This window comes from Nonomuraea helvata (assembly GCF_039535785.1).
GTDB classification, from domain to species: Bacteria; Actinomycetota; Actinomycetes; order Streptosporangiales; family Streptosporangiaceae; genus Nonomuraea; species Nonomuraea helvata.
This window is the reverse complement of the sequence record NZ_BAAAXV010000009.1, coordinates 1,628,464-1,682,180: the sequence shown is the minus strand read 5'-3', so window position 1 is coordinate 1,682,180 and position 53,717 is coordinate 1,628,464. Positions and strand designations below refer to the sequence as shown.

Genomic DNA, 53,717 nt, shown 5'->3' with positions numbered 1-53,717 from the left:
CGGCACCAAGGCGGTGGAGAACCTCCCGCTCGTCGAGACCACGGACGAAGGTGATCGCGTAGACCGGGCCGAGCGGTCCGTCATCAGGCCAGTCATATACATCCGGGCCAACCCTCGAGTCTTGCGCGAAGACACGGACGACCTCGATCACCTCGGGATTCGCGGCCAAGTAGGCCTCGCGAACGTGAGAGGGAATCATGCCAGTCCCGCCGATCTTGTGGCCGTTGGAGTCGGCCCATTCGCGGATACCGGGAGGACGGACGAGGCGCGCCATGCGCATCGAGCGAAACGAGGAGTCCGACATGTTGGGCAATCTACTCGTGATCGCTTATCTGCACCTGGTCGATCTTGGCAACCTGACTGATCATGGCTCGGGGCTCTTGACCCCTGAGGGGCGGTCATATAGTGGGCTGTCTTCACAACCGCGTCGGGGCCCTCTGGCGGATGCGCGGGCTGGCGCGATACAGTCGGGCGCCGCTCCACTCACGGTGTTCACGAGTGGGTCCGGTCCTGTAAGCCACTTGCACAAAGGGACGGCCGTTGCACCGAATTTCCAAGGCGGCTCGCGTGCTGTTGGCCTCCGGTTGGGTGATCCTCATCGTGGTCGGTTGGGCAGCCTACTTCGGGGGCACATTGGATGCCCCCGCCACGGTCGCACTTGTGGGAATAGGGCTGGGATGCCTTCTGACTGCGGTCATTGTGGCCATCAACGATCGCTGACTCTGCGCATGTAGCCACCTGGCAAGAGCACACGGTTATATGACCTGCCTTCTAGTACTCCAGTGACACTTGGCGATCTTGAGGACTTGGGGTCACATGGCGACGGCCACCGCGTGATCAGGTCGCGTCCGAGATGCGGTGTAAAAGTGAACGAGCGTAGGTTGCCGTGCTGAACCGACCAAAGTTCGCACAACGCAAGGACCTACGCTCGTGGCACGCACACTACCGCCCGTTCAGGCCATTCGCGCCGAGATCGACGCCTTGTTCGCCGACGGCCGTGATCTGGTCGAGGTCATCGAAGACGTCGCCCGTCTCGGTGCCCGCCTGATCATCCAGACCGCCGTTGAAGCCGAGGTGGACGCGTTCCTCGGCCGCGCCCGTTACCAGCGCACTGCCACCGTCACCGCAACCGGCGGCGACGAGGAGGCCCCGGTGCGGCCGGGCTACCGCAACGGCCACTGCCCGACCACCGTCAAGACCACCAGCGGCCCGATCACCATCGCCCGGCCCAAGCTGCGCGGCACCACCGACAAGTTCGTCTCCCGCCTGTTCGGCACCGGCGTCACCCGCACCCACGCCCTGGAAACGCTCGTCATCGCCTCGTTCGTGCGCGGCCTGTCCGTCCGTGACGTCGAAGGAGCACTGGCCGACGCACTCGGCCCCGAGGCCGCCCTGTCCAAGTCGACGGTCTCGACCATCTGTCAGGCCATCGTGGCCGAGTACGACGCCTGGTGCCGCCGCCACCTGACGCACGTCGAGCTGGACTACCTGTTCCTGGACGCCTCGCACTTCAAGATGCACGACGGCAGCCGGGCCGAGCCGATCCTGGCCGCCTGGGGCATCACCACCGCCGGCAAGCCCGTCTTCGTCGGCCTGGCCGCCGCCGCGGCCGAGTCCACCGACTCCTGGCACGACTTCCTGTCCGACCTCGTCGCCCGCGGTCTGCGCCCGCCGCTGCTCATCATCTCCGACGGCGCGCCCGGCCTGATCAGCGCCGCCGAGCAGGTCTTCCCCACATCACTGCGCCAGAGGTGTCTCGTTCACCGCGCCAGAAACGTGCTCGCGAAGGTCAGCGCCGGCGACCAGGCCGAGGTGAAGGCCGCCTACTGGCAGATCTTCGACCTCAGCGAGCTGGGCGATGACATCACGGTCGGCCAGGGGTTGGTTGACCTCGTCCAGCGGCGCATCGACACCTTCGCCGATACCTGGGCCGGCCGCTACCCGGCGGCGGTCAAGTGCCTGCTCACCGACCGCCAAAGCCTGACCGCCTACCTGCGCTTCCCGATCGAGCACCACAAGCGCATCCGGCATTCCAACTTCATCGAGCGCACCTTCGGCGAGACCCGCCGCCGCGTCAAGGTCATCGGCCGCTTCCCCGGCGAAACCTCCTGCGTGTCGCTGGTCTGGGCGGTGCTGGATCGCGCCGCCCGCGGCTGGCGCGGCTTCACCCTGACCAGCAAGGGCCTGCGCATCCTGCACGACCTCCGCCGGGCGCTGCTCCACCCGCCGACTCAGCTCCGCCCTACCGACGAACCGGCCTTGGCACCTGCCACCGAGGCCGCCTAAGATCCACTCACGGCACCTACCTCGTCGAGCTATTTACACCGCTCCGAGGACGCGACCCGTGATCATTCGGAGTTTGTGAGAACAACCAAAGATCGTGCGGTGGCCGCGAGCCACAGCGTAGACCCTGACTGCTGGATGGTCATCTTCAACGAGCTGATGGCTCAGATCGCCGGCCGGTTCGGCCGCGTCGAACCGCGGCGTGCGGCAACCGCCTATGTACGCGGGCTGCTGGCTGACATCGACCGCAAGAACTGCTGGAACCTGGCCGAACACGCCGGGCTGACCGGGCCGCAGGCGCTGCAGCGGCTGCGGCGCACCGCTCGCTGGGACGCCGACGCGGTGCGCGATGACGTCCGCGATTTCACCGTCGACCAACTCGGACCCGACGGCGTGCTGATCGTGGACGAGACCGGATTCGTCAAGAAGGGCGTCGGTTCGGCCGGGGTGCAGCGGCAACACAGCGGCACCGTGGGCCGGATCGAAAACTGCCAGATCGGCGTGTTCCTCGCCTACGCCACCCCGGCGGGACGCGCGCTGCTGGACCGGCGGCTCTACGTGCCCGAGCACACCTGGCTGGCCGACCCCGGCCGCTGCCTGGCGGCAGGTGTCCCGGACGAGATCGCCTTCGCTACCAAGCCCGGCCTGGCCACGGCTATGGTGCTGGCCGCCCTGGAGGCCGGCGTGCCTGCCCATTGGGTGACCGGCGATGAGGTCTACGGGCAAGACCCGCGCCTGCGCGTCGCCCTGGAGGAGCGCCGGATGGGGTACGTGCTGGCGATCGCGGGTAACCGGCGGGTTGAACTCGAGGGCGTCCAGGTGAGCGCGGCCGAGGTCGCCATGCGAGTGTCCGATCGGCACTGGCATCGCTACCGCGCCGGTCAAGGTGCCAAGGGGCCCCGCTGGTACGCCTGGGCCTGGGCACGGATCGACGAAAGCGAGGCCCACGGATATCGGTGGCTGCTGATCAGGCGCAACCTGACCACCGGCGAGCTGGCGTTCTACCGCTGCTACGCGCCCACTCGGCAGCCCCTGATGGCCCTGGTCAAGATCGCTGGAATTCGATGGGCGGTTGAGGAGTCCTTCCAAGCCGCCAAGGGCCAGGTCGGGCTGGACCACTACCAGGTACGCGGCTGGACGGCCTGGCACCGGCACATCACCCTGGCCATGCTCGCGCTGGCCCTGCTGGTGGCCGTCGCCACCGCCCAGCCACCCAGTGACCAGGACCGCATCCCGCTACACTGCCCGAGATCCGCCGGCTGCTCGCCGTACTCGTGCTGACCTGGCACCGCTCGATCACCCATGTCCTGCGCTGGTCAGACTGGCGCCGCCGACACCAAGCCACCGCCCGACGCTGCCACTACCAGCGCAGATCCGAGTCATGATCGCGAAATGTCACTGGAGTACTAGGCTCCACACATACAAAAGCCCAGGTCAGGGTTGTGTTCACTGACCTGGACTTTGATCTTTATTTTCGGCCCCGTCGCCGTGCGTGCTTGATCAGTATGTCGAGTTGCCGTCGTCGGTCAGGGCAGAGTCTGGTGCGTGATGCCTCATCGTGGGCGGGTGACGGGGACCACTGCGAGCAGGTGGTCGAGACCCTTGAAGTCCTTGGGGCTGCAGGTATAGAGAGGCAGCCGGTTTGCGATGGCCACGCAAGCGATCATCAAGTCTGCTGTTCGGGGGCGGGGTTTGCGACCCGAGGCGATGACAGCGGTCCAGAGCTGGCCGTACTCGCGTGCGGCGGTGTCATCGAAGGCCAGGGGATCAAACTCGGCCTCAACGGTCTGCAGGACCTTCATTCGCTGGGCTAGTTCCTGTGGGCCGGTCGCTACCAGCACACCGACAGACAGTTCGGCGGTGGTGATGGCGCTGATCATCATCTCGTCGGGCAGTTCGTCGGGGTCGATTCCCGCCCGCAGGATGAGGACGTTGGTGTCGAGCAGTCCTTGAGGATAGGTCATTCCTCGTCCTGCGCGAACTCGCCTCTGCCGTAGGCGCGGTCATACGGGTCGTAGAGATCGTCGTTGACATGATGATCCATGTCTTCGCGATACTTCCGGTCGTCCAGCAGAGGCATCCCTCGGGAAACAGCGGCGAACTCCGCCCGAGAGACAGCCCGGCGCCGACGACGGATGGGAACCAGGTCGCCGATGTGGTGGCCGTTACGCGTCACGGCGTATCGCTCTCCTCTTTCCAAGCCGTCCATGATCTCGGCTGACCGGTTGCGAAGATCGCGCTGTGAGATCTGGTGCGAGGGGTCCGGTTCGGGAGTGCTCACTTCTCAAGAGTACAACCGAGTGCCATCAAGTGCTACCACGTAGCACAATTGTGGCTCGGTGGAAGGAGCGGCTTGAGGTTGCTATGGCGGTACCGTCATGGAGTTCGGCGCCGCCTGGTGCACGGAGGCCGCCGCCTGCATCTCCGCATCCCCACGCGATGGCCCTGGGCCGGCCAGATCCTTACTGCCCTGGCACGCCTGCACGCCCTGCCGGCACCAACCTGACCAGCACCAACACGCCCCACGACCAGGAAAGGAACCCCCCGGGCCCGTGGAGCCCCGCCCACCCGGCGCGACAGCCGGGCACCCACGCTGACCACAGCAAGAAAATCGACCCCAGCTGAACCTCTCAGCCGACCAACTCAAGGTCGAGAAAGATCGAGGCTAGCGCGACACCGTTCAGCGAAGAGAATTCACTAATGGGATAAATGGGGCCGACGGTAATGAACTACGGCAGAATTAATGCATGGGACTCCCTCGGCAACCCGCCCCCCGGGACTACCCCGGTCTGGTCACCACCATGGTCGCGATCCTGGTGGTGCTGCTGCCGAGCGGCTTCGCGTTCAGCTTGTACAAGCACCTGAACGCTCCCGACGCGGACACCGCCGTGACCCTGCCGACCACGGACCCCACGCCCCAACCTGCCCAGCCGAGCCCCAGCGAGAACGAACGCCCGGGCTTACCGATCGACGACGACGAGTTGAGCAACTGGACCTTCCGCCTAGGCAGCGTCACGCTCAAGGCTGAGAAGGTGGGTGGCTGGACGTACGACTCCTGTGCCCCGATCGACAGGCAGGGTGTGCTGGCCAAGAACAAGTGCGAGCGCGCCGTCCAACTCGCCTACTCGGCCTACAGGGGGCACCTCACAGCGGTCCAGGTCATCATGTCCTTCCCCACCGTGAAGGCCGCCAAGGCCACGGCCGCGCACCTGGCGAAGTCCTCCCGTGCGGTGAAGTGGCGCCGGGACAAGATGCTCAGCAAATATGTCTACGGCAAGATCCGCTCGGGCGCGACCAAGACGTACATCCTCCTGACGGTTGTCACTGCCGACAAGACAGCCCAGGCGAAGGCCACGCAGTTCCACCACTACCTGCACAGGGACCACTTGAACTACTTCGTCTTCCGCAACTCGACCGTCACGGGCTGAGTCCCTGAATTTCTGAACAGCTGGTCATAATTGAGCTACATGGTGGCGCTCGGCCTGCTCTGGAGAACTGTAAGAACAACGGCTCTGTCGCAGATCTAGAGAGTCCCCTGCGCCCATCGAGGACCGAACAGGCTCATAACCGGGTATCCACGTAAACCGCTGTGGCGTCGTCATACGCCTTGCCTCGCGACCGGCGCTGCCTTCGGGGTCGGAGTGTTCGGCTTGGCGGACCTGCGTGATCAGGGCTTGAGGGCCATGCTCGGCGAGGAGGTCGAGGGCCTGACACAGAGGATCTCTACCGTCCTGTCGAACCATGCCGTGGTCAGCTCGACCGGGTTGCGGTGAGTACGGCGATGTCACGGTCGAAGCAGACGATGATGTGGCCTTGTGGGGTGGCAGCGACGGCGGTGACTGAGTCGGGAAATTCGATGTCAGGGCTGATCCTGTCAAAGGTGGTGAGGCTCCATACCGCTACCGTGCTGTGGCTGGCGGCAACCGCGATGGGGTGGCCGTTGATCGTGGTGGCGGCGAGTGCGCCCACGGTTCCCATGGAAAGCCGGCCGATCTGCTGAGCGGTGGCGACGTCCCATACCTTCATCGGTGGGTCGCGCCAGTCGTCGTTCGTGGTGATGGCGATGGGCCGTCCGTCCACGATGGTGGCGGCCACGAGGCGTACCGGTTTGCCGTTGCTACCGGTGGTCTGGAGTCCGGTGTCGCGGTTCACGGTGAGGTCACGGACTCGGAAGCCGCCACCCCACCGTCCGAGGACGGCGACGGGCTGGCCGTCGAGATAGATGGTGACGGCTTCTTCGGCGGCAGGCAGGGCGTGTTCGTCGCGGCCAATACCGGCCAACCCACTCATCGCCGGCCATCCACATGACGATCCGCGTCCGGAGTACTCTACTGCTGATCTAGCACGTGGTGGCGATGCCAGGGCGGGGGCGGCGATGAGCGTCGAAGACCGGATCGAACAGGCCAAGACGCTCTATGAACGGGCAGTGTTCAGCGGCGACGCCAGCGTGCTGACCGACGCCGAACGGAGCCTGGACGCGGTGGAGGCCGATGCCGCGTTGGCCCGTGGGCGGATCCTGCATGCGCGATTTCTCAACGAGCGCGCCAGCGCCGGCTCATCACCCGTTGAGGACCCGGCTGAACTGCCGTTGTTCGAGCGCGCGCTCGAGCTGTACCGGGCGCTGGGCGACGCGCGCGGCGAGGCCGAGGCGTTGTTCTGGATCGGCTGCCTACATCAGGTCATCCGGCATGACAACGAGACTGCGGTTCCGGAACTGGAGCGGTCCTGCCAGCTGGCGGCGCAGGTCGGCGACAAGCCGATCCAGTCCGAGGCCTTACGGCACTTGGGCATCGCGGCACACATGGCCGGTCGGCTGGATGAAGCCCGCGAGCGGCTGGAGGAGTCGTCGCGGCTGCGCCGGAAGGTCGGGGCCCTGCCGGGCGTGGCCGCCAACATGGTCGGGCTGGCCTACATCGCCGCCGCCCAGGACCGCCGGGCGGACGCGCTCACGACACTCGACGAGGCGCACGCCCTCGCACAGGCGCATGGTGCCCATGCCATCGTGCGGCAAATCGAGCAAGCGAGAACGGAGATCTAGACGGCAGCCGCCCACCTCCGGGGCTGTCAGGCGGGTTCTGTCAGGGATGGCTTCGCGTGTTCCGCCAGCCGACGACCTTCCGTCGTTCGCGGTTGGACGTCTTGGGCTAGATGAATGTCGAGCTTGTGCGTGCGGCGTTCACTGACCTGGTTGATGTGCTCGGCCAGGTACGGGTTCAGCAGCAGCGCATGACCGGCTCGACCTTGCTGAAATTCCCCGCTGTGAACGCCTTCGCCGGAATCATGAAGTACATCGTTCCGGCGTCGCCCCAGCCCCATCCGAGCTTCCCGTCCTCTGCGAGTTGGAGCAGATGAATCGCGGGGCCATCGACGTCGCGATCGGTCACGCTGGACGCGTACGAAGTGTCAGGCCAGCCGAAGGCGCAGTGGCTGTTGGCGGTGTTCGCGTCCAGGCCGCTCATCTCGTTGAGGATGAGCGACGTCGCGCCCCAGTGTTGGTCCGTGTCGAACTCGACGTCGTCGTTCTCGACGTCCCAGCAGTCCGGAAGCATGATCACCTGGGCCGCGTGGACTGGAATGGCCGGATAGCTCCTGGCCGGTTCGGGTGCGGCTGTCTCGACGGCCCGTGCCGGGTCGGCGGGAATCACGCGACATACCTCAGGCCCGGACATGTCAAGCTTTTGGTACTCCTCGTACGGCACATCCGGATCGAGGTAGAAGAAGTTGAGCAGTCCCGGTCGCGTGGGCAGTTCGTCCCCGAGCCAGGGGGCGAGGGCGTCAGTGTCGAGTACTGCGTGCAGGGACAGGGGGAAGCCGCCGAGTTCGGGCCAGGGGTTTCCCGGTTCGAGCAGGGCCAGGCCGCCGAGTCGGCAGCGCCCGGTGGCTGGGGCGTCGCCCGAAGGGGGGTCCAAGCGGAAGCCGCGGCGGGCCATGGCTGCGAACTGTCGGCCGGCCTTCTCGCCGAGCCGTTCGGTGCATACCTGGAGCATGTGGGTGGGGTCGTCGAATTCCATCCCAAGATCTTCTCAACTTCCGCACGGGTGAGCGCGTTGATCCTCTTGAGACGGTGGCTGCGGCGACGCCCGAACTTCTGGTGGAACACTGACTGACCAAGGGCGCCCCTCTGGGGAACTGGAGTACCCCGCTGAAAGCATTACCTGCGGCGGCGCAGCATCGTCATCGCAAGCCAGATGACGGTGGGCAGGAGGAGCAGCAGCACTAGGAGGCCGGTCGCGCCGCGAGCTGATGGCCCGCATGGGCCACTCCAGCACCCGGGCCGCTCTCATCTACCAGCACTCCACCGACGAACGCCAACGCGAGGTCGCCCGCAAGCTCGACGCGCTGGCACGCGGAGCGGACGGCCCTTAATGGCACGCAAATGGCACGGCGGAAGTGAGGGCATTCCGGCACAATCACTGGATGTTCAACTTCGGGATCCCCGGATACAGGCCGGAGTGGTTGAGTGGACAATCGGCGATCACGACCGCTCACGGAGTGCGGCTGGCCCACCTCACTGGGCGGCGGCTGACCCGCGCACTCCTGGTGTGGGATCTCGATCAGGATGAGTGGTTCGCCGACTGCCCGATCCTCCTGGACTTCGATGGCGAACAGGTCGAGATCAACCACTGGAAGTTCGACGAGCTCTCCATCACCTGGAACACCATCGATCCGAAGCGCGCGCTGGACTGGCCGGACTTCCACCTGGCATGGCGAGATGATGCATCAGACGAGCTCACTGCCTTGGTCGGCGAGCCTTGTTCGGCAGTGGAACTGCTGATGTGGAGAAGCAGAGATCTCGTGGAGGGGACGATCGTGTCTTTGGGGTTCGGCTTCCCGAACGGCCAAGTGACGATCTACAACGCCCTCGATGAAAACGGCCTCGAGTTCACTTCTCCTGGCGACCACTACACGCGGTACACACTCGGAACATCTGACCCGTAAGTCCCCAACCCATCGGCAGCTCGTTGAGTCCCGACCATTCAGATCCGTCCGGCAGAGTTCGTGACAGCCGTCCGGGTGGCTCCTTAGGTGGCTTCCAGAAAGCGGTCATCGGTGTCCCAGGATGGGGAATCGCTCCTCTACGGCAACGAGCGCGTCGACAAGCGGCGGGATGTCCGTCTGGTCCAAGCTCTCGATCGCGAAGTGAAGGATGTTCCGCTTACCAGGGTGATCAGCCACGGCCCCGGAGATCGACAGAGAGCCTGTGGGATGACACTCGACGGTGAGTTCTATCCAATTCTCCATGGAGGACAGGCTGGCGCTTCCCCTGACGTCTGCATGGATGCGCTCCAGAGCAACCCGGAAGTCGCGGAGCTCCTCAACTCGAAGCCCTGCATCGATCCTGGCGGTGAACCCGCCGACCTGCACGTGGATGGGAGAGATCAGCCAGTTCCCGTCCCAGTAGTCGGTACTGCCAGGATGCATACGACCGCGAACCTGGATCAGCACATGATCGGACTGCCTGCCTCGGCCGATGACGATCTCCGCATGCTCCATATGGTCATCCTCTCTGAGAGACATACCTGCGGGGCTGGCCACCAGCTTGGAAGATTTCGGCTCATGATCCCCTGGCTGCTCCGGCTCAGGTCAGCTGTCGTGCAGCTCTGCCTCACGAGTCCCCTTGATCGCCGCGCCATCGGGCACGCACACCCAATGGGGGCGGCTTGTACGGGGCGTTGCGCCTCTGGACCACACGTACCTTGACCTGCGGCATGGCCTTCATACGTGCACCCGACCGTGGTGATCATCTTCCGTATATTGCACGGCGAGTCGATCACGCCATCAGACACTTGTACGGGAGCCTCGATAATTGCCCCCATGCGGCTCCCAGCAGAGGTACATGACTACCTGACCTCGCTTCGAGGTGATCTTCTCCATGGGCGGCTTGTCGGCTCTGTCGCAGATGCGGGATGGGTTGCCTGCGACCTGATCGGAGCCGGACTGGACACGCCCGCCATGCTTGAGCTTGCTGGGCACGCCCTCTCTATCGGCTCTCTGTCGGAGATCGAGCCACTCATCCGCCAAGTGCTGTCGGAGTGCGGCATGCCCCCCATCGACACGCGGCAAGAGCCGTGGGCCGTCGCCCGTGACATCTCGCTGACCATGCGGGATGGCACGCTACCCATCTCATCCGGCGCCGACTTCCTGATCATCCAACTCGCGGAGAAGTGCGGCCATCCGCCGGAGATCACTGAACTCATGATCCTCATCGACGACTGGGAGGCCATCAGGACCACGCCCCCAAGCGATGACGAACTCCGCGCCTACGCTGGAAAGATCGCGAAAGTCGCGGAGACGCACACCGCGCGCACCCCTCCCCCCGCCTGATCTGCCAAACCCCCTTCGAACGCGTGACAGGATTCAACGACAACGGGGCTTACGCGATCTACCTACGCCTCCTGCTACCACCACGACGGAATCCACGAAGCATGGATCGACATCATCATCGACGATGCCTGGGCATTTGACGAGCCCGTCAGCCGTCCCGGCCCCAACCGGGTCACATTCGGATGTCGCGTCGGCCCTCAGCCTCAGCCCGGTCCGGCTGCGGGAGACCAGCGGTCACCATCGCCATCACCCCGGCCGGTATGGCCTCGCGGACGGGTGCTGTCACCGCCGGAGTGAGCCTGGTCGGGGCGTTCGGCCGCCGGCCGGGGTCCGGCGGCCGTACGAAAGGCGCGGATGGGAAGCTGGCTCGGTGCAGATCTCCCTCCTCGGTCCGGTCGAAGCCGCCTCTGACGACGCCTCCCCGATCGACATCCCCGGCGCGCGCCTGCGGATGCTGCTGGCGCGGCTCGCGCTGGAGGCCGGCCGTCCGGTGTCAGCCGAATCCCTGATCGACGGCATCTGGGGCGAAGAGCCTCCCGCCGGAGCCGTCAGCGCGCTGCATGGCCTGGTCTCCCGGTTGCGCAGGACGCTGGGCGGGCCGGAGTCCGTGGAGCTGGTGGCCGGCGGCTACCGGCTGCCGCTGCGCCCCGAGGACGTGGACGCGCACCGATTCGAGCAGCTTGCCGGGCAGGCCAGGCGGGAGCTCGCGGCCGGCAGGCCCCGTGAAGCCTCCTCCTTGCTCCGCGCCGCCCTGGAGCAATGGCGGGGTGCCGCGCTGGCGGACGTGCTGGAGGCCTCGTTCGCCCGCAACGTCGCGGCCCGGTTGGAGGAGTTACGCGCCACCGTCGCCGAGGACTTCTTCGACGCGGAGGTACGGCTCGGCCGCCACGCCGAGGTGCTGGCCGACCTGGGCACCGCGGCCGTCGCCCGCCCGCTGAGTGAGCGCCTGGCCGAACTGCGGATCCGGGCCCTGTCGGCCGCCGGACGCCAGTCAGAGGCACTGTCCGTGTACGAGGAGGTCCGCGGCAGGCTCGGTGACGAGCTGGGCATGGATCCCTCGCCCGAGCTCCGCGCGGTCCACCTCGCCCTCCTCCGCGGGGAGCTGAACCGACCCCCGGTACGACCGCAGGCCGCGCCCAGCCGGCTCCCGGCCAGGCTGACCAGCTTCGTCGGCCGGGAGCGTGAACTCGGCGAGCTCGCCCGGCTGATGGTCGGCGCGCGACTGGTGACGATCGTCGGACCGGGCGGCGCGGGCAAGACCAGGCTGGCGTTGGAGGCCGCGGACCACGTCCAGGAACGGACCTGGTTCGTGTCGCTCGCCGGGGTCGCCCAGCCGGACCAGATCGCGGACGCGGTGCTCAGCGCCTGCGGCGGCCTGTTCGAGGGCGGGTTCAAGCCGCAGGCTCCTGCCCCCGCGCGGCTGGCCGCCCAGCTCGACGTCGGCCCCGCCGTACTGGTGCTGGACAACTGCGAGCACCTGGTGGAGGGGGCCGCCCAGCTTGTCGAGCGGCTGCTCGTCCGGCTTCCGCAGCTGCGCATCCTGGCCACCAGCAGGGAGGCTCTGGCGATCACCGGGGAGGCCTTGTGCCACCTCGACCCACTCGACCTGCCCGTGGAGGACGCGGACCTGGCAGAGGCCGCCGAGTCAGCCGCCGTGCGGCTGTTCGTCGAGCGGGCCGCCAGCGTGCGCCAGGGGTTCGCGCTCGACCAGACCACCCTGGTGCCCGTGGTGGAGATCTGCCGCCGGTTGGACGGCATGCCGCTGGCGCTCGAACTGGCCGCGGCCAAGCTGCGGGCGATGAGCGTGGCGCAGATCGCCCAGCGGCTGGATGACCGTTTCCGCCTGCTCACCTCGGGGAGCAGGACCGCGCTGCCGCGCCAGCGCACGCTGCTCGCGATGGTGGAGTGGAGCTGGGACCTGCTGGAAGAGCCCGAGCGGGTGCTGGCCGCCCGGCTGGCCGCCTTCCCCGGCGGAGCCGACCTGGCCGCGCTCGAGGCGATCTGCTCTGACGCGTCCCTCCCCGCCGACGACATGGTGTACGTCGCGGGTGCACTGGTCGAGAAGTCCATGATCCAGCAGGTCGGCGACAGGTACCGGATGCTGGAGACCATCCGCGCCTACGCGGCGGCCGAACTTCCAGAGCCGATCGCCGACCGGTTCCGCGCGTACTTCCTGGCGCTGGCCGAGGAGAACGAGCCGCTGCTGCGTACCAGGGACCAGCTGCGCGCCGTCGAGGTCTTCGACGCCGAGCACGACAACCTGGTCGCCGTGCTGCGGGCCGCCGTCGAGGCGGGCGACGCGGCCACGGCCGCCCGGCTCGTCAGGTCCATGATCTGGTACTGGGGCATGCGCGGGATGTCTACCCAGTCCGACGCCTTCCTGAGCGAGGTGCTGACGTTCGGCGACGAGCTGCCGGCCGACACGCGCGCTGCCTTCGAGGTGGTGCGGTCGACGTCGGGCCGGGGAGGCGGGCAGGAGGTCCGTGAGAACCTCCGCCGTCCCGGGGTGACGAAGTTCCACAACGCGCTGCCGTTGCTCCGCATCTCCAAGCTCACCACCCAGGACGCCCGGGAGCTGGAGGCGCTGGACTCGCCCGACCCCTGGGTGCGCGCCAGCGCCCACTGGGCGTACGACTTCCTCCTCACGGAACAGGGCGACCAGGAGACGGGAGCCCGCCACAGGGAGGAGGCACTGCGACTGTTCCAGCAGGTCGGCGACCGCTGGGGGCTGGTGATGAGCCTGGTACGGCAGAGTCGCGTCCACGGCCTGCGCGGCGAGCACGAACGTGCGGTCGCGGCCTGCGAGCGCGCCGTCGCGATCGCCGCCGAGCTCGGCACCGAGGAACACCTCTTCATCACCAAGTCGCATCTCGCCCAGAACCGAATGCGCGGTGGCGACCTGGACGGCGCACTGCACGACATCCACGCCGCGCGGCACCAGGGTCGCGAACACGGTCACCGGAGGCTGGAAGCCAGCATGCTGTTCCCGCTCGCCGAGGTGCACCGCCACGCCGGCGACCTGGAACTGGCCCATCAGGCCGTGAACGAGCTCGATACGGTCATCCACCGGCTACCCGGCCCGCCCGAGCTGAACAGCGACGTGATCGTGTCCTCCCGGATGGCCGTCCTCATGACCGAGGGGGCGGCGGAGCGGGCGCGCGAGCTGCTGCCCCGCGCGATGCGCGGCGTGCTCGGACACACCAACGCCAACGCCATGGCCCGGGCCGCGGAGCTGCTGGCCAGGCTGCTCGGGCTGGAAGGCGACCCGGCGGGGGCCGCGACGGCGCTCGGGATGAGCCACGTGATCAGGGGCGTCTTCGACGAGGGCGACCCCGATCTGCGCCGGCTGGTGCCCGTACTGGCTGGGCAGCTCGGCGACGAGGGTTACCTGGAGGCGTACCGGCGTGGCGCGAGCCTGCCGAGGCAGGAGGCGATGGACCGGCTCACGGCACTCACGGGAAGGTAGATCTGCGGCCCGTCGGCCGAGCGGCCGGCTCGGGCGGCCTGGCCGGAGATGCAACTGCAGGTCGTTCACCAGCAGCGGAGCCCGTCCACGCCGCGCGAACCCGAACCTTCCGAAGCGGCAGTGCGTATTCGATGGGGCAGGAGCCGTGCCACCGATGATCAGCACTCTGGGGGATCTCCGCCGACCGCGTGGAGTGCATCGATGTACCCGCCGCTGACGTCGAACCGGGTGATGTCCGTTGTCCTGTTCGTGGAGGGCGTGAGTGCCCAGTCCGCGGCCGGGCCGATCTCCTGGAGGCGCAGTCGCTTGTTCCGGGTGATCCCGCGGGCACGGCCGATGTGGCAGACATGGGGGTCGAGCTTCTCGATGTAGACAGCTACCAGGGGAAACGCCGTGGTGAGCGTCTCGATCAGGCCTTTGGTGTAGTCAAGGTCGATGTCCGGCAGAGGCTGAGGGTGCTCCTCGCGCAAGGTGATGGCACGATGGGCCGTCATCGCGCCCTTCCATCCCGAGCGCGTCGCGTGCCGGATGTCGCGGAGGCGTATTGCCGAGTAGCCGTCGAGACGGATTTCGTCGGAGATGGTGTGCAACAGCACCCACTTGCGACCGACGCCTACCACGTAAGCATCAAGTCGATCTGCGCCGGCGATTTCACGCCTGACTCTCACGGGTTCACCGGAGCGTCTTGCTCTCTTCAGGTCTTTGAGAGCTGTCCCCCTGGTCATGATTCGGATCATGCCAGTCCACACGCTTATGCTCATCTGGTTTATGGGCCGCCCTCACGATCACCTGATGGTGGCTGGTGCCCAGGCATGGTCGGGGGCGATCACGAGGCGCGCCTCATACCTCAGTGCGGCTCGCCGGGCATCTCTCGTGCAGCCGTGACCGTGTGGCGACTGTCCTGGTGTACTGCCACGATCACATTTCTCAACGGTCCAGACGGTCACTCAACTGTCAATATGGGCAATGCCGACAGCAATTTACACAATAGGACATGTCCTAAACTGAGGTCCTTGTCAAGGTTCGATGGCCTATGTAAGATCACTTCCGTCGGGCCTTGGCGAAGCCGGAATCGCCGGGGATTTCGCGTTCGGAGGTGCCTTATGGCTGCAAGAATCAGAGCACGGAAAATGCTCATCACTGCGGCGATCGTTGCCGCCGGTATCGCATTCGCAAGCCCGGCCCATGCCGACGCCGAAACGTCTGGCGGAGGACAGGTCACTACCAACGGTTACACGTGGTCCAATTAATCCTCATCAGGCGAGACGCTGATGCAGATCGCCGCTTGCTCCGGCACGTATAAGAAGCACGGGACGAACATCCAGACGCTGGTCACGCCTGCTGGTCGAGGGATGACAGATCAATCTTCAGTCCGATGAGCTCGGGTTGGAACCCTCGGCCCTGATAGAAGCAGACCGCATCGGTGTTGGAGGCGTACGCGGAGACCGTTGCCTGGTTCGCTCCTTGCTCCTTTGCCCAGGAAAAGAAGTGCTCCACAAGCTTGGCTCCGACACCATGTCCGCGCTGTTCCTCCGTTACGCGCATGCTTACGAGTTCGGCGACGACCGCGTTCGGCCTGAGCTCGTTCGGAGCTCTCATCTGGCCCGTGAGATGGCCTACGACCGTGCCCTCGGTCGAGTCACGGCGGGCGAGAAGCGCCAGACTCCTTGCGCTGGTGATCATACCCAGGTAGTAGTCGAGCCCATTTCGTGTCGGCCAGTTCGCGTCCATGAAGGGATCCCGTTGGCCTCCGTCCTCCTGGAAGAGAGATGCGGCTGACTGGATCAGAGCGGTCACATCTTCGACTCGCGCGACTGTGATGACGAGACTCATGCCGGCGACCCTATCGATCATGATTAATCATGTAAATGACCGCGGAAAGGCTGATCCCGCGCAGGGAGCGCCGCATTAGCGAACCGCCGCGGTGAGGCCGGTGCTGATGACGAGGATCATCAAGGCCATTTTAATTGCATCACCCTTGAATCTGGCTGTGGCCTTCCACCGGGCCGTGCCCAAGAATTCGCCGCTCCAGCCTTCCTGGGGCGCGGGAGCCGGTCCTGCGACTTCAGGTTGAAAAACACTCACTGAACTCGCGGCGCACAGCCTTTCCAGTTGGGGACGATCTGCTCGAGGTGAGTCGACAGCCCGGCGGCGCGATCTCGAAGCAGCGTGAATCAGGAGGCGCGACATGGCCAGAATCGCCTACGACGACCAGACCGCGGCAGCGTACAAGGCGGTCCGTGAGGTTCCCCGAGACGGGCTCGAAGAATGGCGTGAAGCGGTACGACGTCACCTCAGCCCGTCGCCCGGGATGACCGTGGTCGACATCGGCGCGGGGACCGGCGCGTTCGCCACCGCCTTCAGCGATTGGTTCGGCCTCGACATCTTCGCGGTCGAACCGTCGGCGGCGATGCGGGCCCAGATTGCGCGCCGCCCGGGCATCCAGGTGCTGGAGGGCGACGCCGGCGCCCTCCCGCTGCCAGACGGCTCGGCGGACGGCGCCTGGATGTCCCTCATGATCCACCACATCCCCGACATGGAAGCCGCCGCGCGAGAAATCCGCCGCGTCCTGCGCCCGGGCGCTCCCGTTCTGATCCGGCAGGGATACCCGGACAGGCCCTATACGACGCGCACCTTTCCCTGGGAGTTCTTCCCCGAGACCGTCCGGACGACCGATACCTTTCCCTCACTCGAGCAGACGTGCCGGGCGTTCGCCACCGCGGGATTCCGCCGCGACGCGCTTGAGCCGGTCCCCGAGACACTGATGAGCCTTGCCGAGTTCCTCGCCCAGGTGGATGTCCTCCGCCGCTCCGCCACCATCATGCGCGGCCTCACCGAGGAGGAATTCCTCCGAGGGAAAGAACAACTCCGCCGGGCCGCGCAGGACGCCGAGCAGACCTCCGCCACAAAACCCAGGGCTAATTGGCTCGACCTCCTGGTTCTGCGCTGAGGTTCCTGCCTGCCTTCCCTTTTGAACACACCGCTCACGGACCGTGCTGAGGTCGACATCGACGCTGTACCGTTACGGCCGCCCGTACGGGCACAATGGCGCGATGGCAGCGCAGTACGACAACACCGACGAGTTTCGCGGCGCGAGCTTCACAAGCGCCACCTTCGCCGCTGCGACATTCCGCGACTGCGACATGCGAAGGATCAAGATCGTCGACTCCTTGCTCGTGGACGTCAACATGTCCGGAGACGTACGCAACTTCCTCGTCAACGACGTGGACGTCACCCCCTTCGTCGAGGCCGAGCTTGACCGGCGACATCCCGAACGCACGCAGCTACGGGCGATGCGGACAGCCGATGACTTCCGCGCAATGTGGGACACGATCGAACGGCTCTGGTCGGGAACGGTCGCCCGAGCGGAGAGGCTGCCCGAAGCGGCTCGCCACGAACGGGTCGACGACGAGTGGTCCTTCGTCGAGACGCTTCGCCACCTCGTCTTCGCCACAGACGCCTGGGCAAGCCGGACGATCCTCGACGAGCCGATGCCGTTCCATCGGCTCGGTCTCACCCACACCGGCTATCCGCCCACGGACGCGGCGGCACTCGGCATAGATCTTGATGCGCGTCCGTCGTACGCAGCGGTGACGGAGGCTCGCGCCGGCCGTATGGCGCTGGTGCGCGGCATCGTCGACGGCCTCACCGACACCGAGCTTGCACGGAGGTGCACGCGCGCACCGGCGCCCGGCTATCCCGAGGAGCCGCGCTCGGTCGGCGACTGCCTGCGCGTGGTGATGGAGGAGGAGTGCGAGCATCGCCGCTACATGGTGCGCGACCTCGCGATACTCGAAGCGCGTTGACCAAGGCTGACGACATGCACTCACTGGTCCGTGCGGGTCTACGCGGGTAGAGGCAGAAGAGCCCAAGCAGGCGCAAACTCGTGACCGACGTTCCTCGTGGCGCTGCACACCTCGGCGAACCCGGCGCGAGTTCGCCGAGGCCGCGCCACTCCCGCCGAGACGCCGGCCTCTCTTCGAGGTTCAGTCGGCCCCGGGCAGGGTGATGGTGCCGTCCTGTCGCGGCGGGGTTGGGTCAGCCCATGTTCCAGACAGATGAGATGCGATCGTTCCATCCGCTCGGGACGAGGGTGGGGATGTCGGAGAAGGGCTGCACGAACAGGGAGCTGCCGCCGAAGTTGATGTGCTCGTAGTAGCGGACCGCGTTGTTCGTGCTGCCCATGGAGCTGATGACGTCGTTCCAGTCATGCAGGTGGAGCGGGCCGTGGTGGACGCTGGTCAGGTCGTTGTACGCCTGGTGGGCGCCGCACCAGAACCAGTCGCCGGCGTAGTCCACGTGCTCGAACATCTGGACCTCACCCTGCGTCGCGGGGCGGGGGTCGGCCGCGCGCAGTTGCGAGGCCGCCCACAGTGCGCCGTTCAGCGCGCTGTCGTCGGTGAGCGCGACCAGGCGTTCGGTGCCGTAGATGTAGGTCAGCGGGCGGCCGTCGAACCGCGACAGGTCCCGGGGGTCGTGCTCGACGCCGTCCACAACCACCGCCATGGCGGGGGCCGGGTGGGTGACGGGTTGAGAGGAGGCGGCCTTGGGCCTGCTCAGTGCCTGGGCGGTGTCCATCTTGACGGGCGGGGCGGAGCGGGGCGCGTTGACCGCCTTGCTGACGAGTGTCTCCAGCGTGGTGATGCCCTGGTCGCGGAGCAGTGCCAGCACGTCGGCCTCGTTCAGTCCCCCGACGTGGTCGGAGAACTCCAGGAAGCGCTCGATCTGTCGGCGGGCCGGGGTTGAGATGCTTTTCACGGGTTGCCTTCCCTATGAGCGGTGCGAACTCCTTCATGGTCGGGTGGGGCGGCGGCCTGGGCATTCCCCAGTGTTGGGGATGGTGTTCATGGTCAATGTTGCCGGCTTCATCCTGAGCGTGACCCCCAGCTTGGCCCAGACGCACAAGAGCCCGGAGCCTCTCCGTCCCCGGGCTCTTCCACTCTCGTAGGAGCGTCGGTCTCAGGAGGAGTGCGCAGGCGGTTAGCCGCTACTCTGGGCCAGAAAAATTGGCGCAGTCCGCTCGGAGGCAAAAGATGTGGCGACGTCGGAGCAACCGGAATTTTCCATCCGGATCGGTCCCGACGGACGCTGAGACGACGGAGTTGATGCGGCGTCTAGCTGAGACATTCGTTGATGGAGCCAGGCTTCAAGGGTTCTCTATTGACTGGACCTCGGCCTCTGCCTTTCGACTTGATTCTTACTGTGATGCGTTCATGGCGGGAGAGCTCACTCCGACGAGTCGCTGGACCGGTAAGCCCAGGAAGGACTACATCCACACCATGGTGATGGGCATGGGGGCGTATCTCGGTGAGCTCATGATCCGCAACGGTGGTGGACGGTGGGCCTATGACATCCGCCAGAACAACGCCTGTGTCGATCTGGACAACGGCATACGGACCTGGCCGCACAGCAAGGTCTTCAAGCGGCTCACCATCGGATCTGAGCATTCTCTTGCGCCGTACTACCACTACAGCCTCACCCGCGAGGTTCTGGACGGGTCGGTCGCGCGCGTATGGACCGACGGCACCCCGCCCACGGTCGCGTAACCCCACCGTCTGTCAGCCACAGGTTCAGGAGTGAGTTCTGTCGTCCGGTGCACTTCAGAACCGCTCGATATTCAGGGAAGCCCATTGCCTTGCTGAGAAGAAATGAGGGATATCCCCGATGGGGTCTTTCTTGTGCGGGCGTCAGGGAGATTGTGTTCTACCGCGAGGAAAATCTCTGTGCATGACGGCAATGAAGTAAAGGTGCGTACATGATGGTGCTTTTTGGTGGCAGTGGTTCTGGTAGGCACCAGATCATCGAAGATGCCGGTCAAGCCCATGCACAGGGCCGACGTGTCTTCGTCGCCCGGCTCAGTGCCTCTACAGACAAGGCATCGCACGGCAGGAGCCTGCCTGAGATCGCAGATCTCGTGGAGGCGATCGAGGCGTACGGCTGGCGCCTGGACCAGATGGCCACCAGTGTTATGTCAAACGGCCTCGGCTACTACGACAACATCACATGCCTATTTCGCCGTACCGAGTGAATCGGGTGCAGGGGTGGCGTCGTTGTAGATCTTGCCTGAGGTCGGCGTTCCCGCGAGGCGATCTTGAATCATCCTCTGCCGTTCCGCTGGAAGGCGGCGCGCCTTCATTGCCGTCTGCAGAAGATCGGAATCGAATCCGTGGGCGCCCATGTGGTCGAGGAGAGGTTCGTAGCGATCAGGTCGATCTCGTAGGACCTCCGTGGCCAACCGGAGTTCCAGTCGGACCACAGGGACGCGATGAGAGCCGCAGGTGACCACGACATAGTGCTGCCACGGGCCAGGGCCGGCGCATTCCCACCCGTCCGAGTCGACTTGCCACTCGACGGTGCTGATCTCTACCTTCACGCCGTTGACCTCGTACCTGGCGAAGTACTGCAAACTCTCTGGGATCCAGGATGCCGGATAAAGGCAAGGAAACGATGAGAGGGCCGCGGCGAACGTGTCCACGTCCTCTCGCCGGGCCACCAAGAGGTCGATGTCCCCGGCCGGGAGATGAACACCCTGCAGAAGAGCGGCGCTGGTGCCACCCATCCGATAATCGAGGTCGGCGTCCGCGGCTCTCAGGGCCGTAAGTGCCGTGTCCAACGCCGTTGTGACGTCCGTCAGTCGCAAGGATGGTTCGCCGTCGCCCATGAGGGCCAGAGTATCGATCACGTCGTGCGAACGGTCAGCCCGTTTCGATGACGAATTTCCGCGAACGGCGTTGAACGGCGAGGTTGGCGCCGTACAAGGTGACGAACGGCTGCTCGCTGATCCGCCGCGCATGCTCGTCCGGGGCCGAGAGACGGCGAAGGCCCCGGATCGCGTTGATCCGGGGCCTCCGTCGTTCGGGTGTCGTGTGTCAGCCAGTGACCGGGATCTCGGTCTTCACCGGCGTCGGCGTGGGCGCGGGCTTGGGCTTGTCCTGCGTCTCCGGCACGTTCTCTTCCCACGTGACCCACTCGTGGGTCACCGTACCGATTTCACCCACACTGGGCTGGGTGGGGGTCGGCGTGCTGCTCGACGTCGGCGTCGGCGTCGGGGTGGGGGTCCGCGGGGGAGTGGGGGTCGCCGTGGGCGTGGCGGTGGGCGTGGAAGTCGGCGTCACCGTGGGCGTGGGCGTCGCGGTGGGCGTCACCGTGGGCGTGGGCGTCGCGGTGGGCTTGGGCGTCTCGGTGGGCGTCGGCGTCGGCGTAGGCGTCACCGGGGGCGTAGGCGTAGGCGTAGGCGTGGGCTTGGGCGGCGTGTGGCCGCACTTGACCGTGAACACCTTCTGCTTGGACTGGCCATGCTTCCCCGAGGAGGTCCAGAACAGCTTGTACTGCCCGCCCGGCAGGGTGATGTCGGCGGTACGGCCATGCCCGTTCCTGTCGAGGACGATGGCGCCGCTCTTGACGACGGGCCCGTTCGGCCAGGACCTGATCTCCCACGTCACCTGCTGGTCCCTGTCGAAGCCGGACCCGACCAGATAGAACGTGCAGCAGACCTGCGGTTCGTCCCTCGGGTCGTACTCCCGCGTCGTCCAGTTGTGGACCTTGACAGTGCCGTTGTTGCCGGGCGGCGTCTGGACGGCTGCCGCCGGGGCCGCGCCGGAGATGGCGAGCGCCGCGACCGCTGCCACCGCGAGCATGAGTGTCGCTGTGACCCAGCGACGGACTGAAGAGAGCCTGGGGGGTAACACGACTGCACCTCGGATGTTATGAGAGAACTGGAGCCTCACGAGGCTCATCTGTGTAAAAATGACACACCTGCTGGCCAAAGATCTTCAAACGTTCCAAAACGTTATAGAACTGGCCAGACGGTTACGCGTTTGTACCGTATGTGTCATAGAACCTCAGGAGCCGATCGTGCCCCTCGATGCCCCCCGCCGATTCATCGGTTCCGCACTCGTCGCCGTGGGCCTCGTCGCCTCGACCCACACCGCGGCGGTCGCGTCGCCCGTCACTCTCGCCGCCGATGCCTCGGTCACGGTGGCCGCACTCCCCAGTTCCACCACGTTCACGCAGTTGAGTGGCCTGCCGCAGGACACCGACACGTACGGCAAGCTGAGCGGCGTCGTGGTCCACCCCGGACGCACGGTGGCCGTTTATGCCCAGGCCGGCGGCAAGCCCGTGGCCACCCTTCCGGCGACGCAGCTCGGCAGCCAGACCTGGGTCCCGGTGGTGGAGGCGCGCAAGGGCTGGTACCGCGTGCTCCTGCCCAGCAAGCCCAACCACGTGACCGGCTGGGTCAAGGCCGCGGGCCTGAAGAAGGCGCGCAGCCGCTACCGCGCCATCGTGAGTCTGGGCACCAAGAAGCTGACCGTGATGAACGCGAGCAAGAAGGTCGGCACCTGGTCGGTGGCCGTCGGCGGCCCCGAGACGCCCACTCCGGTGGGCAGGACCTTCCTGCTGGCCCTGATGTCGCCGAAGGACAAGGCCGCCTACAGCCCGCTGATCATGCCTCTCGGCACGCACTCGACCACACTCGACACCTTCGGCGGCGGTCCCGGTACGGTCGCATTCCACGGCTGGCCGGACCCGAAGGTGTTCGGCCAGGCGATCACGCACGGCTGCATCAGGGTGCCTGCTCCCGCGCTCAAGGTGCTGGCGAAGCTGCCTCTGGGGACTCCGGTTCTGGTCACTCCTTGAGGGTTCTGGTCACTCCCTGAGGACGAGAGCGGCGGCCGATCGGTCCCGGCACATGCATCGGCGCGAGCTCGTGCATGTGCCGGCGAAGAGACGACGGCCGTGTCGACGAAGGCGGGTCAAGCTGCGGGCTTGTCGTAGACCAGCGAGTACCGCCAGAAAAGGCGACGCCGTATCCTCGCCCCCGGCAGCGTGGCCGCCGCCTCGACGCGGATTTCGTCGAGTGTTTCACGCGCCGCGGCGGTCGGCGCGGTCATCTGCACCGGCAGGGATCGCGCGGGGGCCGGATGCTTGATGAGGCCCATGACCGGGTTGGCGACGAGCGCGGCGGTCGAGATCAGGAAGTCGCCCGGGCTCGCCTCCCGGTAGCACCCGATGACGACGAGACGGCCGCCGGGAGAGAGGCACTCGCGCAGTTCGCGCAGTGTCTCCGACAGTGGGAGATGGTGAAGGACCGCCACGAGGGTGATCGCGTCCCACCGGCGGTTGCGGTCGCGTTGCCCGAAGCCCGCCTCCTCGATCACGACCGTGTCGGTGCCCGCGAAACGGGCCGCCGCGATGCGCGCCGTGGGCGGGTCCGGCTCGAGGCCGGTGACGGACACGGCCCGGAGCCGGAGGCGGTCGATCAGGTTGCCCGTGCCGCATCCGACGTCGAGGACGTGGCGCGCGCCGCTGGAAGCGACCTGTCCGGCGATCCAGCGCCGGTAGAAGTCGTTGTGACTCCACGGGTGCCGGGCGTTGAAGCGGCTGAGACGCGAGAGGAGATCCACCCCGACACGGTAGACGAGGCTGAGATCAGGGAAAGGGTCTCGCGTCTGGCGGGCTGAGCCGGCTACTCGAACAGGTGGCGGTTGGCCCGGCTCCAGGCGAGCTTCTGGCCCGCTTGTTCCAGGAAGCCGTCGGCGACCCAGTGGACCTGAGGCTGGTGTCCGGTGTCCGCCAGCCGGCGGACCTGCTCGATGACGTCCTGTTGAACGTCGATGACCGCATCGATCAGACCCGCGGTGGACGCGAGGCCGTAGGCGGCGGCGAACAGCTCCAGGCGATGGCGCCGATCGGGCGGCGCGGGGTAGCGCAGCCAGCGTACGCATTCGGCATTGTCGCGGAACGGCGCGACGTACTCCAGCGCGTACGCGATGTCGTGCAGCCGAGGCCTGGGCCGGGCGTAGTCCCAGTCCAGGATGCCGACGGGGCGTTCGCCGCGCCAGACGGTGTTCCACGGGCCGAAGTCCCCGTGGCAGATCACCTCGTCATCGCGTGGCTCTGCCTCCCCGCTGGACCATCGGAGCCCCTCGGGCGGCCGGAAGCCGGCGACCGCGTCGTGATAGTCGCGCAGCAGGCGGGCAAAGGACGTCAGACCTGAGTCGTCGACCACCTTGGCCCAGCTCTGAGGGCCGGATTCGCCGTCCAGGTAGGTGAGGATCTCACGGCCCTCCTGATCGACCCCCAGCACGCGCGGCGAGTACGGGAAACCGACCTCCTCCAGATGCTGGAGCAGCGCATGGACGGCCGGTGTCCACGGGTGCATGGGTCTGCGAACGGTGTCGCCCAGGCGTATCACCCGGCGATGCGCAGAATCCTGCAGGATCTCCTCATCCGCTGCCATGTGCTCAGAGCTTACGGTTGGACTCTCCCACTGTGGGAGGCTCCATGCTCCTCCCAGGCGTCACCAGAGGAGAGCGACGTATGACCATCGTGAAGGACATCGAGGCCCGCGGCATGCACCACTGCGAGACGACGGCGCTGGGCGTGCTGTTGCGGCACGAGGGGCTTGAGCTGTCCGAGCCCATGCTGTTCGGGCTGGGCTCGGGCCTGTCCTTCATCTACTGGGACAGCAAGGGCATGGCGTTCCCCTTCCTCGGAGGCCGCGTCAAGCCCTTCGACCTCACCAGGAACCTGGCCGCCAGGCTGGGGCTGACGTTGATGACCCAGGAGACCACCTCACCGCGCAAGGCGTGGGAGAACGTGGCCGCCCCCATCGACGCAGGTCGGCCGGTCGGTCTCCAGCTCGACTGCTACCACCTGGACTATTTCCGCTCCAAGGTGCACTTCGGCGGTCATGTCGTCGCCATGTACGGCTACGACGAGCACGACGTCTACCTGGTGGACACCGACCAGCAGGGAGGAGCGGTGCGCACCAGCCGGGCCGGCCTCGCCATGGCGCGGGCCGAACGCGGCCCGATGACCGCCAGGCACCGATCGTTCACCATCACCCTGCCGGCTCACCCGCTTTCCTGGCAGGACCAGATCATCCCCGCCATCAAGGACTGCGCCGATGCCTTTCTCGCCGCTCCCATCGCGAACCTGGGCCACCGCGGCATCGAGAAAGCCGGCAAACAGGTGCCCGGATGGCTGCTACGCGCCGGCGAGCCGCAGCAGGACCTGCCGCAGGCCGCCCTCCTCATGGAGAAGGGCGGCACCGGCGGCGCCCTGTTCCGCGCCCTCTATCGCGACTTCCTCGACGAGTGCACCCGGCTGATCGACGACGGCAACCTCCGCACTGGCCACCGGCTGTACACGGAGGCCGCCGCCCTGTGGACGGACGTGTCCACCTTGATCGCGAAGGCTGGAGAGAGCGGCGACGCAGGGTACCTCGAGCAGGCCGGCGTCATCCTCCACGATCTCTCACGCATCGAGAGGGACGCCATGCAGGTGCTGAGCCAGTTGTAGCTCAACGGGAGTACGCCGGATCTACTGTCGGCGCATCAGCAGATGGCCCCGGCGGAACCGCTCATCCTCATAAGGCTCGCGCAGCATTCGCCCCACTTCGACGAACCCTGCCTTGCCCGCCAGTTCGGCGAGGTCGTCGATCGGCCATCGGTAGGCCGGCGTCACCTTGTGATCGAACTCCAGTACCGGCCCACCCTCGGACTCGAAGAAGCCGAGCAGGAGGTAACCGCCTGGAGCCAGCACCCGGTGGAACTCGGCGAAATACGGCGGCAGCTCCTGTGGCGGGATGTGGATCACGGAGTACCAGGACACGAGGCCGCCCAGCTCGCCGTCCGCCAGGTCGAGGGCGTCCATCGAACCGACCTCGAAGCGCAGATCGGGATAGGCCTCACGGGCGAGGTCGATCATCACAGCGGACAGGTCGACGCCGAAGGCGTCCAGCCCGAGGCCCCGCAGGTGCGCCGTCATGTATCCGGGGCCGCATCCGGCCTCGACCACGGGTCGGGGACCGGCAGCCCGTACGAGCTCGGCGAACGCGGCGATCAGCGCGCGATCCAGGGTCAGGCGGTCGAGACTGTCTCGGACGAACTCGGCATAGATCGGGGCGACAGCATCGTAAGCGTCCGCCGTCGCCGTCAGATAGGGGGAGGATTCGGCCATGGCGGCTGACTGTAGTTCATGACGGCCGGCCCACGTGCCTTCAGTCCGGTCGGTATGAAACTTTCGGGTTCTTGAGAGCGTTTTCCCACGCCCGCAGTGGCTTCCCGCCCCGGCCCGGCTGGCCGCATTCTGGGCGGCCATCCTGGACGGGACGGCAGTGGATCGCGATCCCGGGTGGTCTTCGGCCGATTTCCAGGTGATGGCCGATCCGGAAGGCAACGAGTTCTGCTTCGTCTCCCCCTGAATCAAGGCAGCCGGCGCCCACGTGCCCGGCGGCGGTCGCCGCGGTAGGGGAAGGGCGAGACGAACATATCGCCATTGTTCGTCGGCACCGACGAATGTGCTCGGCCGTTGAGTAGCGCTTCCGCGCCTCCCTCAACGGCCGAGCATCGAATGATTCACTAACTGCAGTGTTCGAAGCCGCTGGTGTACGAGCTGCTGCCGACCGAGCCGCCCCACTTGACGCACTGCCCGGCCGCGTCACGCTTGACCGGCCCCGCGTAGTAGTCGTAGCTGCCCGAGTCGGTCGTCCTGCTCTCCCCTTCCGGCTCGAGGAAGGCCGACACCGGCGACGCCGAGCCGAGGCTCGTGGACTTCAGCGTCACGACGCAGTTGTAGCCGTTGCCGGAGTTGTAGAGCAGGTAGGCGCGACCACCGGTGAGGGCTGCCGAGTCGATGATCGAGTAGCCGCTGCCGCAGACGCCCTCAGGGGTGTAGGGGTTGCCGCTGCAGGCGTTGGTGCTCTTGATGGCCGTCTTCTGGCCCAAGGACACGGTCACGCCCTCCACGGTCGGGCTGGTGTCGACCGTACCGGCGGAGTTGCGCTGTTCGTAGTGCAGATGCGGGGCGTTCGAGCCGCCGGTCGAGCCGACCGTTCCGATCGCGGTGCCCTGGCTGACGGTCATCGAGCCGCCGGCCGCCCGCACCATGGTCGCGAGGTGGGCGTAGCGGGTCCTGGTGCCGTCGCTGTGCCGGATCTCGATCCACTTGCCGTAGCTCGTGTTGCCCAAGTCGTAGAAGTACGCGGTGCCCGCCGCGGTGGCGCGGACGGTCTCGCCGTCGATGTCGTCGCCCCCGTAGTCCTGCCAGTCGATGGCACCCGACGGGCTGTGGTCGGGGAGCCAGTTGTTGGCATAGAACGTCTTGCCGCAGTTGAAGGGGCTCTTGTGAGACACAGCCAGGACGCTGGCATCCTGCGCTGAGGCCGCCTGGGGGATCAGTGCCGCCGCGAAAGTGACCAGCAGGGCAGTGATCGTGGTTCGGAGGGTCTTAGGCCAGGTCGGCCTGCCGATTGTGGGCATGCTCACCTCTCTGAAGGTGCGTATGGGGGGATACGCGTTCCTCGATGTCGATGAGCTCGTGGCGAGGCGGCATCGTGATCAATGTGGGTGGGGGAAGGCCGTCGTCAGGAGCGTTTCGACATCTCGCCGCCCAAGAGATTGGACGGGTCGATCATGAACATAGCCCTGAAGGTTCTCTTCATCAATCTCTATGAATGTGAAATTTTGTGGCTATCGTGCGCGGCGTCCATCCCCCGGCGGCACGCTCGCGAGCGCCTGACGGCCGTCGCGAGCGTGCCGGGTTCACCCGCTATTGAGCGGCGCCCATCTCGACGCTCTGGCTCAGCGCGTCCTGGAAATACCGGCCGCCCTCGAAGCGGGCCCGCCAATGGCCGGCCGCCGGCTCGGTGACGGTGCCGGAGAAGGCGTAGCCGGTTCCGTCCCAGACGGCAGGACGGGTGGCCCGGGGGGCCCAGGTGGTTCCGTCGGCGGAGAATTCGATGATCGCCTGCGGGTCGCCCGGGGTTGCGGCGCCGGTGAAGGCGAGGTGGCCCGACACCGCGATCTCAGCCGCCTGCCGTACCGCTGTGAAGTCAGCGAAGGAGGCGGGGTGGGCGACGGTGAACGCGACGGTGGTGGTCACGTTCGCCCTGAAGGGATCTTCGCTGTAGTAAGCGACGTTGACGGCCCCTGTGGTGTACGGCACGAACTTCAGGCTGTAGCGGCCTTCGGCGTCGGTGGTGACGGACCGGGGCGTGTCGTTGGTGTTCTCGACCCAGACGTTGAGCGTGGTGTCGGCGAGCGGCCGCCACCCTGCGAGCGAGCGCCACCTGGCCAGGCCGGACACGGTGAGCGGGTCTCCGGCGTTGACGCGGGCAGGGTCCACGTTGACCTGCACCTCGGTGGCCGACTCCGTGGCCTTGACGATCAGCTTGTCGGAAGTGCCCCTGAGATAGTAGGGGTGGTCGTTGCTGTAGGGGTAGGTCGCGATGAACTCAGCGCCCATCTTGAGGGTGAGCGAGTGCCGGAACCTGCCGTTGGCGTCGGTGGTGAGGTCGGCGTGCTCGAAGCCGGCGTACCCGCCCTGCTTGTTGAGGTAGTTGATGCTCAGCGAGATGGGGAAGCCTTGCCCGAGCGGTTTCCGCGCGCCGGTGCCGGGCCAGATGCCATAGGCGCGGCCCCTGACGGTGACGTTGCGGTGGGCGTAGTCGATGGTGGTACGGCTGGGAACGAGCGGGTCGAAGACGGTCCGCACCATGTAGATGAGCTGGCCGGTGCGTTCGGCGGTGATGTGGGTGCCTTGGGTGTCGGTGGCCTCCACGTCGATGCGGTAGGAGCCGAGTTCGGTGAGCTGGACACGGGACCGGGTGGTCCAGATGCCGCTGGTGGGGGTGCCCGAGGTGAGGTCGAAGTCGTCGACGGTGGCCAGTTTCTCGCCGGCGGCGGAGACGACATGGGCCTTCAGCGTGGCGATCGGCTGCTCGGAGGTGGTGGACACGCGGATTCTGCCGAGGTCGTCATTGTCGCTGCCGGACCAGTTGATCGTGATCGTGCCCAGAGATCTGGCTGCCGCGGGATGTGAGCCGGCGATGAGCGTCAGGCCTGTGAGCACGCCGGCTAAAGCGGCGATGATGCGTCGCATGATGTTCTCCCCGTGATTGTTGTGGGCCCCTGCTGATGATGTTCAAGCTTTCCGGCATTGTCGGCAAGAGGAAAAGGGCGGCGTCATCAGAACGTTTTCCACAGCGCCTCGGCGGCCATGGCGACCAGCAGCACGCCCACCGATACGACGCCGACCACCAGAAATGGAGCATGTTTGGCGTCTGTGCTCCGGAACATCGCATATTCCTGCACGAATCTGGAGCAGACCGTGATGCAGCCGACGGCGGCCGTCACGACCACGCCGGCGGTGCTCGTCCCCCCGAGCATGTCGGCGAACACGAAGAAATAGAGAAGCTCGAAGACGACGAGCGTGACCGCCGTCACCGGCCCCCATTCCCGCCATACCGTCCTGCGCTGCGCGCGCTCCGCCCCGGCCGGGTACGCCATACGTCGCCGCTGCCGCCCGGTCAGGCGCCGCAGCATTTCCGGAGCCACGGAACCGAATCTGCCTGCCTGCCGCCGGGCGCTTTTCCGCAGCTGTCGCTCGCTGGTTCTGCTCGTGCCCATAATCACCTTTCCCCCGGGGCTCGTGCTAACCAGGAAACGAATTCGCTGATAGCCGAGTTCCGCTGTAGACGCGGCGAATTCACTCCCGGGTCGGTGCGTGGACTGATCAGGTGCCGCGTACCGAGGGATGGGAGCCGTCATGGGACATGTGCTGGTGACCGGAGCGACCGGCGGGATCGGGGTGGCGCTGGTCGGCGCGCTGGTGGAGGCCGGGGTATGACGTGACCGCCGTGGGACGCGGTGCCGGGCGGCTGGGTGCTGAGCGCACCCGCCGACGCCTACCCTTGCGAGCTGTCCGTACTGCCGTCCCCGCGCTGAGCCCGCCCGGTCAGAGGGCTGATCATCATCTGGCCTGCCTTCTGGATGCTCGGCGACGACATCGGGTCGGTCCAGTGGCCCAACAGCGGCGAGATCGACATCATGGAGACCATCGGCCGCGAGCCCAGCACCGTTCACGGCACCATCCACGGCCCCGGTTGCTCCGGCTCCGGAGGCATCGACGGCAAGTGCCTCAAGCGGTGGACGCGCGCCTGACACTCCGCCGTTCACCGTCAAGCTGAAGGGCTCCTTCCGGTGGGAAGGAGCCCTTCAAGCCGCGGCAACGAGCCGGCGGCGGGGCGGCGCGGCGCAGGTGTGGACGCGGTGGAGGCAGCGCGAGACCCGGGCACTGCGAGGGAGAGGAACAGTGATTCGGGTCATCGCACCGCCTGATGACGTGCCCGGCGGAGCCGTCCCAGGGATCAGACGGAGCAGCCGGACTCGGCACCGCGGCCCCGGCGGGGCACCGCTTCTTAGCCCTTGCTCCAGATCGCCGCGATGGTGTCGCCGTTGGTGTCCAGGATCTCGGGCTTGTATCCCAGGGCCTTCATCTCGGTGGCCTTGAGCGTGTACGTCACGCGGGACAGCTTCAGGTATTCCTTCAGGCCGGTCGCGTTGCCCTTGCTCCACACGGTGGTGTAGAGGTTGCCGGGCTCGATGGACATGAGAACGGGCTGCAGGCCCTGCTTCGTCTTGGCCAGCAGCTCCTGGCCGCGCTGCTCAACGGTCTGGCCGGTGGTCACCTGGACGGTGCCCGCGACGCCCCCGACGACCCAGACGGCCGCGTAGAGGGGCTTCTCGGCCGTGCCGTACACGTCCAGCGAGGACAGGGTGTAACCGGCGGCGGCGAGCTTGGTGTTGAGGGTGACGAAGGCGCCCTTGGTCAGGTCGAGCTTCGACTGGATCTTCTCGGTGGTCTTCTCGAAGACCGCGGCGAAGATGGCGCCCGGGCCCGAACCGGTGCCCGAGATGAGGGTCGGCACGTAGCCGAGCTTCATCTGGTCAGTGATGCGCTGCTGCAGGTTGGTCGCCGAAAGGCCCTGCAGGACGTTCACCTTGCGAGTGGTGTCCTTGACCCAAACGGACGTGTACTGCGGGTTGGCCGCGTTGGTCACGCTCAACACCTCGGGCACGTAGCCGGTGTTCAGCATCTCCTTGACCTTCTGCAGCCAATCGGTGGCGCCGAGAGCCGGAAGGGAGAGCCAGTCCAATGGGCTGTTCTGGACGGTCGTCGTGGTTGTCGTGGTGCGCTGATCGGCGATCGCTGGGGACGCGAGAGCCAGCATGGGAGCGGCGGCCGCCGCCACTGCAGTCGTGAGGGCGACGATCCTCGGGGTCCGCATGATCCTCCTAGGTAAGGGTTGTCCCAATCCCGGACGAGGAGTGACCATAACAAAGGATGAGGGAGAGTTCACCATCAGTCACCATAATTACCACAAATAACGTCAGAAAGCTGGAGGCCCAGGAGTCAACTTCAGCCCCAAGGCGAGGCCTCATCATGTTTGCCCAGGTCTGGTCCAGCGGGGTCGGACCGCGTACTGCTCCCGGGGTTGACCGAGATCATCAAGGGGTCGCGTCAATCAGCGGAAAGCTGAAGGGCGAAGTCCGCCCCGACGGCGGCGGCTAGGCTCTCATCATGATCGCGACCTGGGAGCCCACAGCGTCAGGCGTGCTGCGCCTGCCCTCAGGCAGGCTCATCCGCGGCCGGGGCCTGAGACATCCACTTCCGGAGGGCCCGCGCCCGGCGTTCGCTCTCTACCTGCTCGGCCGCCGCCCCGAGTCCGTCGACTGGGAGCACCGGTGGGTGCGCTGGCCCGACTTCTGGCTGCCGTCCGACCGGGAGGCGAGCGCCGACGCGTTGCGTGAGGCATGGGCGCGCGCCGAGTCCGAGCGCGTCGAGGTCGCCTGCGGCGGCGGTCGCGGACGCACCGGCACGGCGCTGGCCTGCCTGGCCGTGATCGACGGGGTGCCCAACGACCAGGCCGTCGCCTACGTACGCGAGCACTACTCGGCACACGCCGTCGAGACCCCCTGGCAGCGCCGCTTCGTGGCCCGCTTCCAGGGATAGCGGCACCGGCTCAGCCCACGTTGAGCGGCTCTCGCGCGGTCTCGGCCTGCTCTCGGGGCGACGACGAGCGGGCGCCGAGAGTCAGCCCCACGGTCAGGCAGATCAGCGGGATCGCCGGGATCACGTACCGCACGTCATAGGCGGCCAGGAACGGCGGGGAGACGACCAGCGCGAGCGCCGCCACGCCGGGCAGCAGCGCGTCCCACCGGCGCCGCAGCAGCGCCCCCGCCAGGGCGCCGACCAGGGCCAGCATGAGCAGCGGGAACGGCACATAACCGAACCGCTGGTACGCGCGCAGCCACCCCGCGAACGGCTCGACCACCCGCGTGGCGGCCGGCCCGGCCTCGTACGACTCCGCCACCCCCCGCACCGACCCGCTCAGCGGCCGCTCCGCGGTGGGCAGCTTGTACGGCGTCTTCTCGTCCACGGCCGTACGCTCCCAGCGCAGCAACTGTGTGAGATCGGTCGCGACCGCCCCGAGATACTCGCCCGGCTGCGCGAGGATGGCCTGCCTGGCGAACTCCCCGGCGAGCTGGTTGCGATTGCTCGTCCCCGGCACCTTGAGCAGCGGCGAGAAGCTCTCCCACAGCCAGTGCGGCGGGTACGGGCGCTGCGCCACCGGCATGTCCGGACAGAGCACGGCCAGCCGCTCCGGCGGCTTGATCACTGAGCAGTCGGCGAAGGACATGGTCCTGGACCACAGGAAGTTCCCGTCCGCCTCGGTCAGCGCGAACTTCCCCTTCTCCACCTTCATCCAGGTGGCGTACGCGCCCAGGGGGATCGCGCCGGCCACCAGCAGCGCCACGAGCGGGCGCCAGCCGTACCTCCTGATCAGCAGGTACGCGGCCGTCAGGATCAGCAGCGGCAGGCCGACGGTCCTGGTGATCCCGGCCAGGCCCAGCAGCACGCCGCCGACGGCGGCCGTGGCGGGGGTGACGCGCCGGACGATGAGCAGCATCGCGACCGTGACCAGCACGATGAAGACCGCGTCCGCCATGATCATGTGCTCGAGCAGGATCAGGAACTCGTCGTACAGCAGTGGGGTGACCAGCAGAGCGGCGCCCCAGCCGGGCAGGCCGCGCCGCCTCAGCAGGGCGTACACCGCCACGGCGAGCCCGAGCATGAGCAGGTGCTGCAGGACGGTCACCAGCGTGAGGCTGTGCGCGGGGCGGAGCAGTGCGAGGAGCAGCGAGTATCCGGACGGTCTGGTGGTGCCGGGCGTCAGGTCCTCGCGCAGGAAGGCGAACGAGTCGCCGTAGAAGAGGATCGACGGCGGGAATCCGAGCACGGCGAGCATTCGCAGCCCGACCGCGGGCAGCATGGCGATGACCAGGGCGCGATGAGCCAAGGTGGATCTGCTTCCTCGTGTGTCCGGGCCCCCACAATAGTGGGTGTTCCGGACACTGACCGGCCGAGACTTCCGTGCGGGTCAGTTCTGCTCGGGGAGCAGGTCGACGGGGATCGCCGGGTCGAGGATGCGCAGGATGTCGGGGCGGTCGGTCAGGACCGGCCATCGGGTGGCCCGCGCGCATAAAATCACGTGGCCGGCGGTGATGTCGGGCGACCCGTCGAGGATCTCCGCGATGTCGGGCACCTTTCCGGCGGTGAGTTCGTCGACCTGCACGGCCGGGCTGCTGATCAGATCGAAGAGCTCGGCTTTCGTCGCGAGCGGGACGATCGAATAGACGAGCGTCAGCGCGGTGGCCGGAATGCACAGCCCGCCGCCCCGGTAAAGGCAGAGCGCCGCGATGCTGCGGGAATGGTTCGTCTTGGCGACCGCTATGTCGACGAGCGCCCCCACATCGAGAACCCGCCCAGGAAGCATGGTCAATCCTCTTGATTCCGATGCAGGCCGAGCCCGAGCATCACTTCATCCGAAATCCGGTCCACCTGCAGCGCGTCGGCCGCCCGGTCCAGGTCTTCGCACTGCAGGTTCCAACGCTGGATCAGGATGGTCGCATGCGTCATGTTGGCGACTTCACGCTCCACGGCGGCGCGAATCACGTCGGAAATCATACGGCCATCGGAGCGTGCTTTCTGATGAACCGCATCAAGTGTCGCCTTGTCTAAATTTACGATGATTGATGTTGTTTCATCTGATTGATCCCCCCGGGAAAGCCGAGGAGCCGACATTGGCCACGACGGCGGAGCGGGGGTGTCGGGGGCTTTGTCGTTGTCCGCGGAATTCCGCCGTGATGGAATGGGCATCGCCATACGCACGACGGTAGTCCTGTAACGCCGCCGCCGATAGTCACCCAGCGAGATCGGATGGTCATAAGGGCCTCCTGAGGAGTCATATGCACCGCGTCACGGCGAAAGACGGCACGTCCATCGCATACGAACGCCTCGGCGACGGCCCGGCGATCATCCTGGTCGGCGGCGCCACGGTCGACCGCTCCGGCAACGCGCAGCTCGCGCAGGAGCTGTCGGGCAGGTTCACCGTCTACAACTACGACCGGCGCGGCCGGGGCGACAGCGGCGACACGCTCCCGTACGCGGTCGAGCGCGAGATCGAGGACATCGCCGCGCTCATCGCCGAGGCGGGCGGGGCCGCGCACCTGTTCGGGGCCTCGTCGGGTGGCGCGCTGGCGCTCGAGGCCGCGGCCGCCGGGCTCCCGATCGCCAAGCTGGCCGTGTACGAGGTGCCGTACAACCTGGCCCCCGACGGGCGGGAGCGCTGGCGCGAATACGTCGGTCGGCTCCACGAGCTGCTGGCCGAGGGCCGCAGGGGAGACGCGTTCGCGCTGTTCATGGCGACGGCGGGCGCCACCGAGGAGATGGTGGAGCAGGCCCGCAACTCCCCGGCGTGGCCGGGGCTCGAGTCCGTCGCGCACACCCTCGCCTACGACGCCGCCTGCCTGGGCGACGGCCGGCCGCCCGCCGATCGCCTGGTGGGGATCGCCTGCCCGACGCTGGTGGCCACCGGCGGGGCCAGCGCGGACTCGTTCGTGGGCGGGGGAGGCGACTTCTTCGACCGGGCCGCGGACGCGATCGCCGCCTTCGTCCCCGGCGCCGTGCGCGAGATCATCGAGGGCCAGACGCACATGGTCGACCCGAAGGCGCTGGCCCCAGTGCTCACCCGCTTCCTCGGACGATGACCGCCCGTACGAGGTAGACCCAGCACTACTGCCCGGCCTCTCCCCGGTGGATACGGTCGGAAGGTGCTCAACCGGACCGCGCTGGAGGCGCTCACGCGGCGGCCGCTGCCCTTCCTGGGCTCGGCCTGGCCCTGGCGCTCCGCGGCGTACCTGCTGGCCAGTGCCGTTCCGGGCGTGGCCGTCGGGGTCGCGGCGTTCGCGACGATCCCGCTGGGCTGGGTCGGGGCGCCGGTCGTGCTGGCGCTGAGCCTCCCCTTCGTCGCCTGGTTCGAGCGGCGGAGGCTGCGCCTCGTCGACGGCGTTCCGCTGCCCGAGGTGCCGGACAGGCGTCGGCGGGAGGCGGGGCTGGCCGTCTTCACGGTGCTCGCGCTGTGGTGGATCGACCTGATCATGCTGGCGTTCACGGTCGGCGGGCCGGTGATCCTGATCCTCTCGCCGGTCGTGCAGCCGCTGGCCGACTCGGTCGCCGTCGTGGCCTCGGTGGGCGGCGTGCTGCTGCTGCCCGTCGCCGCGTACACGATCACCGCCTGGGGCGGCGCGCGAGGCGTGATGGTACGGGCGATGCTCGCGCCGCAGGGAGCCGAGCTGAGCGAGGTGCTGCGGTCACGGGCGCGGCTGGTGGACGCGTTCGAGGTGGAGCGCCGCAGGATCGAGCGGGACCTGCACGACGGCGCGCAGCAGCGGCTGGTCTCCCTGTCGATGACGCTCGGCCTGGCCAGGCTGGACCTGCCGGACGACTCTCCCACGGGCCGGCTGATCGAGCGCGCCCACGACGAGGCCAAGCAGGCGCTGGCCGAGCTGCGCGAGCTGATCAGAGGCGTGCATTCGCAGGTGCTCACCGACCGCGGGCTGGGCGCGGCGGTCCGCGACGTGGCGGGGCGCTCGCCCGTACCCGTGGATGTGGCCGTCGAGCTCGACGGCCGGTTGCCCGCGCCCGTGGAGGTCACCGCGTACTACGTGGTCAGCGAGGCGCTGGCGAACCTGGCCAAGCACAGCCGGGCCACCAGCGGCGCCGTCACGGCGCGGGTGGAGCGCGGCACGCTGGTCGTCGAGGTGCGCGACGACGGCACGGGCGGCGCCGACCCGGCCAAGGGGACGGGGCTGACCGGCCTGGCCGACCGGCTGGCCGTGGTGGGCGGGAGACTGTCCCTGTCCAGCCCGGTCGGAGGGCCGACGTTGATACGAGTGGAGATCCCGTGCGCGTAGTGATCGCGGAGGACGCCGTACTGCTGCGGGAGGGCCTGGTCGGCCTGCTCGAACGGTTCGGCCACACCGTGGCCGCCTCGGTCGGTGACGCGCCCGCCCTGCTCGCCGCCGTCGCCGAGCACCGCCCCGACGCCGTGGTGACCGACGTGCGGATGCCGCCCGGCTTCTCCGACGAGGGGCTGCGGGCCGCGCTGGAGCTGCGCGAACGCCACCCGGAGCTGGCCGTGCTGGTGCTCAGCCAGTACGTCGAGCAGACGTACGCGGCCGAGCTGCTGGAGTCCGGCGCCGGCGCCGGCATCGGCTACCTGCTGAAAGACCGCATAGGCGACGTGCGCGAGTTCGTGGAGGCGCTCGACCGGGTGGCCGCCGGCGGCACGGTGGTGGACCCGGAGGTGGTCCGCCAGCTCCTGAGGCGGCGGCGCGACCCGCTGGCCAGGCTCACCCCGCGCGAACAGCAGGTGCTCGGCCTGATCGCCGAGGGGCGGACGAACGCGTCGATCGCCAAGGAGCTGTTCGTCACCGAGGCGGCCGTGGCCAAGCACATCGCGAACATCTTCGCCAAGCTCGACCTGCCGCCCGAGTCCGACGGGCACAGGAGGGTCCTGGCGGTGCTGGCCTACCTCAGGTGATGCAGAGCTCGTTGCCCTCGGGGTCGGCGATGGTCACCCACCAGTTGGGCCCCTGGCGGCCGCGGTGCAGCACGGTCGCGCCCTTGGCGGTGAGCCGCTCGACCACGGGGTCGATGTTGTCGGCGCCCACCCGGATGTCGAGGTGCACGCGGTTCTTGACCGTCTTGGGCTCGGGCACGAGCTGGAACAGCACGCGCGGCGCGCGCTCGAGGCCGTCGGGATGCCTGATGGCCGTGCCGGACTTCCAGACCAGCGCGCCGTTGTGGCGGGTCGTGTCATCGTCGGTGGCGTAGCCCTTCTCGATCATCCCGCGGATGAACGCCTCGTCCTGGGGCTCCACCTTCCAACCGAGCGCGTCGGCCCACCAGTCCGCCAGCCGGTGAGGGTCGCTCGTGTCGATCACGACCTGGAAGTCATATGCCATGGTCCAATCCTAAAAGTAGGCTTCCTTGGCATGAACGAGCAGTGGCTTGAGGTCGGCGACCGGATCTATGTCCGGCGCCATGAGTCGTTCGACATGAACGTGGGTCTGGTCGTGGGCGACGGGCACTGCCTGGTGCTCGACACGCGTGCCTCGCACAGGGAGGCGGCGGACCTGATCGAGGCGGTCAGGAGGATCACCATCAGCCCGTGGACGGTCGTCAACAGCCACTCCCATTTCGACCACTACTTCGGCAACGCGCTCTTCGGCCCCGCCGAGATCTGGGGCCACGTCAGGTGCGCCGAGGAGATCGAGCAGTACGGCGAGCAGAGCCGCGCCGGGATGATCAAGAGGCAGCCCGAGCGGCGTGAGGAGTACGAGGAGGTCGCGATCGTCCCGCCGGACCACACGTTCACGGCCGCGGCCAGCCTCGACATCGGCGGTCGCATCGTGCACCTGCGGCATTTCGGGCTTGGCCACAGCAGCAACGACATCGTCGTGCACGTTCCCGACGCGGGGGTGGTGTTCGCCGGTGACCTGGTGGAGGAGGGGGCGCCGCCGGCGTTCAGCGACTCGTACCCGCTCGACTGGCCGGCCACGATGGCGGCGATGCTGGACGAGCTGCCCGAGCAGGTGATCGTGCCCGGGCACGGCGCGGTGGTGGACCGCGCGTTCGCGCAGGCGCAGCGCGAGGAGCTCGTCCTCGTGGCCGAGCTGGCCAGGCGGGCGCACGTGGAGGGCCTGCGTGACCTGATCAAGCTCTTCCCCTATCCGGAGGACGTGACCAGGGAGGCGATCGACAGGGCCTTCCTGCAGCTCGACGCCTGAGCTATATTGCAAAGTGCAATATAGAAGGAGGCATCATGGCGCAACGCCAGAGCTTGGTCGGCCTGACCGTGCTGGCCCTGCTCACTGTGCGCCCCAGCCACCCGTACGAGCTGCACCGGTTCATGATCGACACGCACAAGGACTACATCACCGGCCTGCCGCGCAGCCTCTACCACGCGGTCGAGCGGCTGGCCAAGGACGAGCTGATCGTGCCCGCCAAGACCGACCGCGAGGGCCGGAGGCCGGAGCGCACGGTCTACGAGATCACCGACGAGGGCCGTAAGGAGCTGGCCACCCGGCTGCGCCGGCTCCTGGAGAAGCCCGACCCCGACCGGCGCGCCTTCGTCGCGGCGGTCTCGCTCATGGGCTGCCTGCCCCTGGCAGAGGCGCAGCGGGCGCTGCGCGGCCGGGCAGCCTCCATCGAGGGCGTCCTCGCCGGGATGGAGGCCCACATGAGAGCCATCGCCGACAGCGGCCTGCCCGAGATCCTCATGCTGGAGGTGGAGTGCGAGCAGGCGCTCTACACAGCCGAGCTCGACTGGGTCAGGAGGCTGATCGACCGGCTCGACAGAGGCGAGCTCGACTGGAAGACCACGGTCGAGCCGTGAAAGAGGCCGCCGGGGTGCGCCAACACCCCGACGGCCCGACATCCGAACAAGGCGCCTGCCTTGCCCGAACTCGCATTCACAGGATAGGCGCCGCGACACAGGGAGCTGTGCCATGTCCACAGAGAAAGAGATCCTTCACCTGCTCGCGCGCATCGGAGAGACCTGGAACGCCGGCGACTCCGAGGGTTACGCCGGCCTCTTCACCGAGGACGCCGACTACATCACGTTCTTCGGCCGGCACCTCAAGGGCCGGCAGGCCATCGAGGAGGCGCACCGCGGGCTGTTCAAGCTCGACATCAAGCTGGCGGGCGGAGGGCCGGAGCCGCTGATCAAGCCGCTCACCGACGACGTCGCCCTGGTGATCGTGGGCGGCACCTCGTCCGTGAACGGCGAGCCCGACCCCGGCCGCGAGTCCGCCATCACGCTGACCGCGCTGCGCACTCCTGAGGGTTGGCGTTTCGCCTCCTTCCACAACACCCGGGTGCACAAGCCATGAGCAGGCGGCTCATCACCGAGGTCGCCGGAGTGATCGCGGCCCCGGTCGAGGAGGTGTGGCCGGTGCTCGTACAGCGCGTCCCGAGCACGGAGCTGGGCGAGCACAGCCTGGCCTACCAGGGCGGCTGGTGGTACCGCGGAGAATGGTCGGTCACCGCCGACCCCGAGGGCACGCGCCTGGTCCACCGCGTCTACAACGTGGCGGGCAACCACTGGGCCGTCGCCCTGGGCAACCGGCTCTTCATCGGGTTCCGCGAGCGCACGCGCCGGGGGTTCGCCGAAGGTCTGGCCCACATCGGAACACAGTTGGGGTGCGCCACCAGGCTCGCCTAGGCTGCCGATCATGCAATGGGACCCCTGACCCGGGAGGGCGATCGGATCGCAGCCTTCGGCTGTCTCCCGGTCAGGCAGTCCGCCGACGGCGTTCACATGATGCACATCACGGGCGGCGTGCACCCGGCCCACCGCGGGCAAGGGCTCGGCAGGCACGTCATCGACTGGTGCGTCCGGACGGCGCCGGGGGTGAGCGAGAAGGCTTACCCCGGCGTCCCTCTGGAGCTCCAGCTCGACGTCCACGACGGTCAGCCGGGTCTCACCGCGCTGGTGGAGCAGGCCGGGTTCGCCCCCGTGCGCTCGTTCGCCCGCATGGAACGGAGCCTGATGGGCGACCTGCCCGCGCCCGGGTCGCCGGACGGCGTGTCCATCGCCACCTGGTCGCCCGAGCTGGACGACGGCGCCCGAGGCGCGGGCCGAGCGACAGGCGTGGATCCAGATCATCGCCACGTTGAAGGAGTGGCGCGGCAAGGGCGTGGCGAGCGCGCTGATCGGGCACGCCCTTGCCGCGTTCAAAGATCAGGGGTACGAGAGCACCGGGCTCGGCGTCGACGCCCACAACCCCACGGGAGCCGTCCGGGTGTACTCCCGTGCGGGCTTCGAGATCGCCAGGCGCAGCACGACCTACGCCCTGCGGATCAAGCGAGCCTGATCGCCCCCTTCGAGATCTTGATCTTCTTGGCGGCGAGCGGCCGCTTGGCGGGGCCGTTCACGACCTTGCCGGTCGTCGCGCTGAACCTGCTGCCGTGGCACGGGCAGTTGATCGTGCCCTTGCTGACGCTCGCCACCGTGCAGCCCTGGTGGGTGCAGATGGCGCTGAAACACTTGTAGACGCCCTTCTTGGGGTGGGTGATCACGTACTTGCCTTTGACGATCTTCCCGCCCCCGAGCGGGATGCTCTTCGTCGTGGCGAGGACGGGCTTCGCCGCCTCGGCCTCCGCCTCCGCGGGACGCGGCCACAGGAACACGACTCCTGCGCCCACGGCGCTCCCTCGGGTGATCAGTGCACGGCGTGTGAGCATGGTTGCCTCCTTCAACCATTCACACGTTTCCGGATCATCAACCGGTTCATGTCACTTTCAGGGGAAATTTCGCGACGAATCCGGAATTTGCGTACTCCAGCGTGCCCTCGTGCAGCAGGGCGATGTCCCGCGCGATCGGCAGCCCGAGCCCGGCGCCGCCCGCGTCCCTGGCCCGCGCCTCGTCGAGCCTGGTGAAGCGGGCGAACACCGCCTCCCGCTGCTCGGGCGGGATCCCGGGCCCGTCGTCCTGCACCTCCAGCACGGCCTGCCCCTCCTCGGCGCGTACGCGTACCCGCACGGTCGAGGCGGCGTGCCGTACCGCGTTGTCGGCCAGATTCGTCACCAGGCGGTCGAGATGGGCGCGCGAGCCGTTCATCACGACGTCCGGCTCGATGTCCAGCTCCACCCGCACGTCGGGGCGGCGCCGGGCCCGCAGGGACTCCTCGGCGGCCACCTGGCCCAGGTCCAGCTCGGCCGTGCGCAGCGGCTCGCCGGCGTCCAGCTTGGCCAGGATGAGCAGGTCGGCGGCCAGGGACTGCAGGCGTTCGACGTCGGCCAGCGCCTCCCGGGTGAGCTCACTGGGCGCGGCCAGCTCCAGGCGGGCGCGCAGGGTGGCGATGGGGCTGCGCAGCTCGTGCGCCGCGTCCGCGACGAAGCGCTTGTGCGTCTCCACCGCTGTCTCCAGGCGGTCGAGGGTGCCGTTCACGGTCGTGGCCAGCCCGGCAATTTCGTCCTTCGAGCCAGGCACGGGCACCCGCTGGTGCAGGTCGCGGGCAGTGATGTCGGCCACCTTGGCCCTGATGGCGGCCACGGGGGCGAGCGCGCGACCGACCGAGATCCAGGTCATCCCGGCCACCACGAGCAGCACGGCTGGCACGCCGGGCAGCAGCGCGCCGTACAGCGTCCGCAGCGCCTCCTCGGCGCCGTCCAGGGAGACCCGCGTCCAGACCGTGGCGGGCCCGGTCGCGGTGCTCACCTTGAGTCCGGCGACGGCGTACTTCTGCGGCTCCGCCCAATCGGCGGTCGAGGCCGCCTTGTCGACGGTCAGCAGCACGTCGGGGTCGACGAAGTTGGCCGCCGCGCCGTCGCTCAGCTGGATCACGCCGCCCGTCTTCGCGATCTGGATCGGCCCGGACTCTCCCGCGGTGGTGCGTTTGATCTCCATGGTCTCCGCGTACGGCGCCGCGGCCACGGCCTTCCTGGACGCCTCGGCATCGGCGTTGCGCTCCAGCGTGCTGCGCAGGACGGCCACCAGCGCGAGGGCCGCCAGGCCCAGGGCGAGGGCGACCACCAGGGTGGCGGCGACGGTCGCCTTCAAGCGCACTGAGGAGAGCACGGCCACCAGCTTCACGCCGCCTCCAACCGGTAGCCGGCCCCGCGGACCGTCATGAGCGTCGTTTTCCCGAAGGGCATGTCGATCTTGCGCCGCAGGGCGCTGATGTAGACCTCGACGATGTTCGGGTCACCGTCGTAGGAGAAGTCCCAGGCCTGGGCCAGCAGTTCGCTCTTGGAGACCACCTCACCGGGCCGCCGCGCGAGCGCGTGCAGCACCGCGAACTCCTTGGGCGTCAGCGCGATCTCCGCCTCGCCCCTGCGGCACTTCAGCGCGGCGGGGTCGACGACCAGGTCGCCCACGGTGATCGAGACGGGCCGCTCCCGCCCGCCCCGCCGCACCAGCGCCCGTAACCTGGCCAGCAGCACCACGTACGAGAACGGCTTGGCCAGGTAGTCGTCGGCCCCGTTGTCGAGCGCCTCGGCCTCGTCGTAGATGCCGTCCTTGGCCGTGAGCATCATGATCGGCGTCCAGTCGCCGGCCTCGCGCAGTCTGGAGCAGAGCGCGTACCCGTTCATCCTGGGCAGCATCACGTCCAGGACGATCACGTCGTACGTGTTCTCGGTGGCCATCCACAGGCCGTCGCGCCCGTCGTGGGCCACGTCCACCGCGAAGCCCTCGCCCGCCAGACCGCCCTTCACCAGGTCGGCCAGCCGCTCCTCGTCCTCCACCAGTAGCACTCGCACACCGACCAGCGTGCCTCAGGCCACCTAAAGCCAACCTGAAGATCATTTAGGGCCTCTTCAGGATCTTTTAAGGTACGCCGCGCCACGCTCGAGGCGTTCGACTGATCCCAGTGAGGAGAATCCATGTTCAAGCGACGTCTCGCGGTGCTCGGCGCGGTCGCCGTACTCGCCATCACCGGCCTTGCCGGCTCCGCCATGGCCGACGAGAGCCCGGCCGCTCCCGGTGCCAAGGTGACCTGCAAGACGGCCGACGGCAAGACCATCACCCTGCCCGAGATCGGCGGCAAGTTCGCCACGCGCAGTGGCAGGGCGAAGCCGATCGAGACCAGAGACTACGCGAAGACCGAGAGCCTTCCCGACGGCGAGGCTCTGCCGCCGGGCGCGATCGAGGTCGAGAAGGTCCCGGACGGCGTGAAGGTCGAGAAGCTCCCGGACGGGGAGCTCCCTGAGGGCGTGAAGGTCGTTCCCGCGCAGCCGGCGGAGCCCGGCGAGGAGGGGTTCACGCAGGTGCAGCCGCCGGCCGGCGCGCCCGAGGGCGCCATGAAGGTGCGGATCATCTGCGAGAAGGCCGACCAGGTCACTCCGTAAAGGACGGGTGCGGCCCCAACGCCCAGTACTCGTAGAGCCCGTGGCCGACGAGCCCGTCGTACTCGAAACGCCCGACGGCGTCCACCATGCCCCACATCCTGGCGGCGTCGTCGGGCAGCCGGTACGTCACGCCCTGCACGACGGGCCCCTCGCCCTGGTACATCCCGTGCTTCCAGTCGGGCTCGAGCCCGTAGCCGGTGCCGACCATGAGGTGCACCGGCAGGAGGGGAGTGCAGCGCACGTCGAACGGCTTGCCGCCAGGCGGTGAGAAGGTGATCGTGGCCTCGACGACGTCGCGGGTGCCGGGGGCGTAGACCGGGCGGTACTCCGGCCTGCCGAGGTACTCCTCCTCGCGTCCGTCGGACCAGACGCGTACGGCCTCCTCCAGCACCCGGCGGCCGCGCTCGTCCTCCTGGATGATGCAGAGGATGGCGTGGTCCTCGAACCGCATGGGCGCGTAGAGCCAGTAGAACGTGCCGGGGTTCTTGGCCTGGATGCCGGGCGGCTCGGGCTCGCCGACCGGCCTGATGCCCCAGGACCGGTCCCTGGTGCCCTGCCAGCGGTCGGGCGTGACCGGTATGTCCTCCTCGCCGATCCTGATATTGCCGGACCAGAGCCCTGTCTGCGCCAGCCGTACCGAGTCGAACATGACCCGCTCCTGCCACCGCAGGAAGTGCCGCGGCTCCAGGGTCGCCGGGATCGTGCCCTCCCAGAGGAGGTCGAAGGCCAGGCCATGCTCGTTCGGCTCCAGGACCACCCTGAGGCGTTTGAGCCCTTCGAGCACCTCGACGCGGAACGGGCCGATCTCGGTGTTCATCCGGTCGGGGCCCAGCTCGCGGGAGGCCCGTACGACGCGGTGCAGGTCTCTGTGGCGTACGCAGGCGAAGGCGTCGGTGACGCCCAGGTTGGGGTACTGGCCGAGGCCGACGATCAGCATGAGCTCGTCGGTGCCGGGGTGGCAGTTGAAGTAGTAGCGGTCGTAGAAGTTGCGATCGGAGGTGGCGACGTGCCGCATGACCTGGGCGGTCTGGTGAACGGGGTAGTCGTCCAACGGGGAGAGGGCCATGCTCGGATTTGTAGCAAGCGCTTGGTGGAGCGTCAACGGGGCCCGGAACAGGGAAGCGCGCCCCCGGACTCGGATCCGGGGGCGCGCTTCCCTTGCCGGCGGCACCGGCAGCAACAAATCAGGACATCTTGCGCGATGCCTCGTCCGCCTTGTTCGACACATTGGTCGCCATCCGGTCAGTGGACTCGGCGGTCCTGTCGGCCTTCTCGCTGACCCAGCGTGACGCATCCGAGGCGGATTCCTTCATGTGCTCGGTCCACTGCTGAGCGTTGCGGCGGTAGAACATGTAACCCATCGTCCCCACCGCTACACCGGTCAGCAGAACGAGCATCGGCCATCGCCGCGACCGCGTGGGCTTGGGATCGATTCTCCTGGCCGCCCGGGTCAGCATCGAGCTGACCGCGGGAGCGACCTGGTCCTCGATCCCGTGTGCCGCGGACTCCAGCCGCGGCGCCGCCCAGTAGCGGGCGTCCTCGAAGCGCTGGGCGGCGGCCATCTTGGCCTGGTCCGCCATGGGCGCCATTCGGTGGCCGGTTCGTACGGCCTGGGCCTTCATGCGGCCCATCCACGTGGCGGGAACCTCTATGACCACGCGGCGTCTCTTCAGTGTCAGGGACACGACAACCTCCCCTGTCGTTGGATCCCGAGCCTGACCTTCCCTGGACGAGGCGGCTCAATCCTGGACAGCCGTGGGAGGATGGCTCTCATGGCCGAACGGCCATGGCACTGAAACATCACGAACCAACCCTGTACAGAGGGGGGCAGCTGTCTCGTGGCTGAGAAGCTGATCGCTAATCTGAAGACCAATCGCGGCGATATCAAGGTCGAACTCTTTCCCACCAAGGCCCCGAAGACGGTGCGCAACTTCGTCGAGCTCGCAGAAGGCACGCGCGAATGGACGCACCCGGGCACCGGTGACAAGAGCACCGACCGTTACTACGACGGCACGATCTTCCACCGGGTCATCTCCGGCTTCATGATCCAGGGCGGTGACCCGCTCGGCCAGGGCATCGGCGGCCCCGGCTACGAGTTCGACGACGAGATCCACCCCGAGCTCTACTTCAACCGGCCGTACCTGCTGGCCATGGCCAACGCGGGCGTCCGGTTCGGCAAGGGGACCAACGGGTCGCAGTTCTTCATCACGGTCGTGCCCACGCCTCACCTGAACGGCCGGCACACCATCTTCGGCGAGGTGATCGAGGGCCAGGACGTCGTGGACGCCATCGCCAAGACCTCCACCGGCCGCAACGACCGCCCGGTGGAGGACGTCGTTCTGGAGTCGGTCACCATCGACCGCGTCCAGTCCTGACCTGAACGCGCCGCTTCGGCCCGGAGCCTGGACCCGCCCCTCCGCCCAGGCTCCACACGGCCCTGTGCGCGCGGCGCACCGTCGGCGCCGGAGGGGTGGTGGCGCACCTGGGGCGGCGGGCTGCCTGGCAGGACGCAGGCAGGGAGCGTAAGTCATAGGCTTCCGGTTATGACCAGCCAGCCGCCCAGCCCGCCACAGCAGCCCGAGCAGCCCGCTGAGGCGGTGCCCACGTGCTACCGGCACCCGGACAAGGAGACCTGGGTCCGCTGCCAGCGCTGCGAGCGCCCCATCTGTCCCGACTGCATGCGCGACGCGTCGGTGGGCTTCCAGTGCCCGGAGTGCGTGGCCGAGGGCAACACGGCCATCCGCCAGGCCAGGTCCGCTTTCGGCGGCAGAGTCGTCAGCACGCCGATCGTGACGTACGCCATCCTGGGCATCACCGCGCTGGTCTTCGGCGGCCAGCTGCTGACGGACAACGCGCTCGGCGCCGCACTGGCGATGTGGACGCCGGGAGTGGTCAACGGCGAGTATTACCGCCTGGTCACCGTCGCCCTGGTGCACGACAGCGGCAACCCGCTCCACCTGCTGTTCAACGGCTGGGCCATCTTCGTGATCGGCCCGTACCTCGAACGAGCCTTCGGGCATCTCCGCTATGCGGCCATCTACCTGCTCAGCGCGCTGGGTGGCTCGGTGCTCAGCCTCTGGCTCGACCCGCTGACGACGGCCACGGTCGGCGCCTCGGGAGCCGTCTTCGGCATGTTCGGCGCCGTCTTCGTGGTGGGCCGCAGGCTCAACCTGGACGTGCGAGGCATCACCCTGATCATCGGGCTCAACCTCGCCATCACGTTCGTGCTGCCCGCGATCTCCGGTCTGCGCATCAGCTGGACCGGTCACGTCGGCGGCCTGGTCACCGGGACGCTGCTGGCGGCGGCGCTGGCCTACGCCCCCACCCGCAACAGAGCCCTCTGGCACGTGGTGGCCATCGTGGGAGCGCTGGCGGTGCTGGCCGCGCTCGTGATGGTGCGCACCTCGGCCATCCTCGCCGGCGTGAGCTGACTTCCCCAGCCTGTGGAAAAGACTGTGGAAAGAACTAACGCCAGCGGGTGGAAAGCACTACACCGAAGACGATGAAAACAAACCCGATCAGCAGGTTCCAGTTCTGGAGGTCTTTCAAGAAGGGCGTCGTCGGGGCGACGTAGTAGACGGCGATCCACAGGATGCCGATGATCCACGCCACCACCATCGTGGGCGCCAGCCAGCGCGGGCTGACCTTGACCTGCTGCGTTCTCTGCGGCGGCGTGTAGACCGCCTTCTTGCGAGCCTTGGACTTGGGCACTGGTAACTCCTGCTGAGGGCCTGGGCATCCGGATCGTCCGCAGGCTCTGGCGTTAAGCGTAGTTGAAGGTCCCCAGGATAGTCGCCACGCGCGGGACATGGCGATCCCGGACCGCCGCATCTCGCCGAAATAAACTCGTCCAATGCGGACCATGCTCCGGGCCATGGGGGAGACGAGCATCACCGCGGGCCTGATTCTGATGTTGTTCTGTGCCTACCTGCTCTGGGGCACCGGTGTGTACACCGGGCGGGAGCAGGAACGGCTCCAGCGCGAACTGGCGGTGACGAAGCAGGACAGACCGGGGGCGAAGAGGCCGGACAAGCCCGTGCCGGGCTCGGCCCTCGCTCTGCTGCGCATCCCCAAACTTGGCTCTCACTACTCGTACGCCGTCGTCGAGGGCGTGGCGACCGAGGACCTGAAGAAGGGTCCCGGGCACTTTCCCGGCAGCGCCATGCCCGGCCAGGTCGGAAACTTCGCGCTGGCGGGGCACCGCACCACGTACGCGGCCCCGTTCAACAAGATCGACGAGCTCGAACGCGACGACGAGATCGTCGTGGAGGCCCGCGAGGCCCGCTACACGTACCGGGTGACCTCGCACGACGTGGTCGATCCCAGCGAGATCGACGAGTTCGCGCCGGTGCCCGGCAAGCCCGACATCCGGCCCATCCGGGCTTTCATCACGCTGTCCACCTGCCACCCCGAATACTCGGCCGCCCAGCGCTACGTCGTTCACGGGGTGCTCAAGGACATCGAGCCGAGGGAGGAGTGACATGTACGCCTGGCTCTGGCGCAAGCTGCCCGGCACCACGTGGGTCAAGGTGCTGACGGCCGCCGTGCTGGTCGCTGTCACGGTGGCCGTACTGTGGGATGTCGTCTTCCCGCTACTCGAGCCCATGGTGACGCTTGACGAGGTGAACGTAAGGAAATGAGCCGCGTGCTGGTCGTGGACAACCACGACAGCTTCGTCCACACCATCGTGCAGTACCTGCGCGAGCTGGGCGCCGACTGCGACGTGCGCCCGCGCGACGACGTACGCGTGAGCGACGCCGACGGCTTCGACGGCGTCCTCATCAGCCCCGGCCCCGGCACCCCCGAGGCGGCCGGTGTGAGCGTGCCCCTGGTCCACCACGCGGCCGGGAGCGGCCTGCCGCTGCTCGGCGTATGCCTCGGCCACCAGGCCATCGCCGTCGCGTACGGCGCCACCGTGTCCCGCGCACCCGAGCTCGTCCACGGCATGACCAGCGCCGTCGCCCACGACGGCAAGGGCGTGTTCGAGACGCTGCCCTCGCCCGTGCGGATGACCCGCTACCACTCGCTCGCCGTGCTGCCCGAGACCGTCCCCCAGGTGCTCGAGGTGACCGCCCGCACCGAGGACGGCGTCATCATGGGCCTGCGCCACCGCGAGGCGCCCATCGAGGGCATCCAGTTCCACCCCGAGTCCGTGCTGTCGGAGCACGGCCACCGGCTGCTCCAGAATTGGCTGCGCCGAATCGTGTAACGAACGTCTTCCGCCGAGCGACTACCAGATGAGCGTCCCCGCCGTTGCCCCCGAGCGGCGGGGGCGTTTTGTGTGCGCCGGCGGCGAGAAGCCCGCCTGGGAAAGACGGAAAGGGCCGCCCGGTTTCCCGGGCGGCCCTTTCCGATGCCTGGCTCAGCCTCCGAGGGGGTCGTCACCGATCGGGTTGTCGTCCTGCTGCCCGTCATCGGACGGGGGCTCCGTCTGCTGATCCGAGGGCAGCTCCGTCGGCTGCTCCTCGGTGGGCGGCTGCTCCGAGTTCAGCTCGGGACCGGTGGAGACCACGATCGTCACCGTCGTGCCCGGCGTGTACTTGGCGCCTTCACCCGGGTTCTGCTGGATGACCGTGCCCTTGGGCTGCTCGTTCGGCTGCTCCACGACCTTGGGCTTGAAGCCGGCGGCCCTGAGCTGCTTCGTCGCGTCCTCGACGGTGAGCCCGATCACGCTGGGCACCTCGCCGAGCTCCTTGGGCACGTAGAGGGTGACCGTGCCGCCCTTCTCGATCTCCTCGCCGGCCTTGGGGTCGGTCTCGATGACCGTGCCCTGCTTCTTGGAGGAGTTCTTGGTCTTGACCGTGCCGCGTAGCTTGGCGTCCTCCAGCATCTTCATGGCGTCCGCCTGTGAGAGGCCGATGAGGCCGTCGGGCACCGTGACCTTGGCCGGGCCCTTCGACACGACAAGCTTGACGCTGGAGTTCTTGTCGACCTTGGTGCCCTCGGGCGGGTCCGTTCTGATCACGCTGCCCTTGTCGATGTCGTCGCTGTTCTCCTGGACGACCTGGACACTGAACCCGAGATCCTTGAGCTGTTTCTCCGCGTAGTCCTTCTCCTGGCTGACCAGGGACGGGATCGCGATCTGGGTGTCGGACGGCGTGTCCTTCGAGGCGAACACCAGGTAGCCGACCGTGATGAAAGCGCCGATGATCAGCAGCGGGACGATGATCCACAGCGCGGTCTTGACGGCGTTGTTGCCGCCGCCGCCGCTCGCCCGGCGCCGCCCGCCGCGTCCGCCGCCGCCGTCGCCATCGCCGTACTCGTACGGGGGGACCGCGGTGGTGCGCTGCGTGGCCGGGCCCTGCGCCGCCTGGGTCGCGGTCATCATCCGCGTGCCCTGGACGTTGTGGTTGGCGGTCATCGCCATCGTCTGGGCGTCGGTCGGCATCCCGGACATCGCCCGCTGGATGTCGGCCCGCATCTCGCCCGCGCTCTGGTAGCGGTGGGCCGGGTCCTTGGCCATGGCCTTGAGCACGATCGCGTCGGCCCACTGGGGGATGTCGCGGTCGATCTGCGACGGCGGGATCGGCTCCTCGCGTACGTGCTGGTAGGCGATCGCGACAGGGGAGTCGCCGGTGAACGGCGGCTGCCCCGTCAGCAGCTCGTAGAGCACGCAGCCGGTCGAATAGATGTCGCTGCGCGCGTCGACCCGCTCGCCCCGCGCCTGCTCGGGCGACAGGTACTGAGCCGTGCCGATCACCTGCGCCGTCTGCGTCATCGTGGCCGCCGAGTCGGCCATCGCGCGCGCGATGCCGAAGTCCATCACCTTGACGTCGCCCGCCCGTGTGATCATCACGTTGGCCGGCTTGATGTCGCGGTGGACGATGCCGCCACGGTGGCTGTAGTCGAGCGCCCGCAGGATGCCGTCGACCAGCTCGACCGCGCGCTCCGGCATCAGCCGCTTGTCCTGGCGCAGCAGGTCGCGCAGCGTCCGGCCGTCGACGTACTCCATCACGATGTACGGCACGGGCGCACCATCGGTGACGTCCTCGCCGGTGTCGTAGACCGCGACCACGGCCGGGTGGTTCAGCGACGCCGCGGACTGGGCCTCGCGGCGGAACCGGGCCTGGAAGGTGTGGTCACGTGCCAGGTCGGCCCGGAGCGTCTTGATCGCGACTATGCGGTCCAGCCGGATGTCTCGGGCACGATACACCTCGGCCATGCCGCCGCGCCCGACGACACCGTCGAGCTCGTAGCGACCTCCGAGTAGCCGAGGCTGAGTCATTTCCTGCACTGTCCCTTACCGTTCATCTTGGGTACCGGCCTGCTCGGGGGCCGCCGGTGTCCATCATCGACCCCATAGCGCATCACGTCTCCTCTTTGGACGGGTTTGTAGCACCCGGGTCCGGCGAGGCGGTGGGTGTCGGAGTTTTCTGTGTCGTGGTGGGCGTCGGGGTGGGCGTGGGTGTCGGGGTTCGCGTGGTCGGCGTCGGTTTCGGTGTCGGCTTCTTGGTGGGAGTTGCTGACTTGCTTACCGTAGCTGACCGCGAGGGTATAGGCCTCGGCGACTTCACCGGAACCACAGGGGGCCGTCTGGTGCGTTTCTTCTTCGGTGTGGGCGACGGCTGCTCCGACGTCCGTACGGCCGACCTGCTCGGCTCGGCCACCTCCGGCGTCGCCGTCTCCGCCGGCGGGCTGCTCGCGAGCGTGATCGCGGTGAGTCCCACCGCGGCCGCGCAGCCGGCGGCGGCCACCAGGGCGAACGCCCTCTTGTGACGCCTTCCCCCGGCCGGCTCCTGCAGCGCGGTGGCCTGGTCGAGGTGGTCGGTCTCCTGCTCGTCCTCCGGCGCCGCCTCGCGTACGCGGAAGCCGCCCGGGTCGGTGAGCATGCTGAGGTCGGCGACCGGCGCGGCGCCGGCCAGCGACTCCCGCAGCACGTACGCCCGGTCGGCCGCCTCCATCGCGGTGGCGGGACGCCGCGCGGGGTCCTTGGCCAGCAGCGCCATCACCAGCTCGCGCACCGGCGCGGGCACGTCCACGCCGAGCGGCGGCGGCAGCTCGTTGAGGTGCTGCAGCGCGATCGCCACCTGGCTTTCGCCCTGGAACGGCGTGCGCCCGGCCAGGCACTCGTAGGCCACCACGCCCAGCGAGTAGAGGTCGGTCGCGGGCGTGAGCGGGAACCCCTGGGCCTGCTCGGGGCTGACGTACTGGGCCGTGCCCAGTACGGTGCCCGTCTGCGTGACCGGCGCGGCCTCCAGTGCCCTGGCGATGCCGAAGTCCGTGACCTTGATGGCGCCTTCGGAGGTGACCAGCAGGTTGCCCGGCTTGATGTCGCGATGGATGATCCCGGCGGAGTGCGCCACGTGCAGCGCCTTGGCCGTCTGGTGGACCACGTCGAGCGTCACCTCGGGCCCGATGGCGCCGTTGCGGGCCAGGATGGCCGACAGCGGCTCGCCGTGCACCAGCTCCATCACGAGATAGGCCAGATCGCTCTGCTCGCCGTAGTCGAAGATCTGCGCCACTCCCGGGTCGGCCAGGGCCGCGGTGAGACGCGCCTCGTTCCTGAACCGCTCGCGGAACGTGGGGTCCGCGTAGATGTGGCTACGCAGGATCTTCACCGCCACCTCGCGCCCGAGCAGCTCGTCGCGGGCACGCCAGACCTCTCCCATACCGCCTGTGGCGATGCGGGAGAGCAGGAGGTAGCGGTTACGGAGCCGCATGACCCAGCAGGTTACCGTCACTCATTTGTTCAGCACCGCCTCCAGCACGGCCTTTGCGATCGGCGCGGCGGTGTGGCCGCCGGTCGCCTCCGCGCCGACGTTGGCCGCACCGGACTCGACGATGACCGCGAGGGCCACCTTCGGGTCCTCGGCAGGCGCGAAGGAGATGAACCAGGCGTGCGGCGGCTGCTTGTCGGCAGTCTCCGCGGTGCCCGTCTTGCCCGCTACTTGGACGCCTGGGATCTGCGCCAGGTTGGCGGTGCCGTTCTGAACGACGCTCACCATCATCTCACGCAGCTTGCCCGCCGTCTCGGAGCTGACGGCCTCCGACAGCTCTTCCGGCTTGGCCTGGTCGACCGTGTCGCCCTTGGCGTCGGTGATCTTGTTGACCAGGTACGGCTTCATCACCTTGCCGTCATTGGCGATGCCTGCGGCGATCATGGCCATCTGCAGCGGCGTCATCCGGTTGCTGTTCTGGCCGATGGAGGCCATCGCCAGGGCCGCCTTGTCGTAATCTTTCCCGAAGTCGCTCTGGGCCACCGACATCGGCACGGCGAGCGGCGTGCCCATGCCGAACTTCTCGGTCTGCTCCTTCATCTTGTCGAAGCCCAGCTCCATGCCGATCTTGCCGAACGGCGTGTTGCAGGACTTCTCCAGCGCGAACGTCAGCGTGACCGAGCCCGAGCCGCAGGCCGCGCCGCCGTAGTTGGGCAGGCTGATGCTCGTGTTGGGCAGGGGCAGCCGCTGCGGCGCGTCCACGGTCGTCTGCGGGCCGCGCGAGGAGTCGTCCTCGAGGTAGGCCGCCGCGGTCACCACCTTGAACGTCGAGCCCGGCGGGTACGTCTGGTCGATCGTGCGGTTGAGCAGCGGCTGGCTCTTGTCCTTGGCCAGCTCGTCGTAGCGCGGGAAGACCTTGCTCTTGCTGGTGCCGGAGAGCTCGGTGGGGTCGTAGGTCGGCAGCGAGACCATCGCCAGGATGCCGCCGGTCTTCGGGTCGAGCGCGACGAGGGCGCCGCGCTTGCCGCTCTGGCGCAGCGCGTCGTAGGCCGCCTTCTGGGCCTTGGGGTTGATCGTGAGATCGACGTTGGCGCCCTTGGTCGGCTCGCCGGTGAACAGGTCGATGCTCCGCCGCAGCAGCAGGTCGGCGCTGGAGCCGTCGAGCAGCTGGTTCTCGGACTTCTCGATCGCGCTCTCGCTCTCGGGCGAGAAGAAGCCGGTGACGTGCGCGTAGAGCTTGGCCTCCGGGTACTCCCTGATGAACCGGAACTCGTCGCTCTTGGTCTCGACGGACTGCGCGAGCACCTTGCCGCCCGCGGTGATGCGGCCGCGCTCGATGGCGTAGCGCTCGTAGAAGTTGCGGGTGTTACGAGCGTCCGTGCGGAAGTCCTCAGCCTTGACGGCCTGCAGATAGTTCACGTTGATCATCAGGAGCGCGAACATGGCCAGACAGGCCACGGCGATGCGCTTCAGAGTGCCGTTCATCGCTGGAACACCTGCGTCAGTCCTTCGTTCTGGATCGCCTGGGGCGGGGGCCGCCGTGCCGTGTCCGACATGCGTACCAATAGCGCGATAAGGATCCAGTTAGCCAGCAATGCCGAGCCACCCTGGGACATGAACGGGGTGACCAGGCCGGTCAGGGGGATGAGGTTCGTCACACCGCCGACGATGATGAAGACCTGCCAGGCCAGGATGAACGACAGGCCGGCCGCCAGGAGCTTGGAGAACGGATCGCGGGCCGAGAGCGACGTGCGCAGGCCACGCTCCACGATCAACGCGTAGATCATCAGCAACGCCATCAGCCCGGTCAGACCGAGCTCCTCACCCGTCGCGCTGAAGATGAAGTCCGAGAACGCCAGTGGGATCAGCTCGGGGTGGCCCTGGCCCAGACCGGTGCCGAGGATACCGCCCGCGCCCAGCCCGAACAGGCCCTGCATGAG

The 53,717-nt window shown here is 67.7% G+C and carries 60 protein-coding genes and 3 pseudogenes (2 of these 63 only partly in view); 30 read left to right on the top strand and 33 right to left on the bottom strand.

The genetic code is table 11. The features are described 5' to 3' along the window. A protein-coding gene (locus ABD830_RS40965) for a DUF6461 domain-containing protein (protein WP_344999549.1) crosses the window boundary here: on the bottom strand, positions 1-304 show its 5' end (the start). The gene continues 521 nt to the left of window position 1, outside the view; only the first 304 of its 825 coding nucleotides appear in the window; it begins with the start codon at positions 302-304; its stop codon lies off the left edge, out of view. Between the two features lie 626 nt (positions 305-930). Here ABD830_RS40965 and ABD830_RS40960 point away from each other — a divergent pair. Continuing rightward, positions 931-2,286, top strand: coding sequence for an IS256 family transposase (locus tag ABD830_RS40960; RefSeq protein WP_344999547.1), 1,356 nt, complete (start codon positions 931-933; stop codon positions 2,284-2,286). Between the two features lie 156 nt (positions 2,287-2,442). Next, positions 2,443-3,668 (top strand): annotated as a pseudogene (locus tag ABD830_RS40955) (IS701 family transposase). Positions 3,669-3,836: 168 nt separating this feature from the next. On the opposite strand, the gene ABD830_RS40950 reads toward ABD830_RS40955, so the two are convergent. Both ABD830_RS40950 and ABD830_RS40945 read right to left on the bottom strand, forming a co-directional pair. After that, positions 3,837-4,247 (bottom strand): type II toxin-antitoxin system VapC family toxin, encoded by a 411-nt coding sequence (locus ABD830_RS40950; protein ID WP_344999545.1) that lies wholly within the window; start codon positions 4,245-4,247, stop codon positions 3,837-3,839. Continuing rightward, positions 4,244-4,564: a type II toxin-antitoxin system Phd/YefM family antitoxin gene (locus ABD830_RS40945; protein ID WP_344999543.1), complete on the bottom strand. Its 321-nt coding sequence runs from the start codon at positions 4,562-4,564 to the stop codon at positions 4,244-4,246. The genes ABD830_RS40950 and ABD830_RS40945 overlap by 4 nt, the downstream gene beginning before the upstream one ends. Before the next feature lie 466 nt (positions 4,565-5,030). Here ABD830_RS40945 and ABD830_RS40940 point away from each other — a divergent pair, with 466 nt between their 5' ends. After that, positions 5,031-5,711: a hypothetical protein gene (locus ABD830_RS40940; RefSeq protein WP_344999541.1), complete on the top strand. Its 681-nt coding sequence runs from the start codon at positions 5,031-5,033 to the stop codon at positions 5,709-5,711. A gap of 322 nt (positions 5,712-6,033) precedes the next feature. Here ABD830_RS40940 and ABD830_RS40935 read toward each other — a convergent pair whose 3' ends face one another. Next, entirely contained in the window at positions 6,034-6,573 is a 540-nt protein-coding gene (locus tag ABD830_RS40935) for a WD40 repeat domain-containing protein (RefSeq protein WP_344999539.1), read from the bottom strand. Between the two features lie 85 nt (positions 6,574-6,658). On the opposite strand from ABD830_RS40935, the gene ABD830_RS40930 reads away from it, so the two are divergent. Beyond that, the gene (locus ABD830_RS40930) at positions 6,659-7,321 is read left to right on the top strand and encodes a tetratricopeptide repeat protein (RefSeq protein WP_344999537.1); all 663 of its coding nucleotides are present in this window, start codon (positions 6,659-6,661) and stop codon (positions 7,319-7,321) included. A 175-nt stretch (positions 7,322-7,496) separates the two neighbouring features. Here the strand turns inward: ABD830_RS40930 and ABD830_RS40925 are convergent, their stop codons facing one another. Then, positions 7,497-8,294 (bottom strand): DUF1963 domain-containing protein, encoded by a 798-nt coding sequence (locus ABD830_RS40925; protein WP_344999535.1) that lies wholly within the window; start codon positions 8,292-8,294, stop codon positions 7,497-7,499. Positions 8,295-8,700: 406 nt separating this feature from the next. Between ABD830_RS40925 and ABD830_RS40920 the strand changes: the two genes are divergently transcribed. Beyond that, positions 8,701-9,222: a hypothetical protein gene (locus ABD830_RS40920; protein WP_344999533.1), complete on the top strand. Its 522-nt coding sequence runs from the start codon at positions 8,701-8,703 to the stop codon at positions 9,220-9,222. A gap of 105 nt (positions 9,223-9,327) precedes the next feature. Here the strand turns inward: ABD830_RS40920 and ABD830_RS40915 are convergent, their stop codons facing one another. Next, a complete protein-coding gene (locus ABD830_RS40915; protein ID WP_344999531.1) occupies positions 9,328-9,777 on the bottom strand; it encodes a WapI family immunity protein in 450 nt (149 codons plus the stop codon). A gap of 321 nt (positions 9,778-10,098) precedes the next feature. Between ABD830_RS40915 and ABD830_RS40910 the strand changes: the two genes are divergently transcribed. Both ABD830_RS40910 and ABD830_RS40905 read left to right on the top strand, forming a co-directional pair. Next, positions 10,099-10,608, top strand: a complete 510-nt coding sequence (locus ABD830_RS40910; RefSeq protein WP_344999529.1) for a hypothetical protein — start codon at positions 10,099-10,101, stop codon at positions 10,606-10,608. A gap of 370 nt (positions 10,609-10,978) precedes the next feature. Beyond that, a complete protein-coding gene (locus ABD830_RS40905; protein WP_344999526.1) occupies positions 10,979-14,074 on the top strand; it encodes an AfsR/SARP family transcriptional regulator in 3,096 nt (1,031 codons plus the stop codon). A 158-nt stretch (positions 14,075-14,232) separates the two neighbouring features. Here the strand turns inward: ABD830_RS40905 and ABD830_RS40900 are convergent, their stop codons facing one another. Beyond that, positions 14,233-14,799, bottom strand: coding sequence for a hypothetical protein (locus ABD830_RS40900; RefSeq protein WP_344999524.1), 567 nt, complete (start codon positions 14,797-14,799; stop codon positions 14,233-14,235). Between the two features lie 607 nt (positions 14,800-15,406). Continuing rightward, on the bottom strand, positions 15,407-15,907 hold the full coding sequence (locus tag ABD830_RS40895; RefSeq protein ID WP_344999522.1) for a GNAT family N-acetyltransferase: 501 nt from the start codon (positions 15,905-15,907) through the stop codon (positions 15,407-15,409). Positions 15,908-16,262: 355 nt separating this feature from the next. Between ABD830_RS40895 and ABD830_RS40890 the strand changes: the two genes are divergently transcribed. Both ABD830_RS40890 and ABD830_RS40885 read left to right on the top strand, forming a co-directional pair. Beyond that, positions 16,263-17,024, top strand: a complete 762-nt coding sequence (locus ABD830_RS40890; protein WP_344999520.1) for a class I SAM-dependent methyltransferase — start codon at positions 16,263-16,265, stop codon at positions 17,022-17,024. Between the two features lie 103 nt (positions 17,025-17,127). Beyond that, a complete protein-coding gene (locus ABD830_RS40885; protein ID WP_344999518.1) occupies positions 17,128-17,880 on the top strand; it encodes a DinB family protein in 753 nt (250 codons plus the stop codon). A gap of 232 nt (positions 17,881-18,112) precedes the next feature. Here the strand turns inward: ABD830_RS40885 and ABD830_RS40880 are convergent, their stop codons facing one another. After that, positions 18,113-18,832 (bottom strand): beta/gamma crystallin family protein, encoded by a 720-nt coding sequence (locus tag ABD830_RS40880; RefSeq protein ID WP_344999516.1) that lies wholly within the window; start codon positions 18,830-18,832, stop codon positions 18,113-18,115. Between the two features lie 455 nt (positions 18,833-19,287). Between ABD830_RS40880 and ABD830_RS40875 the strand changes: the two genes are divergently transcribed. Together ABD830_RS40875 and ABD830_RS40870 are read left to right on the top strand one after the other, a co-directional pair. Beyond that, on the top strand, positions 19,288-19,620 hold the full coding sequence (locus tag ABD830_RS40875) for a hypothetical protein (RefSeq protein ID WP_344999514.1): 333 nt from the start codon (positions 19,288-19,290) through the stop codon (positions 19,618-19,620). A 209-nt stretch (positions 19,621-19,829) separates the two neighbouring features. After that, complete coding sequence (locus ABD830_RS40870) at positions 19,830-20,102, top strand: hypothetical protein (RefSeq protein ID WP_344999512.1); 273 nt, start codon at positions 19,830-19,832, stop codon at positions 20,100-20,102. Here the strand turns inward: ABD830_RS40870 and ABD830_RS40865 are convergent. Together ABD830_RS40865 and ABD830_RS40860 are read right to left on the bottom strand one after the other, a co-directional pair. Continuing rightward, a complete protein-coding gene (locus ABD830_RS40865; protein ID WP_344999509.1) occupies positions 20,082-20,735 on the bottom strand; it encodes a nucleotidyltransferase family protein in 654 nt (217 codons plus the stop codon). The two genes, ABD830_RS40870 and ABD830_RS40865, sit on opposite strands and share 21 nt — an antisense overlap. 208 nt (positions 20,736-20,943) lie before the next feature. Further along, a complete protein-coding gene (locus ABD830_RS40860; RefSeq protein WP_344999507.1) occupies positions 20,944-21,711 on the bottom strand; it encodes a hypothetical protein in 768 nt (255 codons plus the stop codon). A gap of 217 nt (positions 21,712-21,928) precedes the next feature. Between ABD830_RS40860 and ABD830_RS40855 the strand changes: the two genes are divergently transcribed. Further along, positions 21,929-22,711 (top strand): L,D-transpeptidase, encoded by a 783-nt coding sequence (locus ABD830_RS40855; protein ID WP_344999505.1) that lies wholly within the window; start codon positions 21,929-21,931, stop codon positions 22,709-22,711. Between the two features lie 116 nt (positions 22,712-22,827). On the opposite strand, the gene ABD830_RS40850 is transcribed toward ABD830_RS40855, so the two are convergent. Both ABD830_RS40850 and ABD830_RS40845 read right to left on the bottom strand, forming a co-directional pair. Next, entirely contained in the window at positions 22,828-23,478 is a 651-nt protein-coding gene (locus ABD830_RS40850) for a class I SAM-dependent methyltransferase (RefSeq protein WP_344999503.1), read from the bottom strand. A 62-nt stretch (positions 23,479-23,540) separates the two neighbouring features. Beyond that, a complete protein-coding gene (locus tag ABD830_RS40845; RefSeq protein ID WP_344999501.1) occupies positions 23,541-24,314 on the bottom strand; it encodes a phosphotransferase in 774 nt (257 codons plus the stop codon). Positions 24,315-24,394: 80 nt separating this feature from the next. Between ABD830_RS40845 and ABD830_RS40840 the strand changes: the two genes are divergently transcribed. Next, complete coding sequence (locus ABD830_RS40840; protein WP_344999499.1) at positions 24,395-25,378, top strand: BtrH N-terminal domain-containing protein; 984 nt, start codon at positions 24,395-24,397, stop codon at positions 25,376-25,378. Positions 25,379-25,399: 21 nt separating this feature from the next. On the opposite strand, the gene ABD830_RS40835 is transcribed toward ABD830_RS40840, so the two are convergent. The 4 genes from ABD830_RS40835 to ABD830_RS40820 all read right to left on the bottom strand — a co-directional run bounded on the left by ABD830_RS40835 (position 25,400) and on the right by ABD830_RS40820 (position 29,415). Next, on the bottom strand, positions 25,400-26,038 hold the full coding sequence (locus ABD830_RS40835; protein ID WP_344999497.1) for a class I SAM-dependent DNA methyltransferase: 639 nt from the start codon (positions 26,036-26,038) through the stop codon (positions 25,400-25,402). 401 nt (positions 26,039-26,439) lie between these two features. Continuing rightward, complete coding sequence (locus ABD830_RS40830) at positions 26,440-27,213, bottom strand: M23 family metallopeptidase (protein WP_344999495.1); 774 nt, start codon at positions 27,211-27,213, stop codon at positions 26,440-26,442. Between the two features lie 415 nt (positions 27,214-27,628). Continuing rightward, on the bottom strand, positions 27,629-28,960 hold the full coding sequence (locus ABD830_RS40825) for a hypothetical protein (RefSeq protein ID WP_344999493.1): 1,332 nt from the start codon (positions 28,958-28,960) through the stop codon (positions 27,629-27,631). 86 nt (positions 28,961-29,046) lie between these two features. Further along, the gene (locus tag ABD830_RS40820) at positions 29,047-29,415 is read right to left on the bottom strand and encodes a hypothetical protein (RefSeq protein ID WP_344999491.1); all 369 of its coding nucleotides are present in this window, start codon (positions 29,413-29,415) and stop codon (positions 29,047-29,049) included. Positions 29,416-29,823: 408 nt separating this feature from the next. Here ABD830_RS40820 and ABD830_RS40815 point away from each other — a divergent pair, with 408 nt between their 5' ends. Next, on the top strand, positions 29,824-30,021 hold the full coding sequence (locus tag ABD830_RS40815) for a family 16 glycosylhydrolase (protein ID WP_378521124.1): 198 nt from the start codon (positions 29,824-29,826) through the stop codon (positions 30,019-30,021). 257 nt (positions 30,022-30,278) lie between these two features. Here ABD830_RS40815 and ABD830_RS40810 read toward each other — a convergent pair whose 3' ends face one another. Continuing rightward, complete coding sequence (locus ABD830_RS40810) at positions 30,279-31,148, bottom strand: hypothetical protein (protein ID WP_344999489.1); 870 nt, start codon at positions 31,146-31,148, stop codon at positions 30,279-30,281. Between the two features lie 293 nt (positions 31,149-31,441). On the opposite strand from ABD830_RS40810, the gene ABD830_RS40805 reads away from it, so the two are divergent. Then, entirely contained in the window at positions 31,442-31,873 is a 432-nt protein-coding gene (locus tag ABD830_RS40805; protein WP_344999487.1) for a protein-tyrosine phosphatase family protein, read from the top strand. A 10-nt stretch (positions 31,874-31,883) separates the two neighbouring features. Here the strand turns inward: ABD830_RS40805 and ABD830_RS40800 are convergent, their stop codons facing one another. The 3 genes from ABD830_RS40800 to ABD830_RS40790 form a co-directional block, all read right to left on the bottom strand. Further along, complete coding sequence (locus ABD830_RS40800; RefSeq protein ID WP_344999485.1) at positions 31,884-33,221, bottom strand: hypothetical protein; 1,338 nt, start codon at positions 33,219-33,221, stop codon at positions 31,884-31,886. Positions 33,222-33,302: 81 nt separating this feature from the next. After that, a complete protein-coding gene (locus ABD830_RS40795; RefSeq protein ID WP_344999483.1) occupies positions 33,303-33,698 on the bottom strand; it encodes a hypothetical protein in 396 nt (131 codons plus the stop codon). Between the two features lie 2 nt (positions 33,699-33,700). Beyond that, entirely contained in the window at positions 33,701-34,087 is a 387-nt protein-coding gene (locus ABD830_RS40790) for a hypothetical protein (RefSeq protein WP_344999481.1), read from the bottom strand. Between the two features lie 83 nt (positions 34,088-34,170). Between ABD830_RS40790 and ABD830_RS40785 the strand changes: the two genes are divergently transcribed. The 3 genes from ABD830_RS40785 (at position 34,171) to ABD830_RS40775 (ending at position 36,806) form a co-directional block, all read left to right on the top strand. Further along, positions 34,171-34,971 (top strand): alpha/beta fold hydrolase, encoded by an 801-nt coding sequence (locus ABD830_RS40785; RefSeq protein ID WP_344999479.1) that lies wholly within the window; start codon positions 34,171-34,173, stop codon positions 34,969-34,971. A gap of 63 nt (positions 34,972-35,034) precedes the next feature. Beyond that, entirely contained in the window at positions 35,035-36,177 is a 1,143-nt protein-coding gene (locus ABD830_RS40780; protein WP_344999477.1) for a sensor histidine kinase, read from the top strand. Next, positions 36,168-36,806, top strand: a complete 639-nt coding sequence (locus ABD830_RS40775) for a response regulator (protein WP_344999475.1) — start codon at positions 36,168-36,170, stop codon at positions 36,804-36,806. The genes ABD830_RS40780 and ABD830_RS40775 overlap by 10 nt, the downstream gene beginning before the upstream one ends. Here ABD830_RS40775 and ABD830_RS40770 read toward each other — a convergent pair. Beyond that, a complete protein-coding gene (locus ABD830_RS40770) occupies positions 36,799-37,230 on the bottom strand; it encodes a VOC family protein (RefSeq protein WP_344999473.1) in 432 nt (143 codons plus the stop codon). The genes ABD830_RS40775 and ABD830_RS40770 overlap by 8 nt on opposite strands. A 30-nt stretch (positions 37,231-37,260) precedes the next feature. Between ABD830_RS40770 and ABD830_RS40765 the strand changes: the two genes are divergently transcribed. From ABD830_RS40765 to ABD830_RS54475, 5 genes and pseudogenes are all read left to right on the top strand, one after another. Next, the gene (locus ABD830_RS40765) at positions 37,261-38,055 is read left to right on the top strand and encodes an MBL fold metallo-hydrolase (RefSeq protein ID WP_344999471.1); all 795 of its coding nucleotides are present in this window, start codon (positions 37,261-37,263) and stop codon (positions 38,053-38,055) included. 35 nt (positions 38,056-38,090) lie between these two features. Beyond that, a complete protein-coding gene (locus ABD830_RS40760; protein WP_344999469.1) occupies positions 38,091-38,663 on the top strand; it encodes a PadR family transcriptional regulator in 573 nt (190 codons plus the stop codon). 112 nt (positions 38,664-38,775) lie between these two features. Then, the gene (locus ABD830_RS40755; protein WP_344999467.1) at positions 38,776-39,159 is read left to right on the top strand and encodes an SgcJ/EcaC family oxidoreductase; all 384 of its coding nucleotides are present in this window, start codon (positions 38,776-38,778) and stop codon (positions 39,157-39,159) included. Next, the gene (locus tag ABD830_RS40750; RefSeq protein WP_344999464.1) at positions 39,156-39,491 is read left to right on the top strand and encodes a hypothetical protein; all 336 of its coding nucleotides are present in this window, start codon (positions 39,156-39,158) and stop codon (positions 39,489-39,491) included. The genes ABD830_RS40755 and ABD830_RS40750 overlap by 4 nt, the downstream gene beginning before the upstream one ends. Positions 39,492-39,506: 15 nt before the next feature. Continuing rightward, a pseudogene (locus tag ABD830_RS54475) lies at positions 39,507-39,671 on the top strand (GNAT family N-acetyltransferase); the annotation flags it as partial. A 68-nt stretch (positions 39,672-39,739) separates the two neighbouring features. Here ABD830_RS54475 and ABD830_RS40745 read toward each other — a convergent pair. Further along, positions 39,740-39,862, bottom strand: a complete 123-nt coding sequence (locus tag ABD830_RS40745) for a hypothetical protein (RefSeq protein WP_344999462.1) — start codon at positions 39,860-39,862, stop codon at positions 39,740-39,742. Positions 39,863-39,918: 56 nt separating this feature from the next. Between ABD830_RS40745 and ABD830_RS40740 the strand changes: the two are divergent. Then, positions 39,919-40,143, top strand: a pseudogene (locus ABD830_RS40740) (GNAT family N-acetyltransferase); the annotation flags it as partial. Here ABD830_RS40740 and ABD830_RS40735 read toward each other — a convergent pair. From ABD830_RS40735 to ABD830_RS40725, 3 genes are read right to left on the bottom strand one after another with little or no spacing between them, the layout of a single operon-like run. Further along, positions 40,130-40,513 (bottom strand): Rieske (2Fe-2S) protein, encoded by a 384-nt coding sequence (locus ABD830_RS40735; protein WP_344999460.1) that lies wholly within the window; start codon positions 40,511-40,513, stop codon positions 40,130-40,132. The pseudogene ABD830_RS40740 and the gene ABD830_RS40735 overlap by 14 nt on opposite strands. Positions 40,514-40,559: 46 nt before the next feature. Continuing rightward, on the bottom strand, positions 40,560-41,864 hold the full coding sequence (locus ABD830_RS40730; protein WP_344999458.1) for a sensor histidine kinase: 1,305 nt from the start codon (positions 41,862-41,864) through the stop codon (positions 40,560-40,562). Then, positions 41,861-42,532 (bottom strand): response regulator transcription factor, encoded by a 672-nt coding sequence (locus tag ABD830_RS40725; RefSeq protein ID WP_344999456.1) that lies wholly within the window; start codon positions 42,530-42,532, stop codon positions 41,861-41,863. Before ABD830_RS40725 ends, ABD830_RS40730 begins: the two co-directional genes overlap by 4 nt. Before the next feature lie 123 nt (positions 42,533-42,655). On the opposite strand from ABD830_RS40725, the gene ABD830_RS40720 reads away from it, so the two are divergent. Continuing rightward, positions 42,656-43,120 carry a hypothetical protein gene (locus ABD830_RS40720; RefSeq protein WP_344999454.1) on the top strand — a complete coding sequence of 155 codons (465 nt, stop codon included), beginning with the start codon at positions 42,656-42,658 and terminating at the stop codon, positions 43,118-43,120. Here the strand turns inward: ABD830_RS40720 and ABD830_RS40715 are convergent. Both ABD830_RS40715 and ABD830_RS40710 read right to left on the bottom strand, forming a co-directional pair. Then, positions 43,110-44,186: an Rv3169 family protein gene (locus ABD830_RS40715; protein ID WP_344999452.1), complete on the bottom strand. Its 1,077-nt coding sequence runs from the start codon at positions 44,184-44,186 to the stop codon at positions 43,110-43,112. The genes ABD830_RS40720 and ABD830_RS40715 overlap by 11 nt on opposite strands. Positions 44,187-44,304: 118 nt before the next feature. Beyond that, entirely contained in the window at positions 44,305-44,805 is a 501-nt protein-coding gene (locus ABD830_RS40710) for a hypothetical protein (RefSeq protein WP_344999450.1), read from the bottom strand. 153 nt (positions 44,806-44,958) lie between these two features. Here ABD830_RS40710 and ABD830_RS40705 point away from each other — a divergent pair, with 153 nt between their 5' ends. Together ABD830_RS40705 and ABD830_RS40700 are read left to right on the top strand one after the other, a co-directional pair. Then, positions 44,959-45,495, top strand: a complete 537-nt coding sequence (locus ABD830_RS40705; protein ID WP_344999449.1) for a peptidylprolyl isomerase — start codon at positions 44,959-44,961, stop codon at positions 45,493-45,495. A gap of 168 nt (positions 45,496-45,663) precedes the next feature. Then, on the top strand, positions 45,664-46,551 hold the full coding sequence (locus ABD830_RS40700) for a rhomboid family intramembrane serine protease (protein WP_344999447.1): 888 nt from the start codon (positions 45,664-45,666) through the stop codon (positions 46,549-46,551). Positions 46,552-46,585: 34 nt separating this feature from the next. Here the strand turns inward: ABD830_RS40700 and ABD830_RS40695 are convergent, their stop codons facing one another. After that, positions 46,586-46,831: a cell division protein CrgA gene (locus ABD830_RS40695; protein WP_344999444.1), complete on the bottom strand. Its 246-nt coding sequence runs from the start codon at positions 46,829-46,831 to the stop codon at positions 46,586-46,588. Positions 46,832-46,973: 142 nt separating this feature from the next. On the opposite strand from ABD830_RS40695, the gene ABD830_RS40690 reads away from it, so the two are divergent. The 3 genes from ABD830_RS40690 to ABD830_RS40680 are packed head-to-tail and all read left to right on the top strand — an operon-like array spanning position 46,974 to position 48,329. Beyond that, positions 46,974-47,600, top strand: coding sequence for a class E sortase (locus tag ABD830_RS40690; protein ID WP_344999442.1), 627 nt, complete (start codon positions 46,974-46,976; stop codon positions 47,598-47,600). 1 nt (position 47,601) lies between these two features. After that, entirely contained in the window at positions 47,602-47,760 is a 159-nt protein-coding gene (locus ABD830_RS40685; RefSeq protein ID WP_344999440.1) for a hypothetical protein, read from the top strand. Further along, entirely contained in the window at positions 47,757-48,329 is a 573-nt protein-coding gene (locus ABD830_RS40680; protein ID WP_344999438.1) for an anthranilate synthase component II, read from the top strand. The genes ABD830_RS40685 and ABD830_RS40680 overlap by 4 nt, the downstream gene beginning before the upstream one ends. Positions 48,330-48,482: 153 nt before the next feature. Here the strand turns inward: ABD830_RS40680 and pknB are convergent, their stop codons facing one another. The 4 genes from pknB to ABD830_RS40660 form a co-directional block, all read right to left on the bottom strand. Further along, positions 48,483-50,345 carry a Stk1 family PASTA domain-containing Ser/Thr kinase gene (gene pknB / locus ABD830_RS40675; protein WP_344999436.1) on the bottom strand — a complete coding sequence of 621 codons (1,863 nt, stop codon included), beginning with the start codon at positions 50,343-50,345 and terminating at the stop codon, positions 48,483-48,485. Between the two features lie 82 nt (positions 50,346-50,427). Then, the gene (locus ABD830_RS40670) at positions 50,428-51,780 is read right to left on the bottom strand and encodes a serine/threonine-protein kinase (protein ID WP_344999434.1); all 1,353 of its coding nucleotides are present in this window, start codon (positions 51,778-51,780) and stop codon (positions 50,428-50,430) included. 21 nt (positions 51,781-51,801) lie between these two features. Continuing rightward, a complete protein-coding gene (locus ABD830_RS40665) occupies positions 51,802-53,262 on the bottom strand; it encodes a peptidoglycan D,D-transpeptidase FtsI family protein (RefSeq protein ID WP_344999432.1) in 1,461 nt (486 codons plus the stop codon). Continuing rightward, positions 53,259-53,717: the 3' portion of an FtsW/RodA/SpoVE family cell cycle protein gene (locus tag ABD830_RS40660; RefSeq protein ID WP_344999430.1), read on the bottom strand. It continues 930 nt past the right edge of the window; the window shows 459 of its 1,389 coding nt (coding positions 931-1,389); its start codon lies off the right edge, out of view; its stop codon occupies positions 53,259-53,261. Before ABD830_RS40660 ends, ABD830_RS40665 begins: the two co-directional genes overlap by 4 nt.

Bases quoted from the DNA above. Each gene is read 5' to 3' on its own strand.
- ABD830_RS40750 (WP_344999464.1), top strand. From the start codon at position 39,156: ATGAGCAGGCGGCTCATCACCGAGGTCGCCGGAGTGATCGCGGCCCCG.
- ABD830_RS40825 (WP_344999493.1), bottom strand. From the start codon at position 28,960: ATGCGACGCATCATCGCCGCTTTAGCCGGCGTGCTCACAGGCCTGACG.
- ABD830_RS40860 (WP_344999507.1), bottom strand. From the start codon at position 21,711: ATGCTCGCGGTGGCAGCGGTCGCGGCGCTCGCCATCTCCGGCGCGGCC.
- ABD830_RS40795 (WP_344999483.1), bottom strand. From the start codon at position 33,698: ATGCTTCCTGGGCGGGTTCTCGATGTGGGGGCGCTCGTCGACATAGCG.
- ABD830_RS40770 (WP_344999473.1), bottom strand. From the start codon at position 37,230: ATGGCATATGACTTCCAGGTCGTGATCGACACGAGCGACCCTCACCGG.
- ABD830_RS40930 (WP_344999537.1), top strand. From the start codon at position 6,659: ATGAGCGTCGAAGACCGGATCGAACAGGCCAAGACGCTCTATGAACGG.
- ABD830_RS40785 (WP_344999479.1), top strand. From the start codon at position 34,171: ATGCACCGCGTCACGGCGAAAGACGGCACGTCCATCGCATACGAACGC.
- ABD830_RS40720 (WP_344999454.1), top strand. From the start codon at position 42,656: ATGTTCAAGCGACGTCTCGCGGTGCTCGGCGCGGTCGCCGTACTCGCC.
- ABD830_RS40760 (WP_344999469.1), top strand. From the start codon at position 38,091: ATGGCGCAACGCCAGAGCTTGGTCGGCCTGACCGTGCTGGCCCTGCTC.
- ABD830_RS40690 (WP_344999442.1), top strand. From the start codon at position 46,974: ATGCGGACCATGCTCCGGGCCATGGGGGAGACGAGCATCACCGCGGGC.
- ABD830_RS40885 (WP_344999518.1), top strand. From the start codon at position 17,128: ATGGCAGCGCAGTACGACAACACCGACGAGTTTCGCGGCGCGAGCTTC.
- ABD830_RS40875 (WP_344999514.1), top strand. From the start codon at position 19,288: ATGGCGGGAGAGCTCACTCCGACGAGTCGCTGGACCGGTAAGCCCAGG.
- ABD830_RS40735 (WP_344999460.1), bottom strand. From the start codon at position 40,513: ATGCTCACACGCCGTGCACTGATCACCCGAGGGAGCGCCGTGGGCGCA.
- ABD830_RS40745 (WP_344999462.1), bottom strand. From the start codon at position 39,862: ATGGACACGCCGTCCGGCGACCCGGGCGCGGGCAGGTCGCCCATCAGG.
- ABD830_RS40845 (WP_344999501.1), bottom strand. From the start codon at position 24,314: ATGGCAGCGGATGAGGAGATCCTGCAGGATTCTGCGCATCGCCGGGTG.
- ABD830_RS40890 (WP_344999520.1), top strand. From the start codon at position 16,263: ATGGCCAGAATCGCCTACGACGACCAGACCGCGGCAGCGTACAAGGCG.
- ABD830_RS40900 (WP_344999524.1), bottom strand. From the start codon at position 14,799: ATGACCAGGGGGACAGCTCTCAAAGACCTGAAGAGAGCAAGACGCTCC.
- ABD830_RS40935 (WP_344999539.1), bottom strand. From the start codon at position 6,573: ATGAGTGGGTTGGCCGGTATTGGCCGCGACGAACACGCCCTGCCTGCC.
- ABD830_RS40840 (WP_344999499.1), top strand. From the start codon at position 24,395: ATGACCATCGTGAAGGACATCGAGGCCCGCGGCATGCACCACTGCGAG.
- ABD830_RS40865 (WP_344999509.1), bottom strand. From the start codon at position 20,735: ATGGGCGACGGCGAACCATCCTTGCGACTGACGGACGTCACAACGGCG.
- ABD830_RS40680 (WP_344999438.1), top strand. From the start codon at position 47,757: ATGAGCCGCGTGCTGGTCGTGGACAACCACGACAGCTTCGTCCACACC.
- ABD830_RS40910 (WP_344999529.1), top strand. From the start codon at position 10,099: ATGCGGCTCCCAGCAGAGGTACATGACTACCTGACCTCGCTTCGAGGT.
- ABD830_RS40805 (WP_344999487.1), top strand. From the start codon at position 31,442: ATGATCGCGACCTGGGAGCCCACAGCGTCAGGCGTGCTGCGCCTGCCC.
- ABD830_RS40755 (WP_344999467.1), top strand. From the start codon at position 38,776: ATGTCCACAGAGAAAGAGATCCTTCACCTGCTCGCGCGCATCGGAGAG.
- ABD830_RS40700 (WP_344999447.1), top strand. From the start codon at position 45,664: ATGACCAGCCAGCCGCCCAGCCCGCCACAGCAGCCCGAGCAGCCCGCT.
- ABD830_RS40765 (WP_344999471.1), top strand. From the start codon at position 37,261: ATGAACGAGCAGTGGCTTGAGGTCGGCGACCGGATCTATGTCCGGCGC.
- ABD830_RS40925 (WP_344999535.1), bottom strand. From the start codon at position 8,294: ATGGAATTCGACGACCCCACCCACATGCTCCAGGTATGCACCGAACGG.
- ABD830_RS40950 (WP_344999545.1), bottom strand. From the start codon at position 4,247: ATGACCTATCCTCAAGGACTGCTCGACACCAACGTCCTCATCCTGCGG.
- ABD830_RS40665 (WP_344999432.1), bottom strand. From the start codon at position 53,262: ATGAACGGCACTCTGAAGCGCATCGCCGTGGCCTGTCTGGCCATGTTC.
- ABD830_RS40715 (WP_344999452.1), bottom strand. From the start codon at position 44,186: ATGGCCCTCTCCCCGTTGGACGACTACCCCGTTCACCAGACCGCCCAG.
- ABD830_RS40915 (WP_344999531.1), bottom strand. From the start codon at position 9,777: ATGGAGCATGCGGAGATCGTCATCGGCCGAGGCAGGCAGTCCGATCAT.
- pknB (WP_344999436.1), bottom strand. From the start codon at position 50,345: ATGACTCAGCCTCGGCTACTCGGAGGTCGCTACGAGCTCGACGGTGTC.
- ABD830_RS40940 (WP_344999541.1), top strand. From the start codon at position 5,031: ATGGGACTCCCTCGGCAACCCGCCCCCCGGGACTACCCCGGTCTGGTC.
- ABD830_RS40835 (WP_344999497.1), bottom strand. From the start codon at position 26,038: ATGGCCGAATCCTCCCCCTATCTGACGGCGACGGCGGACGCTTACGAT.
- ABD830_RS40895 (WP_344999522.1), bottom strand. From the start codon at position 15,907: ATGAGTCTCGTCATCACAGTCGCGCGAGTCGAAGATGTGACCGCTCTG.
- ABD830_RS40685 (WP_344999440.1), top strand. From the start codon at position 47,602: ATGTACGCCTGGCTCTGGCGCAAGCTGCCCGGCACCACGTGGGTCAAG.
- ABD830_RS40670 (WP_344999434.1), bottom strand. From the start codon at position 51,780: ATGCGGCTCCGTAACCGCTACCTCCTGCTCTCCCGCATCGCCACAGGC.
- ABD830_RS40920 (WP_344999533.1), top strand. From the start codon at position 8,701: ATGTTCAACTTCGGGATCCCCGGATACAGGCCGGAGTGGTTGAGTGGA.
- ABD830_RS40870 (WP_344999512.1), top strand. From the start codon at position 19,830: ATGATGGTGCTTTTTGGTGGCAGTGGTTCTGGTAGGCACCAGATCATC.
- ABD830_RS40790 (WP_344999481.1), bottom strand. From the start codon at position 34,087: ATGGCGATGCCCATTCCATCACGGCGGAATTCCGCGGACAACGACAAA.
- ABD830_RS40810 (WP_344999489.1), bottom strand. From the start codon at position 31,148: ATGCGGACCCCGAGGATCGTCGCCCTCACGACTGCAGTGGCGGCGGCC.